General features: G+C 60.3%; 55 protein-coding genes (2 of these 55 cut by a window edge). 22 read left to right on the top strand and 33 right to left on the bottom strand.

Going from position 1 to position 55855, the window contains the following annotated elements; genetic code table 11:
* The 5 genes in view from ACMGGW_RS22345 to rfaD are tightly spaced (at most 28 nt apart) and all read right to left on the bottom strand, a layout consistent with a single transcriptional unit that may run on beyond the window.
* Positions 1 to 96, bottom strand: partial view of an O-antigen ligase family protein gene (locus ACMGGW_RS22345; protein ID WP_043141024.1) — the start only. It extends 1146 nt beyond the left edge of the window; 96 of the gene's 1242 nt are visible here — the first part of the coding sequence; the start codon lies at positions 94 to 96; its stop codon lies beyond the left edge, outside the window.
* A gap of 28 nt (positions 97 to 124) precedes the next feature.
* A complete protein-coding gene (locus ACMGGW_RS22340) occupies positions 125 to 1291 on the bottom strand; it encodes a glycosyltransferase (RefSeq protein WP_197832606.1) in 1167 nt (388 codons plus the stop codon).
* The gene (gene rfaC, locus ACMGGW_RS22335) at positions 1288 to 2253 is read right to left on the bottom strand and encodes a lipopolysaccharide heptosyltransferase RfaC (protein WP_025304685.1); all 966 of its coding nucleotides are present in this window, start codon (positions 2251 to 2253) and stop codon (positions 1288 to 1290) included. The genes ACMGGW_RS22340 and rfaC overlap by 4 nt, the downstream gene beginning before the upstream one ends.
* 2 nt (positions 2254 to 2255) lie before the next feature.
* Entirely contained in the window at positions 2256 to 3302 is a 1047-nt protein-coding gene (gene rfaF, locus ACMGGW_RS22330) for an ADP-heptose--LPS heptosyltransferase RfaF (RefSeq protein WP_025304684.1), read from the bottom strand.
* 22 nt (positions 3303 to 3324) lie between these two features.
* Positions 3325 to 4254, bottom strand: coding sequence for an ADP-glyceromanno-heptose 6-epimerase (gene rfaD / locus ACMGGW_RS22325; RefSeq protein WP_025304683.1), 930 nt, complete (start codon positions 4252 to 4254; stop codon positions 3325 to 3327).
* A 239-nt stretch (positions 4255 to 4493) separates the two neighbouring features.
* Between rfaD and kbl the strand changes: the two genes are divergently transcribed.
* Both kbl and tdh read left to right on the top strand, forming a co-directional pair.
* Complete coding sequence (gene kbl / locus ACMGGW_RS22320) at positions 4494 to 5690, top strand: glycine C-acetyltransferase (RefSeq protein ID WP_004931154.1); 1197 nt, start codon at positions 4494 to 4496, stop codon at positions 5688 to 5690.
* Positions 5691 to 5699: 9 nt separating this feature from the next.
* Entirely contained in the window at positions 5700 to 6725 is a 1026-nt protein-coding gene (tdh, locus tag ACMGGW_RS22315; protein WP_025304682.1) for an L-threonine 3-dehydrogenase, read from the top strand.
* Between the two features lie 40 nt (positions 6726 to 6765).
* On the opposite strand, the gene ACMGGW_RS22310 is transcribed toward tdh, so the two are convergent.
* Genes ACMGGW_RS22310 through gpmM form a run of 3 tightly spaced genes read right to left on the bottom strand, consistent with a single transcriptional unit; the run spans position 6766 to position 10610 of the window.
* Positions 6766 to 7719, bottom strand: coding sequence for a divergent polysaccharide deacetylase family protein (locus ACMGGW_RS22310; RefSeq protein ID WP_049205333.1), 954 nt, complete (start codon positions 7717 to 7719; stop codon positions 6766 to 6768).
* Positions 7720 to 7721: 2 nt separating this feature from the next.
* Positions 7722 to 9056: a murein hydrolase activator EnvC gene (gene envC, locus ACMGGW_RS22305; RefSeq protein ID WP_025304680.1), complete on the bottom strand. Its 1335-nt coding sequence runs from the start codon at positions 9054 to 9056 to the stop codon at positions 7722 to 7724.
* Between the two features lie 9 nt (positions 9057 to 9065).
* Positions 9066 to 10610 (bottom strand): 2,3-bisphosphoglycerate-independent phosphoglycerate mutase, encoded by a 1545-nt coding sequence (gene gpmM / locus ACMGGW_RS22300; RefSeq protein ID WP_197819691.1) that lies wholly within the window; start codon positions 10608 to 10610, stop codon positions 9066 to 9068.
* A 297-nt stretch (positions 10611 to 10907) separates the two neighbouring features.
* Here gpmM and ACMGGW_RS22295 point away from each other — a divergent pair, with 297 nt between their 5' ends.
* From ACMGGW_RS22295 to cysE, 5 genes are all read left to right on the top strand, one after another.
* Positions 10908 to 11342: a rhodanese-like domain-containing protein gene (locus tag ACMGGW_RS22295; protein WP_016929700.1), complete on the top strand. Its 435-nt coding sequence runs from the start codon at positions 10908 to 10910 to the stop codon at positions 11340 to 11342.
* Positions 11343 to 11370: 28 nt separating this feature from the next.
* Positions 11371 to 11619: a glutaredoxin 3 gene (gene grxC / locus ACMGGW_RS22290; protein ID WP_019452217.1), complete on the top strand. Its 249-nt coding sequence runs from the start codon at positions 11371 to 11373 to the stop codon at positions 11617 to 11619.
* Positions 11620 to 11676: 57 nt separating this feature from the next.
* A complete protein-coding gene (gene secB, locus ACMGGW_RS22285; protein WP_025304678.1) occupies positions 11677 to 12147 on the top strand; it encodes a protein-export chaperone SecB in 471 nt (156 codons plus the stop codon).
* Positions 12147 to 13166, top strand: coding sequence for an NAD(P)H-dependent glycerol-3-phosphate dehydrogenase (gpsA, locus tag ACMGGW_RS22280; RefSeq protein WP_025304677.1), 1020 nt, complete (start codon positions 12147 to 12149; stop codon positions 13164 to 13166). The genes secB and gpsA overlap by 1 nt, the downstream gene beginning before the upstream one ends.
* A gap of 106 nt (positions 13167 to 13272) precedes the next feature.
* Positions 13273 to 14094 (top strand): serine O-acetyltransferase, encoded by an 822-nt coding sequence (gene cysE / locus ACMGGW_RS22275; RefSeq protein ID WP_025304676.1) that lies wholly within the window; start codon positions 13273 to 13275, stop codon positions 14092 to 14094.
* A 61-nt stretch (positions 14095 to 14155) separates the two neighbouring features.
* Here the strand turns inward: cysE and ACMGGW_RS22270 are convergent, their stop codons facing one another.
* From ACMGGW_RS22270 to cpxR, 5 genes are all read right to left on the bottom strand, one after another.
* Entirely contained in the window at positions 14156 to 14827 is a 672-nt protein-coding gene (locus ACMGGW_RS22270; RefSeq protein ID WP_025304675.1) for a DUF3313 domain-containing protein, read from the bottom strand.
* 104 nt (positions 14828 to 14931) lie between these two features.
* On the bottom strand, positions 14932 to 15705 hold the full coding sequence (locus ACMGGW_RS22265) for a CHAD domain-containing protein (protein ID WP_049209108.1): 774 nt from the start codon (positions 15703 to 15705) through the stop codon (positions 14932 to 14934).
* A 50-nt stretch (positions 15706 to 15755) separates the two neighbouring features.
* Positions 15756 to 16229, bottom strand: coding sequence for a tRNA (uridine(34)/cytosine(34)/5-carboxymethylaminomethyluridine(34)-2'-O)-methyltransferase TrmL (gene trmL / locus ACMGGW_RS22260; protein WP_025304673.1), 474 nt, complete (start codon positions 16227 to 16229; stop codon positions 15756 to 15758).
* A gap of 43 nt (positions 16230 to 16272) precedes the next feature.
* A complete protein-coding gene (gene cpxA / locus ACMGGW_RS22255; RefSeq protein WP_015379421.1) occupies positions 16273 to 17667 on the bottom strand; it encodes an envelope stress sensor histidine kinase CpxA in 1395 nt (464 codons plus the stop codon).
* Positions 17664 to 18362: an envelope stress response regulator transcription factor CpxR gene (gene cpxR, locus ACMGGW_RS22250; RefSeq protein WP_025304671.1), complete on the bottom strand. Its 699-nt coding sequence runs from the start codon at positions 18360 to 18362 to the stop codon at positions 17664 to 17666. The genes cpxA and cpxR overlap by 4 nt, the downstream gene beginning before the upstream one ends.
* A gap of 148 nt (positions 18363 to 18510) precedes the next feature.
* Here cpxR and cpxP point away from each other — a divergent pair, with 148 nt between their 5' ends.
* The 4 genes from cpxP to ACMGGW_RS22230 all read left to right on the top strand — a co-directional run bounded on the left by cpxP (position 18511) and on the right by ACMGGW_RS22230 (position 22392).
* Complete coding sequence (gene cpxP, locus ACMGGW_RS22245; protein WP_004931122.1) at positions 18511 to 18990, top strand: cell-envelope stress modulator CpxP; 480 nt, start codon at positions 18511 to 18513, stop codon at positions 18988 to 18990.
* 132 nt (positions 18991 to 19122) lie between these two features.
* Positions 19123 to 20025: a CDF family cation-efflux transporter FieF gene (gene fieF, locus ACMGGW_RS22240; protein WP_197832608.1), complete on the top strand. Its 903-nt coding sequence runs from the start codon at positions 19123 to 19125 to the stop codon at positions 20023 to 20025.
* Positions 20026 to 20256: 231 nt separating this feature from the next.
* Positions 20257 to 21219, top strand: a complete 963-nt coding sequence (pfkA, locus tag ACMGGW_RS22235; RefSeq protein ID WP_004931116.1) for a 6-phosphofructokinase — start codon at positions 20257 to 20259, stop codon at positions 21217 to 21219.
* 183 nt (positions 21220 to 21402) lie between these two features.
* Positions 21403 to 22392 carry a sulfate ABC transporter substrate-binding protein gene (locus ACMGGW_RS22230; RefSeq protein ID WP_043140999.1) on the top strand — a complete coding sequence of 330 codons (990 nt, stop codon included), beginning with the start codon at positions 21403 to 21405 and terminating at the stop codon, positions 22390 to 22392.
* A gap of 65 nt (positions 22393 to 22457) precedes the next feature.
* Here the strand turns inward: ACMGGW_RS22230 and tpiA are convergent, their stop codons facing one another.
* Together tpiA and ACMGGW_RS22220 are read right to left on the bottom strand one after the other, a co-directional pair.
* Entirely contained in the window at positions 22458 to 23225 is a 768-nt protein-coding gene (gene tpiA, locus ACMGGW_RS22225; RefSeq protein ID WP_004931113.1) for a triose-phosphate isomerase, read from the bottom strand.
* Between the two features lie 127 nt (positions 23226 to 23352).
* On the bottom strand, positions 23353 to 23937 hold the full coding sequence (locus ACMGGW_RS22220) for a DUF1454 family protein (RefSeq protein ID WP_060435280.1): 585 nt from the start codon (positions 23935 to 23937) through the stop codon (positions 23353 to 23355).
* Between the two features lie 199 nt (positions 23938 to 24136).
* Between ACMGGW_RS22220 and ACMGGW_RS22215 the strand changes: the two genes are divergently transcribed.
* Positions 24137 to 24556, top strand: coding sequence for a DUF805 domain-containing protein (locus ACMGGW_RS22215; protein ID WP_016929710.1), 420 nt, complete (start codon positions 24137 to 24139; stop codon positions 24554 to 24556).
* 11 nt (positions 24557 to 24567) lie between these two features.
* Here the strand turns inward: ACMGGW_RS22215 and fpr are convergent, their stop codons facing one another.
* Together fpr and ACMGGW_RS22205 are read right to left on the bottom strand one after the other, a co-directional pair.
* Complete coding sequence (fpr, locus tag ACMGGW_RS22210; RefSeq protein WP_049294995.1) at positions 24568 to 25314, bottom strand: ferredoxin--NADP(+) reductase; 747 nt, start codon at positions 25312 to 25314, stop codon at positions 24568 to 24570.
* Positions 25315 to 25317: 3 nt separating this feature from the next.
* Positions 25318 to 25929 (bottom strand): helix-turn-helix transcriptional regulator, encoded by a 612-nt coding sequence (locus ACMGGW_RS22205; RefSeq protein WP_043140982.1) that lies wholly within the window; start codon positions 25927 to 25929, stop codon positions 25318 to 25320.
* Between the two features lie 297 nt (positions 25930 to 26226).
* Here ACMGGW_RS22205 and emrD point away from each other — a divergent pair, with 297 nt between their 5' ends.
* Entirely contained in the window at positions 26227 to 27411 is a 1185-nt protein-coding gene (emrD, locus tag ACMGGW_RS22200) for a multidrug efflux MFS transporter EmrD (protein WP_025304666.1), read from the top strand.
* Between the two features lie 194 nt (positions 27412 to 27605).
* Here the strand turns inward: emrD and glpX are convergent, their stop codons facing one another.
* The 3 genes from glpX to ACMGGW_RS22185 all read right to left on the bottom strand — a co-directional run bounded on the left by glpX (position 27606) and on the right by ACMGGW_RS22185 (position 31143).
* Positions 27606 to 28616: a class II fructose-bisphosphatase gene (gene glpX, locus ACMGGW_RS22195; protein WP_025304665.1), complete on the bottom strand. Its 1011-nt coding sequence runs from the start codon at positions 28614 to 28616 to the stop codon at positions 27606 to 27608.
* A gap of 130 nt (positions 28617 to 28746) precedes the next feature.
* Positions 28747 to 30255, bottom strand: coding sequence for a glycerol kinase GlpK (glpK, locus tag ACMGGW_RS22190; RefSeq protein WP_025304664.1), 1509 nt, complete (start codon positions 30253 to 30255; stop codon positions 28747 to 28749).
* Positions 30256 to 30297: 42 nt separating this feature from the next.
* Positions 30298 to 31143 (bottom strand): MIP/aquaporin family protein, encoded by an 846-nt coding sequence (locus tag ACMGGW_RS22185; RefSeq protein ID WP_049195738.1) that lies wholly within the window; start codon positions 31141 to 31143, stop codon positions 30298 to 30300.
* A 524-nt stretch (positions 31144 to 31667) separates the two neighbouring features.
* Between ACMGGW_RS22185 and zapB the strand changes: the two genes are divergently transcribed.
* Positions 31668 to 31907 (top strand): septal ring assembly protein ZapB, encoded by a 240-nt coding sequence (gene zapB / locus ACMGGW_RS22180; RefSeq protein WP_004931092.1) that lies wholly within the window; start codon positions 31668 to 31670, stop codon positions 31905 to 31907.
* A gap of 60 nt (positions 31908 to 31967) precedes the next feature.
* On the opposite strand, the gene rraA is transcribed toward zapB, so the two are convergent.
* From rraA to priA, 7 genes are all read right to left on the bottom strand, one after another.
* Positions 31968 to 32453, bottom strand: coding sequence for a ribonuclease E activity regulator RraA (rraA, locus tag ACMGGW_RS22175; protein WP_004931090.1), 486 nt, complete (start codon positions 32451 to 32453; stop codon positions 31968 to 31970).
* Positions 32454 to 32528: 75 nt separating this feature from the next.
* A complete protein-coding gene (locus ACMGGW_RS22170; RefSeq protein ID WP_015379416.1) occupies positions 32529 to 33446 on the bottom strand; it encodes a 1,4-dihydroxy-2-naphthoate polyprenyltransferase in 918 nt (305 codons plus the stop codon).
* A gap of 96 nt (positions 33447 to 33542) precedes the next feature.
* Positions 33543 to 34877, bottom strand: a complete 1335-nt coding sequence (gene hslU, locus ACMGGW_RS22165; RefSeq protein WP_025304663.1) for an HslU--HslV peptidase ATPase subunit — start codon at positions 34875 to 34877, stop codon at positions 33543 to 33545.
* Positions 34878 to 34889: 12 nt separating this feature from the next.
* Positions 34890 to 35420, bottom strand: coding sequence for an ATP-dependent protease subunit HslV (gene hslV, locus ACMGGW_RS22160; RefSeq protein WP_004931085.1), 531 nt, complete (start codon positions 35418 to 35420; stop codon positions 34890 to 34892).
* A gap of 102 nt (positions 35421 to 35522) precedes the next feature.
* Positions 35523 to 36455, bottom strand: coding sequence for a cell division protein FtsN (ftsN, locus tag ACMGGW_RS22155; RefSeq protein WP_099817562.1), 933 nt, complete (start codon positions 36453 to 36455; stop codon positions 35523 to 35525).
* A gap of 65 nt (positions 36456 to 36520) precedes the next feature.
* Complete coding sequence (gene cytR / locus ACMGGW_RS22150; RefSeq protein ID WP_025304661.1) at positions 36521 to 37549, bottom strand: DNA-binding transcriptional regulator CytR; 1029 nt, start codon at positions 37547 to 37549, stop codon at positions 36521 to 36523.
* A gap of 291 nt (positions 37550 to 37840) precedes the next feature.
* Complete coding sequence (gene priA, locus ACMGGW_RS22145; RefSeq protein ID WP_197819693.1) at positions 37841 to 40036, bottom strand: primosomal protein N'; 2196 nt, start codon at positions 40034 to 40036, stop codon at positions 37841 to 37843.
* Between the two features lie 200 nt (positions 40037 to 40236).
* Here priA and rpmE point away from each other — a divergent pair, with 200 nt between their 5' ends.
* On the top strand, positions 40237 to 40452 hold the full coding sequence (gene rpmE / locus ACMGGW_RS22140) for a 50S ribosomal protein L31 (RefSeq protein WP_004931078.1): 216 nt from the start codon (positions 40237 to 40239) through the stop codon (positions 40450 to 40452).
* A gap of 77 nt (positions 40453 to 40529) precedes the next feature.
* Here rpmE and metJ read toward each other — a convergent pair whose 3' ends face one another.
* Positions 40530 to 40847: a met regulon transcriptional regulator MetJ gene (gene metJ, locus ACMGGW_RS22135; RefSeq protein WP_006317756.1), complete on the bottom strand. Its 318-nt coding sequence runs from the start codon at positions 40845 to 40847 to the stop codon at positions 40530 to 40532.
* Between the two features lie 304 nt (positions 40848 to 41151).
* Here metJ and metB point away from each other — a divergent pair, with 304 nt between their 5' ends.
* The 3 genes from metB (at position 41152) to metF (ending at position 45876) form a co-directional block, all read left to right on the top strand.
* Positions 41152 to 42312 carry a cystathionine gamma-synthase gene (gene metB, locus ACMGGW_RS22130; protein ID WP_025304659.1) on the top strand — a complete coding sequence of 387 codons (1161 nt, stop codon included), beginning with the start codon at positions 41152 to 41154 and terminating at the stop codon, positions 42310 to 42312.
* A gap of 2 nt (positions 42313 to 42314) precedes the next feature.
* Positions 42315 to 44750, top strand: coding sequence for a bifunctional aspartate kinase/homoserine dehydrogenase II (locus tag ACMGGW_RS22125; RefSeq protein WP_197832609.1), 2436 nt, complete (start codon positions 42315 to 42317; stop codon positions 44748 to 44750).
* Positions 44751 to 44979: 229 nt separating this feature from the next.
* Positions 44980 to 45876 (top strand): methylenetetrahydrofolate reductase, encoded by an 897-nt coding sequence (metF, locus tag ACMGGW_RS22120; RefSeq protein WP_004931071.1) that lies wholly within the window; start codon positions 44980 to 44982, stop codon positions 45874 to 45876.
* 107 nt (positions 45877 to 45983) lie between these two features.
* Here the strand turns inward: metF and ppc are convergent, their stop codons facing one another.
* Together ppc and argE are read right to left on the bottom strand one after the other, a co-directional pair.
* Positions 45984 to 48620, bottom strand: a complete 2637-nt coding sequence (gene ppc, locus ACMGGW_RS22115) for a phosphoenolpyruvate carboxylase (RefSeq protein WP_025304657.1) — start codon at positions 48618 to 48620, stop codon at positions 45984 to 45986.
* A gap of 257 nt (positions 48621 to 48877) precedes the next feature.
* Positions 48878 to 50023 (bottom strand): acetylornithine deacetylase, encoded by a 1146-nt coding sequence (argE, locus tag ACMGGW_RS22110; protein WP_038630012.1) that lies wholly within the window; start codon positions 50021 to 50023, stop codon positions 48878 to 48880.
* Positions 50024 to 50239: 216 nt separating this feature from the next.
* On the opposite strand from argE, the gene argC reads away from it, so the two are divergent.
* From argC to argH, 4 genes are all read left to right on the top strand, one after another.
* The gene (gene argC, locus ACMGGW_RS22105) at positions 50240 to 51244 is read left to right on the top strand and encodes an N-acetyl-gamma-glutamyl-phosphate reductase (protein ID WP_025304655.1); all 1005 of its coding nucleotides are present in this window, start codon (positions 50240 to 50242) and stop codon (positions 51242 to 51244) included.
* 20 nt (positions 51245 to 51264) lie between these two features.
* Positions 51265 to 52038, top strand: coding sequence for an acetylglutamate kinase (gene argB / locus ACMGGW_RS22100; protein ID WP_016929723.1), 774 nt, complete (start codon positions 51265 to 51267; stop codon positions 52036 to 52038).
* 25 nt (positions 52039 to 52063) lie between these two features.
* A complete protein-coding gene (locus ACMGGW_RS22095; RefSeq protein WP_019452247.1) occupies positions 52064 to 53284 on the top strand; it encodes an argininosuccinate synthase in 1221 nt (406 codons plus the stop codon).
* A 69-nt stretch (positions 53285 to 53353) separates the two neighbouring features.
* Positions 53354 to 54727, top strand: a complete 1374-nt coding sequence (gene argH / locus ACMGGW_RS22090) for an argininosuccinate lyase (RefSeq protein ID WP_060448499.1) — start codon at positions 53354 to 53356, stop codon at positions 54725 to 54727.
* A gap of 36 nt (positions 54728 to 54763) precedes the next feature.
* Here the strand turns inward: argH and ACMGGW_RS22085 are convergent, their stop codons facing one another.
* From ACMGGW_RS22085 to ACMGGW_RS22075, 3 genes are all read right to left on the bottom strand, one after another.
* Positions 54764 to 55090 carry a type II toxin-antitoxin system HicB family antitoxin gene (locus tag ACMGGW_RS22085; protein ID WP_019452249.1) on the bottom strand — a complete coding sequence of 109 codons (327 nt, stop codon included), beginning with the start codon at positions 55088 to 55090 and terminating at the stop codon, positions 54764 to 54766.
* Positions 55077 to 55337, bottom strand: coding sequence for a hypothetical protein (locus ACMGGW_RS22080; protein WP_025304653.1), 261 nt, complete (start codon positions 55335 to 55337; stop codon positions 55077 to 55079). The genes ACMGGW_RS22085 and ACMGGW_RS22080 overlap by 14 nt, the downstream gene beginning before the upstream one ends.
* Before the next feature lie 163 nt (positions 55338 to 55500).
* On the bottom strand, positions 55501 to 55855 hold the 3' end of the coding sequence (locus ACMGGW_RS22075; protein WP_049294990.1) for a dihydrolipoyl dehydrogenase. Its footprint extends 1094 nt past the window's final position; the window shows 355 of its 1449 coding nt (coding positions 1095-1449); its start codon lies beyond the right edge, outside the window; the stop codon is at positions 55501 to 55503.

The raw sequence follows: 55855 nt of genomic DNA, 5'->3' as shown, positions 1-55855 counted from the left end.
GGTCGCGGAACCGAAAGGGATGGTGCAAAAAGCGATGGCGCACCCCAGATAGATCAGATAGCTGAAGGCAGGGTGCGGCGTTCTGTATTTTAGCATCGGGCGTGTTTTCCGGCTCACGTTTCAATTAAGCGATAAAGGATCGCAGCGTGTCGTCGAATTCAACTTTGAACTGAGCATAGTTGAAATGTTCCGCAGGATAGCGCTGCGCATTTCGGCTCAGAGTCTGGTAGGTTTCTCGCTCCAGCAATTTCTCAACGGCATCCGCACAGTCGATATGCGACAGCAGCTTGGGCGCTACCAGGCTGTCGGTCAACGGATCGTAGACCTCATGCGGGAAGTCGACCTCGATATCGGTGAGCTGCCGGTGCTGTTCGATGGTGACCGACGGCGTCAGGCCAATGCCGCAGACCCCGTCTTTCACCGCTTCCGGCTGGCCGTCGACCTGCGGGAAGATGACCGGCACGCCGAAATAGAGCGATTCCATGCAGGACAAGCCGAACGGCTCGGTGATCGGCGTGCTCATGTAGATGTGCGTGCGATTGAAGAAACCGGCGACGTCATCCTGATAACCGCTGAAGGTGACGCGATCGCCGAGCTGGAGCCGGGCCGCCAGCGCCTCGAACGCCGCGCGATCCGGCCCTTTGCCGGCCACTTCCAGCGTGACGTCATGCCCGCGTCGCAGCAGTTCCTGCATCATCAATAATGAAACGCTGATGCCTTTCAGGCTGACCAGACGCGAGGCGGTGCCGATTCTGATCGGCTGTGACAGCGTTTTCGGCGTGTTGTCGATCCCCGCCGGCGTCTTGATGCGGTTGATCACCACGTGGTTTGGGCAAGGCAGATTAAAGCGCAGCTCCATCACCCGCTTCGAGGCGTGTGAGGCGGAAATCACGCCGTCCAGCATGGCGAAGAAACGCAGCGTCTTTTGATTTTTCGGGTAGCGCCAGGAGCAGCCGTGATCGTAGTAAACCAGCTTGCCGCGCTTGGGTTTGGCCGCCAGCCCCGGCACCAGGTCCCAGACGATCACCACGTCGGCGTTGGCCCGCTCGATTTTCCACTTCAACAGAAATTTTCGCAGGAACTGCGGGCAGCGCAGCGGCAGCGCATTGATCAGGCGGTTGGCGAAGGTGACGGGTTGGTGCGCCGGCAACTGGCGGCGGATCTCCTCGCCGATGTCGCCGCTGATGCACAGGACCTGGTTGCTGCCGTTGGTGGTATCGTTGATGTACTGCAGGAACAGGCGCTCGACGCCGCCCATTTTACCCAGGTTGATAATGTGCAGTTTTTTCATGCTATAACCTTTTGCAACGCCTGCCATGCCGTATCGGCGTCAATTGTCGCCATGCTTTTTTCCGGCGAAATCAGCGAGTGCTGATTTTGCCCGTAGCCGCCGATCAGGCCGGGATCGGTTGGCCCGAACAGCGTGATGTTCGGTTTGTCGAGCGCGGCGGTCAGATGACTGAGTCCGGTGTCGACCGAGACCACGCCCTTGGCGCCGGCCAGCACGTCAGCCACCTGCTGCAGGCTGAGCTTCGGCAGCACTTCGACATGTGGAAAACCTTCCGCCAAGCGTAGCGCGCGCTGATGTTCATGCTCTGCGCCCCACGGCAGTTTGATCTTCAGCCCGCTGTCGGCCGTCAGCGCGATCAGCTCGCGCCAGTTCTGCTCCGGCCAATGCTTATCGTCACGGGTTGTCGCGTGCAGAAACACCAGATATTGACCGGCATCGACCGGCGGCTGGCTGAGAAAACGCGCGGCGATGGCGTAATCGCCGTAGCTGCCCGGTTTATCGTAGCCGAGGCTTTTGGCGAACAGCTCGCGCGTGCGTTCCACCGCGTGCTGCTGTTTGTCTATCTCATGACGCACGTTGTAGAACCAGCTGGCGAACGGCTCGCGCGCACTCTTGCAGTCCGGGCCATGTTTGTTGCCTTTGGCGACGCGGGTGATCAGCGCGGCGCTTTTGATCAGGCCCTGCGCGTCGATCACCACGTCGTAATGGCGTTCTTGCAGCGCGCGCTTGAAGTCGCAGCGCTGCTGTCGGGTGTCGCTGCCGAACCAATTTTTACGCCAGCGGCGAATGGCCACCGGGATCACGCGATCCACTGCCGGATGCCAGGTGGGGATTTGGCTGAAACCTTCTTCCACCACCCAGTCGAAGCGGATATCGGGAATGGCCTGCAGCGCGTCGGTCAGGGCGGGCAGCGTATGCAGCACATCGCCCATCGAGGACGTTTTTACGATTAACACCTGCATGACTATTCCTCGCTGGCGACAAGTAACGGCGTCAGCGCATCCAACACTTGCTGCGGCTGAATATCGATCAAACTTTGGTGGTATCCCTGCTCGGCATCGCCTTTACGCACCTTGTGATAACCGCTGATCAAGCGGATAACCCGCGCCTTGTCGGAGAGCGGCGGCGTGAAGTCGGGGCTGCTTGGGCCGTACAAGGCTATCAGCGGTTTGTTCAACGCTGCGGCAACGTGCATTAAACCGGAGTCGTTGCTGACCACCGCCCGGCAGGCCGCGATCAGGATCACCGCCTGCTCCAGCTGGGTTTTTCCGGCCAGGTTAAGGCAGAAATCGCGCGCGTCTTCCTGCAACGCGGCGCGGATCTGTTCGCCGGCCTCGTGGTCTTTTGCCGAACCGAACAGCGCGATTTGATAGCCGCTCTCGATCAGCCGTTGAGCCAGCGCTGCGTAGTGATAGTGCGGCCAGCGCTTGGCGGGGCCGAACTCCGCGCCTGGGCAGAAGCCGACGATCGGGCGGCTGTCGGTCAGGTTGAAGGCCGAAGTAGTTTCGGCGATCTCTTCGTCGCTCACCCGCAGCTGCGGCCACAGCAGCGGCTGCGGCAGATCGTCGGCGCGCTGAACGCGGCCTTTGTCATAGGCCAGCGCCACATAGCGCTGCACCATCAGCGGGAAAGCGGCCTTGTCGAGCACGCGGACGTCGTTCAGCAGGCCGTAGCGCATTTCGCCCCGCCAGCCGGTGCGCTGCGGGATATCGGCGAAGAAAGGCACCAGCGCGGATTTGAACGAGTTGGGCAGAACGTAAGCGCGATCGTAACGGTTGGCGCGCAGGGCGCGCCCCAGGCGGCGGCGTTCGCCGAGCCCCAGCGCGCCGTGGCCCAGCGGCATCGCCAGCGCCTGATTGACTTCCGGCATGCGCGCCAGCAGCGGGCGGCACCAGGCCGGCGCCATCACATCGATCTCCGCCGACGGGTATTCGGCCTTCAGGGTGCGATAGAGACTTTGCGACATCATCATGTCGCCAACCCAAGAAGGGCCGATAACCAGTATTTTCATACCCAGCGTTAATTCCTTCAGCTTATGCGGTGCGGTTCAACCAGGCCATATACTCTTTCACGCCTTCGGCGACCGTTTTGAACGGTGCGTCGTAGCCGGCGGCGCGCAGCTTGGTCAGATCGGCCTGGGTGTACGCCTGATAGCGGCCCTTCAGCTTTTCCGGGAACTCGATGTATTCCACCGCGCCTTTCTGATGGAAGTCCACCACCGCGTCGGCCACCGCCTGGAAGGTTTCCGCCCGGCCGGTGCCGCAGTTGAAGATGCCGGATTTGCCGGTTTCCCAGAACCACAGGTTAACCGCCGCCACGTCGCCGACGTAGATGAAGTCACGCTTGAAGTTTTCGCTGCCGGCGAACAGTTTCGGGTTTTCGCCGCGGTTGATCTGGGTGTTCAGGTGGAAGGCGACGCTGGCCATACTGCCTTTGTGGCCTTCGCGCGGGCCGTAAACGTTGAAGTAGCGGAAGCCGCAGATCTGCGAGTCCGCTTCCGGCAGGATCTCACGCACGTACTGATCGAACAGGAATTTGGAGTAGCCGTACACGTTGAGCGGCGCTTCATACTGACGCTCTTCGATAAACTCTTCGCGGCCGCCGTAAGTGGCGGCTGAGGAGGCGTAGAGGAACGGGATTTCGCGATCCAGGCAGTAGTGCAGCAGATCTTTGGAGTACTGATAGTTGTTGTCCATCATGTACTTGCCGTCCCACTCGGTGGTCGCGGAGCAGGCGCCTTCGTGGAACACCGCTTCGATTTCGCCCAGATCGTCGCCGGCCACGATGCTGGCGATAAAGTCTTCTTTATCGATATAGTCGGCGATGTCCAGATCGACCAGGTTGACGAATTTGGTGCCGTCTTTCAGGTTATCCACCACCAGGATATCGCGATATCCCTTGTCGTTCAGTGCCTTAATGATGTTGCTGCCGATCATGCCGGCGCCGCCTGTGACGATAATCATTGGGTTACCCCTGCTAAGCTGCTGGCGGGGCACAATGCCCCACGCTCAATGGCGGTTATCATAGCATTTCATGCCGCGGCAAACAGCGGAAGGGCTCCGAATATCCCGCATTGCCATTGAAGTCCGCTTTTTGCCGTGATATCTGCTGCAATTTTAATATTCTCTCCCGCGCATTCTCGTCAGTTTGGTTACAAATCAGTAAAATATGCCGTAAATAGCCCAATCCTGGAGATAACCGAATGTCAGCGTCTTTTTATCAGCAGTTGGAACAACAGCTTGCCGCCACTCGCAGTGAAGGGCTGTTCAAGGAAGAACGCATCATCACCTCCGCGCAGCAGGCGGATATCGCCGTTGCCGACGGCAGCCATGTGATCAACTTCTGCGCCAATAACTACCTGGGCCTGGCCAACCATCCGGCGCTCATCGCCGCCGCCAAGTCGGGGATGGACAGCCACGGTTTCGGCATGGCGTCGGTGCGCTTCATCTGCGGCACCCAGGACAGCCACAAGCAGCTGGAACAGAAACTGGCGGCCTTTTTGGGCATGGAAGACGCGATCCTGTACTCCTCTTGCTTCGACGCCAACGGCGGGCTGTTCGAAACCCTGCTCGGCCCGGAAGACGCGATTATCTCCGATGCGCTGAACCACGCGTCGATCATCGACGGCGTGCGCCTGTGTAAGGCCAAGCGCTATCGCTACGCCAATAACGACATGACCGAGCTGGCCGCGCAGCTGAAACAGGCCAAAGCCGACGGCGCGCGGCACATTCTGATCGCCACTGACGGCGTATTCTCGATGGACGGCGTAATCGCCAACCTGAAAGGGGTTTGCGATCTGGCGGACGAGTATCAGGCGCTGGTGATGGTGGATGACTCCCATGCGGTGGGCTTTGTCGGCGCCAACGGGCGCGGCACCCATGAATACTGCGAAGTGATGGGCCGCGTCGATATCATTACCGGTACGTTAGGCAAAGCGCTGGGCGGCGCGTCCGGCGGCTACACCGCCGCCAAGAAAGAAGTGGTGGAGTGGCTGCGCCAGCGCTCGCGTCCGTACCTGTTCTCCAACTCGCTGGCGCCGGCGATCGTCGCCGCGTCGATCAAAGTGCTGGAACTGCTGGAAGAGGGCGACGCCCTGCGCGATCGCCTGTGGGCCAACGCGCGTCTGTTCCGCGAAAAAATGACCGCCGCCGGCTTCACCCTGGCCGGCGCCGATCACGCCATCATCCCGGTCATGCTGGGTGAGGCGAAGCTGGCGCAGGAATTCGCCAATGCGTTGCTCAAGGAAGGCATCTATGTGACCGGTTTCTTCTATCCGGTGGTGCCGAAAGGCCAGGCGCGCATCCGTACCCAGATGTCCGCCGACCACACCCCGGAGCAAATCGAACGCGCAGTGGCGGCGTTTACACGTATCGGTAAGGATCTTGGCGTTATTGCATAAGGTAAAACCATGAAAGCACTGTCAAAACTGAAAGCGGAAGAAGGGATTTGGATGACCGACGTGCCTCAGCCGGAGCTGGGCCACAACGACATCATGATCAAAATCCGCAAAACCGCGATCTGCGGCACCGATGTGCATATCTACAACTGGGACGAATGGTCGCAAAAAACCATTCCGGTTCCGATGGTGGTCGGCCATGAATACGTGGGCGAAGTGGTGGCGATCGGTCAGGAAGTCAAAGGCTTCAGCATCGGCGATCGCGTGTCCGGTGAAGGTCACATCACCTGCGGGCACTGCCGCAACTGCCGCGGCGGCCGCACGCACCTGTGCCGCAACACCGTCGGCGTGGGCGTGAACCGTCCGGGCAGCTTCGCGGAATACCTGGTGATCCCGGCGTTCAACGCCTTCAAGATCCCGGATAACATCTCCGACGAACTGGCTTCGATCTTCGATCCGTTCGGTAACGCGGTACACACTGCGCTGTCGTTCGATCTGGTCGGGGAAGACGTGCTGGTGTCCGGCGCCGGCCCGATCGGCATCATGGCGGCGGCGGTGTGCAAACACGTCGGCGCCCGCCATGTGGTGATCACCGACGTTAACGAATACCGTCTGGAACTGGCGCGCAAGATGGGCGTGACCCGCGCGGTGAACGTCAGTAAGGAAAACCTCAACGACGTGATGGCCGAGCTGGGTATGACCGAAGGATTCGACGTCGGTCTGGAAATGTCCGGCGCGCCGCCGGCGTTCCGCACGCTGCTCAATGCCATGAACCACGGCGGACGCATCGCCATGCTGGGCATTCCGCCTTCGGATATGTCGATCGACTGGAACCAGGTCATCTTCAAAGGGCTGTTTATCAAAGGGATTTACGGCCGCGAAATGTTCGAAACCTGGTACAAGATGGCGGCGCTGATCCAGTCCGGCCTGGATTTGACCCCAATCATCACCCACCGTTTCTCGATCGACGAGTTCCAGCAGGGCTTCGACGCCATGCGCTCCGGCAAGTCGGGTAAAGTGGTGCTGAGCTGGGATTAATCTCGACAGACGTGAAAAAGGCCGGAATTCCGGCCTTTTTTTATGCTTGCGGTTTGGCTTGCGTCCAGTGTTGCCAATGACGCTTGATGAAGGTCACCGGCGGCGAGGTGGCTATGCTGTCGGCGATGACGCCCAGCGCGGTGCCGGCGTTGGCTTTTTCCTTCGGCGGTTTGACCTTGCACTGTTTGATGCCACCGCTGAACGGATTTTTCGGCTGCGGTTTTTGCGGTTTGACCGGCGGCGGGACGTAGCTGCCGCCGCCGTTGCCCTGCGGTTCGTTCAGCAGCGCGCTCGGTTTGACCAGCACGATATCGGCGGGCAGCGACGGCAGCATCTGCTGCAGCACTTTCACCGTCGCCGGACGTGGATGCCCGATGGCGATGGCGGAACCGTTGCGCCGCGCCAATTCAACCGCGCGATTGAACTGGCGGCGGATGTCGGCTTCGTTCGCGGTATCGTCGAGGAACACCTTGCGTTTGATCACTTTCACGCCGGTGCCGGCCGCGGCGCGGGTCGCCTGGCTGTTGCCGATGGTCATGCTGTCGAGGAAGTACAGGCGGTAGCTTTCGAGCGCCTGCATCACTTTCTGCATGCCCGGCAGGCTGGAGGTCATGGCGCTGCCCATGTGGTTGTTCATGCCGACCGCGTAAGGCACATTGTTCACCGCGTTGCGGATGATGCGCTGGATCTCGTCGCTGCTCATGGCAGGCTGCAGGGTATCGCGCTCCAGCGGCTGCTTGCTGAGCGGCGCCATTGGCATGTGGATCAAGACTTCGCGGCCCTGGCTGTGGGCGCGAGTGGCCATCAGGCGGGCATGCGGCGCGTTGGGCAATACCGCAACCGAGATCGCCGTTGGCATTTGCAGCACTGCGTTTTCTTCGTGAGGGCGGTAGCCCACGTCATCGATGACGATGGAGAGTTTTCCTGCCTGCGCAGCGTAAACCTGCAGCAGACAGCCTATTAACAGAGCTGTACGGGTTTTGACATAGTGCAAATCTATCTTCCCAACCACGGCAGTGGGTTAACCGCCTGTCCCTGACGACGGATTTCGAAATAGAGCGACGGCGTTCCCTGGCCGCCGCTGGTGCCGACCAGAGCGATCGGCTGGCCGGCGCGCACCTGCGCCCCGACGTTGACCAACGCGCTTTGGTTGTAGCCGTACACGCTCATGTCGCCTTTACCGTGTTCGACCACCACCATCAGGCCATAGCCTTGCAGCCAGTCGGCCAGCAGCACGCGGCCATCGGCGACGGCTTTCACTTCGCTACCTTCGCGGGCCTCAATCACCATGCCTTTCCAGCGTAGTTCGCCCTGCTGCTGTTCGCCAAAGCCGTGCAGCGTGCGGCCGCGTACCGGCCACATCAGTTGGCCGGCCGGACGACCGAGACCGCCGGTGCGCGCCATCAGCGAGCGATCGGCTTCGCTAGGTTTGTAGGTGGTGCCGGTTTTCTTCGCCTGCTGTTCCTTGATGCGCACCTGTTCGCGCACTTTGGCCGCTTCACGCGCTTCGCGTTCGGCGCGCGCACGGGCTTCGCGCTCCGCCCGGGCGATCTTGTCGCGCATGCGGGCTTCGTTTTGGCGCAGTTCCACCAGGCGTTGTTGGTCTTTTTCCAGCGAGGCTTCCAGCGCGGTCAGCGTTTTCTTGCGGGCGCCGCGCGCCTGCTCCAGCTTCTGCTGCTGTGTTTGTTGTTCGCTCAGTAAGGATTTTTGCTGGCCCTGTTTGGCCACCAGCGTGGTTTTTTGCTTCGCCAGCTCGGCGCGGGTCTGTTTCAGCTCTTCGATGGTTTTCTGGCGCGCTTCGTTCAGATAGCCGAAATAGGCCAGAATACGTTCGCTGCGCTGGCTTTCTTCACCGCTGAGGATCAGTTGCACGGCGCTGTGCTGCCCTTGCCGGAAGGCGGCGTCGAGCTGTTTGGCGAGGAGGTTTTGTTGGGTCGATTGCTGCTTTTGCAGTTTGGCTATCGAGGCGTTCAGGCCGGAAATATCCTTGCTCAACTGGGTGAGCGTGCCCTGGGTGTCGCGCAACTGGCGGCTGGCCTGGGCGATGGTTTTTTCCTGCTGACGCAGCTGATCCTGCAGCGAGCTGCGCTGCTGCTGCTGCTGCTTCACCGCTTTTTCTTTCTCGGCGATGCTCTGCTGGATGTCTTTCAGCTGGGATTTATTGTCTTCCGCCGCCTGGCCGGCGAGCGGCAACAGCAAGACGCCAGCGCAAAATACGCTGGCGCACATGGCGGTGAACGTCCTTGGCGCGGTGCGTTCAGGCAGCGGCCGGCTGCCTGCGTTTGCGCTTCGGGTTACCCTTGATAGTGCAAAAAACGCCTTCTCCCTCATGGAGAAGGATTATTCCACGATGAACAGCGGCTTACCAGTCATCTCTTGCGGGATTTCCATTCCCATCAGCGTTAACAGGGTTGGCGCGATGTCCGAAAGCTTGCCGCCTTCGACCGCCCGTGCCGGTTTGCCGACGTAAATCAGCGGTACCGGCAGGCTGGTGTGGGCGGTATGCGCCTGGCCGGTGGCCGGATCGCGCATCTGCTCGGCGTTGCCGTGATCGGCGGTGATCAGCAGTTGGCCGTCGACGTCGCGCACCGCGTCAACCACCTGGGCGATGCAGGCATCCAGCGTCTCCACCGCTTTGACCGCTGCTTCATACACGCCGGTATGCCCCACCATGTCGCCGTTCGGGTAGTTGCAGATAATGGCGTCGTATTTGCCGCTGCGGATGGCGCTCAGCAGTTTGTCGGTCAGCTCGGCGGCGCTCATCTCCGGCTGCAGATCGTAGGTGGCGACCTTCGGCGAATTGACCAGCACGCGGTCTTCCCCTTTGAACGGCGCTTCCACGCCGCCGTTATAGAAGAAGGTGACGTGGGCGTATTTTTCGGTTTCCGAGATGCGCAACTGGGTTTTGTCGTGCTTCATCAGCCATTCGCCGAAGGTGTTGGCCAGCGACGCCGGCGGATAGGCGCAGGCGGTCGCGATGTCGGCGGCGTACTCGGTCAGCATCACGAAATCGCCGAACTGCACCCGCTTGGCGCGCGGGAAACCGTCGAAATCCGCGTTCACGAAAGCGCGGGTGATCTGGCGCGCGCGGTCGGCGCGGAAGTTCATGAAGATCAACGCATCGCCGTCCTGCATCGCGGCATCGGCCTCACCGGCGGCGCGAATGATGGTCGGTTTAACGAACTCGTCGTTTTCACCGCGCTGGTAGGCGGCCTGCAGGCCGGCGATCGCATCGTCGGCCACGTAGTCGCCCTTGGCCGCGGTCAGCAGGTCATAGGCCAGCTGCACGCGATCCCAGCGGTTGTCGCGGTCCATCGCGTAGTAGCGGCCGATCAGCGAGGCGATGCGCCCGACGCCCAGCGCGGCGAAGGCGTCGCGGCAGCGTTGCAGCGGGGCTTCGGCGCTGCGCGGCGGCGTGTCGCGCCCGTCGAGGAAGGCATGCAGATAAACGGCTTTGGCGCCGCGTTGGGCGGCCAGCTTGATCATGGCCAGAATGTGCTCTTCGTGGCTGTGCACGCCGCCCGGCGACAGCAGGCCCATGATATGCACCGCCTTGCCGGCCGCTACGGCTTTATCGACCGCGGCGGTCAGCACCGGGTTGGCGAAGAAGTCGCCGTCGGCGATCGCTTTGTCCAGCCGGGTCAGATCCTGGTAGACGATGCGCCCGGCGCCCAGGTTGACGTGGCCGACTTCGGAGTTGCCCATTTGGCCGTCGGGCAGGCCGACATCTAGCCCGGAGGCGGCGATCAGCGTATGCGGCTGCTCCCGCCACAGACGGTCCATCACCGGGGTGCCGGCGTTCAGGATCGCGTTGTCCTGCCGCTCCTCACGGTGGCCGTAACCGTCCAGGATCACCAGTACCATCGGTTTTTTGTTGCTCGACATTGCATTGACCTCTTATGAACTTTTTAAGCTGCGAATAGCCATGCGCCCGCCGCAAGCATGGCTGTTCGCCCTCGAAAAACCGGCTGATTTTACATCGCCGCCGGCGAGAAATAGCCCAAAGAGATCAAGGTTGCGGCGAATCGCGCGGGCTTTTATGCTCTGACCTCGGGAATTTCTCAGCGCAGCCCGCAGTTTCTACAATCGCGCTTGCTTATTGGCTGTATTTGCCGCACTCGGCAGGTATACTCTGGAACCTTGACTTATTTATCCCTTAACTGACGGGAGTTGTTACACCCCATGCTGCAAGAAATTATGCCATTCGTAAGCAGACACCCGATTCTGAGCCTGGCTTGGATCGCTCTGCTGGTCGCCGTGATCGTCATGACCTTCAAAAGCCGTTTCTCCAAGGTCAAAGAGATCGCTCGCGGTGAAGCTATCCGCCTGATCAACAAAGAAGAAGCCGTGGTGGTCGACACCCGCAGCCGCGACGATTTCCGCCGTGGTCACCTGGCCAGCGCCATCAACCTGACCGCCAGCGAAATCAAAAGCGGCAGCCTGGGCGAGCTGGAAAAACACAAAGCGCAGCCGATCATCGTCGTGTGCGCCAACGGCACCGCCTCCCGCGAGCCGGCGGAGAACCTGAGCAAGGCCGGTTTTGAAAAGGTGACGATGCTGAAAGACGGCATCGCCGGCTGGAGCGGAGAAAACCTGCCGCTGGTGCGCGGTAAGTAACCGTTTAACCTATTTGAGGTGGCAATCCATGGCTAACATTGATATCTACACCAAAGCGACCTGTCCGTTCTGCCATCGCGCCAAGGCGCTGTTGAACAGCAAGGGCGCGGCGTTTAACGAGATCGCCATCGACGGCGATAGTGCCAAGCGCGAAGTGATGATCGAGCGCAGTGGGCGCACCACCGTGCCGCAGATTTTCATCGATGGCCGGCATATCGGCGGCTGTGATGATTTATATGAACTCGATGCTCGCGGCGGCCTGGATCCGCTGCTTTAAGCAGCTTGCCGGCTCACCGAGTGTCAATAAGGACGTTTAACCAAGGGTATTACTCACATGTCAGAACAAAACAGCACCGAAATGGCTTTCCAGATCCAACGTATCTATACCAAGGATATCTCCTTCGAAGCGCCGAATGCGCCGCAGGTTTTCCAGCAGGAATGGCAGCCGGAAGTTAAACTTGATCTGGATACCGCGTCCAGCCAGCTGGCTGACGAAGTGTATGAAGTGGTACTGCGCGTAACCGTGACGGCGAGCCTGGGCGAAGAGACCGCGTTCCTGTGCGAAGTGCAACAGGCGGGCATCTTCTCGGTAGCAGGTATCGAAGGCACGCAGCTGGCGCATTGCCTGGGTGCATACTGCCCGAACATCCTGTTCCCGTATGCGCGCGAGTGCATCACCAGCCTGGTTTCCCGCGGTACATTCCCGCAGCTGAACCTGGCACCGGTCAACTTTGACGCGCTGTTCATGAACTATCTGCAGCAGCAGGCGGAAGGCGAAGGTGCCGCACCACATCAGGATGCCTGATGAACACCGTCAATGCTTCAATGACTGTTATCGGTGCCGGCTCGTACGGCACCGCATTGGCCATTACGCTGGCGCGTAACGGCCATGCCGTGGTGCTGTGGGGGCACAACCCCGCGCAAATTCAAACGTTGCAGCAAGATCGCTGCAATCAGGCGTTTCTGCCCGACGTTCCTTTCCCCGATACCCTGCTGCTTGAGGCCGATTTGGCGCGTGCGCTGGCGGCCAGCCGCGACGTGCTGGTGGTGGTGCCAAGCCACGTGTTTGGCGACGTGCTGCGTCAACTGAAGCCGCATCTGCGCCCGGACGCCCGCATCGTGTGGGCCACCAAGGGGTTGGAAGCGGAAACCGGGCGATTGCTGCAGGACGTGGCGCGTGAGGCGCTGGGCGAGACGATCCCGCTGGCGGTGCTCTCCGGGCCGACGTTCGCCAAAGAGCTGGCCGCCGGTCTGCCGACGGCGATCGCGCTGGCGGCGACCGATGCGCAGTTCGCCGACGATCTGCAACAGCTGTTGCACTGCGGCAAGAGCTTCCGCGTCTACAGCAATCCCGACTTTATCGGCGTGCAGCTTGGCGGCGCGGTGAAGAATGTGATCGCCATCGGCGCTGGCATGTCCGACGGCATCGGTTTCGGCGCCAACGCCCGCACCGCGTTGATTACGCGCGGGCTGGCGGAAATGAGCCGTCTGGGTTCTGCGCTGGGCGCCGATCCTTCGACGTTCATGGGCATGGCGGGGCTGGGGGATCTGGTGCTAACCTGCACGGACAACCAATCGCGCAACCGCCGCTTCGGCATTATGCTGGGGCAAGGTAAAGGCGTGCAGGAAGCGCAGGACAGCATCGGTCAGGTGGTCGAGGGCTATCGCAATACCAAAGAGGTGTTGGCGCTGGCGCAGCGGCACGGCGTGGAAATGCCGATCACCGAACAGATTTATCAGGTGCTTTACTGCCATAAAGACGCCCGCGAAGCGGCGCTGAGCCTGCTGGGGCGAGCCCGAAAGGACGAAAAACCCAGCGCGTGACATAAAACGATATGTCGGGGCAGCGGAATGCTGACCCCGCAAATGACCTGGGCCGCTCCGCGCTACCGTGTGAAGCGGCCCGTTTGGCAAGGCAAAGGGGTATGTGATGTCGTCAGAAGAGTTGGAACAGGTCTGGAACAGCATTAAATCAGAAGCGCGAGCACTGGCTGATTGTGAACCGATGCTGGCCAGCTTTTTCCATGCGACGTTGCTCAAGCACGAGAATCTGGGCAGCGCGCTCAGCTATATGCTGGCCAACAAGCTGGCGACGCCGATCATGCCCGCCATCGCGGTGCGCGAGGTGGTGGAAGAGGCCTACAAGTCCGACAATCAGATGATCGTTTCGGCGGCGCGCGATATCCTCGCGGTGCGGCTGCGCGACCCGGCGGTCGATAAATACTCCACGCCGCTGCTTTACCTCAAAGGGTTCCATGCGCTGCAGGCTTACCGCATCGGCCATTGGCTGTGGCAGCAAGGGCGGCAAGCGCTGGCTATCTACCTGCAAAATCAAATTTCCGTCGCCTTCGGCGTGGACATCCACCCGGCGGCGACCATCGGCTGCGGCATCATGCTTGACCACGCTACCGGCATCGTGATCGGTGAAACGGCGGTGGTGGAGAACAACGTTTCTATCCTGCAGTCGGTCACTCTCGGCGGTACCGGTAAAACCAGCGGCGACCGTCACCCGAAAATCCGCGAAGGGGTGATGATTGGCGCCGGCGCCAAAATTCTCGGCAATATCGAAGTGGGCAAGGGCGCGAAGATCGGCGCGGGTTCGGTGGTTTTGCAGGCGGTGCCGCCGCATACCACCGCCGCCGGGGTGCCGGCGCGCATCGTCGGGCGGCCGGAGAGCGATACGCCGTCGATGGATATGGACCAATACTTCAACGGTACCAACCACGGTTTCGAGTACGGCGACGGCATTTGAACGCCGTTTGCGTATCCATTCAGGGGGAGCTTTGGCTCCCCCTGTGTTTTTCAGGCGGCGGTCAGCCCTGTTTCGGGAACTGGGTGATATCGGTAACGATGTCGTCGATCGCCGCCTTGACGTCATCCGCCGTGACCGGCGTGCTGTCGTTGTTGACGGTTTTACCGTAGGCCTTGCGTACCACTTCCATCACCGTTTTACCGGTATCCTGGTCGATCAACTCGCCTTCAATATACAGCGCGGTATTTTGCGTCCGGTGCCCGGTAGCCGCCATGGTGCTGGCAACCACTGCAGCGACCGGCACCACTTCATAGAACTTCATGTCTTCGTTTTCGGCCGAAACGGCGGTGATGGCGAGTTTGGCCACCAGAACGCGCGAGCCCGTCGGGCTTGGCAGAATGGTAAAGCGGTTCTGCAGCGCGGTTTTGATTCGCTGGGTCGCGTAGGCCTTAATCTTGTTCAGCGTGTCCTGGCTGACGCGCGCCGTGGGTTTCTCCGCCGGGAAATAGACCACCGGTTGGAAATAGATACCGCGATAGTTGGATTCCTTGTAGCTCGGATCTACCCAGCGCAGCGTTTTATGACCGCTTGGCGAGGTGGTTTCCTGCAGTTTGCTGTAATCGGACAAGAAGCCCGAATATTGCGACGTTTGGGTGACTTTGGACGAACAGCCCGCCAGCAACAGGCCCGCTGCCAGAACGGCCATGGCAACGCTCAAGCGTTGTTTTTTCATGTGGTTTCCTATGATGAGTGGTGATTACCCTTACAAAACATAGCGCATTATCTGCGCCTCATCGGGCATTTTCGGGGCCGGGCGTGCCCTGCTGCGGCCTTTTTTCAGGATCGTGATGCGCCGCCGGTTTTCGCCACCAGTGCGGGTGATAAGGCAACGAGCAAGACGTCCGCTCTGGCCAGCGCCTGGTGTTGCTCTGCTTGCCATCGGGGCAACAAGGGCCAGAGATCCGCCTGATGTTCTGCCTGCAGGCACCAGACCTCCCGGTCGTGCCAATCGCCGAGGGCGTTTTGCACCGCTTTCAGGCCCGCCATTGCGGCGGGAGAGAGGGGGAGGCGTTGCGGGTAGGCTTCGGCCGCGTAGCGCAGGCGTTTGACCAGCAGCCGCAGACGGTGGCGATCGTAGCCGGTATCAGCCAACGCCCGGCGCAATTGCCGCTGCTGGCGCTGCAGGCGTCGATTCACACGGTGTTTGGCGAGGCGCTGCGCGATGCGGCGAAAGCGGTGCGGCCAGGCGTGCAATAGCGAAGGGAAGCTGATGAGCAGCGGGTTGGCGAGCAGTTGGCGGCAGCGGGCCTGAAAATCGCTTTGGCGCACGTTGGCCTGCCAATCGAGGCGATGGTGCGCCAATTCGACGATCAGCACCTCGAGATCGCGCAGAGGCGTCGTGAGCTTGCCCAACTCGGCGGCGGCCCGATCGAGCCGCGTTGCGCCGGGGCAGCCGCGCAACGGACGCAGCAGGCTGCGAATGCGGCGCAGGCAGACGCGCAAGTCGTGTAGCGCCTCGGTGTCTTGCGCCTGTTGCAGCCGCAACAGCGCCTCGTTCAGCGCCGATTCGAGCCGGCGAAGCTGGGTAACAATATCTGCGATGAAAGCCATGTGCCGTATCTGGAGAGGTTAACCCTTCCAGTATGGCGCGTCGTCGCGGATTACGCTTTGATCAGCGCGCCGGCATAGTCCAACTGCCGCCAGGCTTCATACACCACCACCGATACGGCATTCGACAGGTTCATGCTGCGGCTTTGCGCCTGCATTGGGATGCGGATTTTTTGCTGCGCGGGCAGCGCATCGAGGATGTCGGCAGGCAATCCACGCGTTTCCGGACCGAACAGCAGGTAGTCGCCGGCCTGGTAGCTGACGGCGCTGTGCGCCGGCGTGCCCTTGGTGGTGAGGGCAAACAGCCGCTGCGGGTTTTCGGCGGCGAGAAAAGCGGCGTAGTCGGCATGACGGTGGACGCGGGTGAACTCATGGTAATCCAGCCCGGCGCGGCGCAGGCGTTTGTCGTCCCACGGAAAACCCAGCGGTTCGATCAGATGCAGATTAAAGCCGGTATTGGCGCACAGGCGGATGATATTGCCGGTATTGGGTGGAATTTCGGGTTCAAATAAAACGATGTTCAGCATGTTGCAGGCCCCTCGTGAACGAGGGGCGCAGGATAGCAAACTCTTACTGTTCTGTCTTAGACGATAGGCGTTGATGATGCAGCGGCAGCCACAGCACCAGCCGCAGGCCGCCAAGCGGGCTGTCTTCGGCCTTCACCCAGCCGCGATGCTGGTTGACCGCCGCCTCGACGATCGCCAGGCCGAGGCCGGTGCCGCCGGACTCACGGTCGCGCGCTTCATCGGTGCGGTAGAACGGACGGAAGATCTGCTCGCGGTCTTCGGCGCTGACGCCGGGGCCGTCGTCGTCAACCTGGATGGTCACGCCCTGATTGTCGGCGCTGAACGCCACGGCAATGCGGGTGTGTGAATACCGCAGGGCGTTGCGCACGATGTTTTCCAACGCGCTGTCCAGCGCGCTCGCGTTGCCGAACAGCGTCCACGGACCTGGCGGCGCAGCGATCTCCAACTGCTTGCCCATCTGTTCCGCTTCGAAACGGGCGTTGTCCAGCACGTCGGCCCACAGTTCGTTGGCCTTCAACTGCTCGCGCGCCAGCTCGCCCTTTTGCTGCCCGCGCGACAGCGCCAGCAGATCGTTGATCATCGAATCCAGCCGCTGCGCTTCGGTTTCGATGCGCGCCAGTTCGTGCCCTTCGCCGTGGCGGCGGCGCATCAGCGCGGTGGCCAGCTGCAGGCGCGTCAGCGGCGTGCGCAGCTCGTGCGAGATGTCCGAGATCAGCCGTTGCTGAGCGTTCATCATGCGTTCCAGCGCGCTGACCATCTGGTTGAAGCTGGCGCCGGTGGCCAGGAACTCCTGCGGGCCGGCCTCCAGTTCCGGATGCTGCTTCAGGTTGCCGCGCGCCACGTCATCGGCGGCGTTCTTCAGCTTGCGTGCCGGTTTCGCCAGGCTCCAGGCCAGCCACAGCAGCAGCGGGGCGCTGATCAGCATGGTGACGATCAGCAGCAGCAGCGGCCGGTCGAACATCAGGTTGATGAAATCGGATTGCGGGCTGTTGGCGGGACGGATCAGGTACAGCTGGTAGTTGTCTTCGCCGTCGCGCACCGCGAACGGCCCGACCAGCTCGACGCGGCCGTACTTTTTCTTCTTGGGATGATCCGAATTATCGGATTGGCCGATGAAGTTGCGGACGATCTGCATTTCGTTGCGCTGCGCGCCGATCACCCGGCCTTCGCTGGTGACCAGCAACAGGCGTTGGCCCGGCGGCGCCCATTTGTCGATGGCGCGGAACAGGCGGCGCCACCACATCAGATCGTTGGCCGGATCGTTTTGCAACTCGGCCTCGACGTGCTGTTCCAGCATCAACCCCTGCCGCTGCTCGCTGTCGAGCAGCGAGGTCATTTGGCGGGAGTCGAGCTTGGGCACCATCAGCACCAGCATTAGCACCAGGGCTAACGTAAACCAGAAAATGGCGAAGATGCGTGCCGTCAAACTGTTGATCATGTTGCAGATACCATCAAATAACCACGCCCGCGCAGGGTTTTGAACCACGGATGCCCGTCTTTGCGATCCGGCAGCTTACGCCGCAGGTTGGAGATGTGCATGTCGATAGCGCGATCGAACGGAGTCAGGCGTTTGCCCAGCACTTCCTGGCTCAGCAGTTCGCGCGATACCACCTGCCCGAGGTGCTGCGCCAGCAGGTAAAGCAGGGTGAACTCGGTGCCGGTCAGATCCAGCACCTGGCCGTCGAAGCTGGCCTCCTGGCGGCCGGGATTCAGCTGCAGGCCATCGACATCCAGCGTCGGGGCGCCGCTGTCGACCTGCTGCTGCTGTTCGCTCCAGTTGGAACGGCGCAGAATGGCGCGAATACGCGCGACTAGCTCGCGATCGTTGAAGGGTTTCGGCAGGTAATCATCGGCGCCCAGCTCCAGGCCCAGCACGCGGTCCAGTTCGCTGCCGCGCGCGGTCAGCATGATGACCGGTGTCTGGTGATGTTGGCGCAGTTCTTTCAGCGTATCGATGCCGTTTTTCTTCGGCATCATGATGTCGAGCAGCAGCAGATCGATGGAGCTGTCCAGCAGCGACAACGCCTGCTCGCCATCGTGCGCGACGACGATATTAAAACCTTCCATTTCAAGCAGTTCTTTTAACAGCGAGGTCAACTCGCGGTCGTCGTCAACTAACAGAATCTTGTTCATTATGATTTACCTCCAGACGCAAAATACGTCATCAACTGTTGCCATTCCATGACTTTACGTAGTTTTACATGCACTGACGCAGGTTTTCAGGTGTAGCGGTACACTGCTCCTCGTTGATTCGCAAAGTGAGAAAGCTTGAGGAGTTGAAATGCGTAAGGTGACCGCATTAGTTATGGCATCACTGCTGGCAATTGGTTCGACCGCTGCCTTCGCTGCCGACACTATACCGGACACAGCCCAACCTCCCGGCAACGACGCGATGACCCGAATACCCGGCCAGCACCATATGTTCGACGGTGTCAGCCTCAGCGAACAGCAGCGCCAGCAAATGCGCGATTTGATGCGTCAGGCCCGGCACGATCTGCCTGGTGTCAATGTAGCTGAAATGGAAGCCATGCATAAACTGGTGACCGCAGAGAAATTTGACGAAGCCGCCGTGTACGCCCAGGCGGAGAAGATGGCCCAACAGCAGGTCAAGCGCCAGGTCGAAATGGCCCGGGTGCGCAACCAAATGTATAACCTGCTGACGCCAGAGCAAAAAAGTGTTTTAGACCAGAAACATCAGCAGCGTATGCAGCAGATGGAGCAACAAATTTCTGGTTTGCAGCAAGCTTCTGCCCAGAAGTGAAGTACGACTGAGTAGTCCCCTGTTTTTCCTTGCCATAGACACCATCCCTGTCTTCCCCGCCATGATGGCGGGGTTTTTTTTATCCGACATTTCGCTATATTGAGCGCCACACCTTTTGACCGGGATCCCTTAATGGAACAGCGTTATGCTCGCCTGGTAAAGTCCGCTGCGTTGGCCGCAACTGCGTTGGCGTCGTCGCTGCTGTTGATCAAAATCGTCGCCTGGTACCACACCGGTTCGGTCAGCCTGTTGGCGGCGCTGGTGGATTCGTTGGTCGATATCGCCGCCTCGCTGACCAACCTTCTGGTGGTGCGTTATTCGCTGCAGCCGGCCGATGCCGAGCACACCTTCGGCCACGGCAAAGCGGAGTCGCTGGCGGCGCTGGCGCAAAGCATGTTTATTTCCGGCTCCGCCCTGTTTCTGTTCCTCACCGGCTTCCAGCACCTGTATGCGCCGCAAACGCTGCGCGATCCCGGCGTTGGGGTCGTCGTGACGGTGATCGCGTTAATCAGCACCCTGATTCTGGTCACCTATCAACGTTGGGTGGTCAGAAAAACCCGTAGCCAGGCGGTGCGCGCAGATATGCTGCATTATCAGTCAGATGTCATGATGAATGGTGCTATTCTTATCGCTCTTGGGCTAAGCTGGTACGGCTTCCACCGGGCAGATGCGCTGTTCGCGCTGGGCATCGGCGTATACATCCTCTATAGCGCGCTGCGCATGGGCTACGAAGCGGTGCAGTCGCTACTGGATCGGGCGTTGCCGGATGACGAGCGCCAGGCGATTATCGAGGTGGTTTCCTCCTGGCCCGGGGTGAAAGGCGCGCACGATCTGCGCACGCGTCAGTCGGGGCCGACGCGTTTCATCCAGCTGCATCTGGAGATGGAAGACACGCTGCCGCTGCGTGAGGCGCATCGGTTGGCCGATCAGGTGGAACAGGCGTTGCGACACCGTTTTACGGGGGCGGACGTCATCATTCACCTGGATCCGTGCTCCGTGGTGCCGCCGGGTAGGCAGGGGCATTGGGAGCTATAATCAGATAGAGGCATAGCGCGAAGTATTATCATGAATATCTGAGTTAGCTCAGCGTGCCATGCGGTGTTTTTACCGTTATATTGCGTGACTTGAATCAATTCAGCTGGGTGTTTTTGATATAATATCCAGCAATAAGCCGTAAAGCTGGTTTTCTGCAGCCGGAGAGGTTTCAAGACGATCGGCGGAGACAGAATTCTTAAGAAATTGCATCTACACAGTTCAGAGGTAGTCATGATCAAGAAAATCGGTGTACTGACGAGCGGCGGTGATTCGCCGGGTATGAACGCTGCAATCCGCGGCGTTGTGCGTTCTGCGCTTTCAGAAGGTCTGGAAGTTTTTGGTATTTACGATGGCTACCTTGGCTTGTACGAAGATCGCATGGAGCAGCTGGACCGCTATAGCGTGTCCGACATGATCAACCGCGGCGGCACCTTCCTCGGCTCGGCCCGCTTCCCGGAGTTCAGGGATGAAAACGTGCGTGCCAAGGCGATTGAAAACCTGAAGAATCGCGGCATCGACGCGCTGGTGGTGATCGGCGGCGACGGTTCCTACATGGGCGCCAAACGCCTGACGGAAGAAGGCTTCCCGTGCATCGGCCTGCCAGGCACCATCGATAACGATGTCGCCGGTACCGACTACACTATCGGTTACTTCACCGCGCTGGAAACCGTGGTGGAAGCGATCGACCGCCTGCGCGATACCTCCTCGTCGCACCAGCGTATCTCCATCGTAGAAGTGATGGGCCGTTACTGCGGCGATCTGACGCTGGCGGCGGCGATTGCCGGTGGTTGCGAATTCATCGTGCTGCCTGAAATCGAATTCAATCGCGAAGATCTGGTGTGCGAAATCAAGGCCGGTATCGCCAAGGGTAAAAAACACGCCATCGTGGCGATCACCGAGCACATCTGCGACATCGATGAGCTGGCGCGCCACATCGAGCAGGAAACCAAGCGTGAAACCCGCGCCACCGTGCTGGGCCACATTCAACGCGGTGGTTCACCGGTCGCCTACGACCGCATCCTGGCCTCGCGCATGGGCGCCTACGCCATCGAACTGCTGCTGCAGGGTTACGGCGGCCGCTGCGTCGGTATCCAGAACGAAAAAATGGTGCATCACGACATCATCGACGCGATCGAAAACATGAAGCGTCCGTTCAAGGGCGACTGGCTGGAAACGGCGAAAAAGCTGTACTGATTCGCCGCTCACCGCGCGCCGAAAGCCTCCGCTTGCGGGGGCTTTTTTATGCCCGTCGGCGACATATTCCAGAATCATCTATCCCAAAATTTTTTATTCTTTAATTGCCGGGAAAGTTTCTGGCAGGCTCTGATGCTAAATCAACCGATTGAGGTTGCGTTAATTTTCTGGGAGAGCCTGTCGATGCGTAAATGGGGTGTAGGTCTGACATTGGTGCTGTTGGCGTCCGGCGCCATGGCGAAGGATATTCAGTTGCTGAACGTGTCATACGATCCGACGCGTGAGTTCTATCAGGCTTACAACACGGCATTCAGCAAGCACTATCAGGCGGAAACCGGCGACAAGGTGACGGTGCGACAGTCGCACGGCGGTTCCGGCAAACAGGCGACCTCGGTGATCAACGGCATCGAGGCCGACGTGGTGACGCTGGCGCTGGCCTATGACGTTGACGCCATCGCCGAACGCGGGCGCATTGAGAAAGACTGGATAAAACGCTTGCCGGACAACTCGGCGCCTTACACGTCGACCATCGTCTTCCTGGTGCGCAAAGGCAACCCGAAGCAAATTCATGACTGGCCTGACTTGATTAAGCCGGGCGTGTCGGTGATCACCCCGAATCCGAAAACCTCCGGTGGCGCCCGCTGGAACTACCTGGCCGCCTGGGGCTACGCGTTGCACCACAACAACAACGATAAGGCCAAGGCGCAGGACTTCGTCAAAAACCTGTACAAGAACGTCGAAGTGCTGGATTCCGGCGCGCGCGGCTCGACCAACACCTTCGTTGAGCGCGGCATCGGCGACGTGCTGATCGCTTGGGAAAACGAAGCGTTGCTGGCGGAGAAAGAGCTGGGCAAAGACAAGTTCGAGATTATTACGCCGAGCGAATCGATCCTGGCCGAACCGACGGTGTCGGTGGTGGATAAGGTCGTCGATAAACGTGGTACCCGCGACGTGGCGACCGCCTACCTGAAGTATCTGTATTCACCGGAAGGGCAGACTATTGCGGCGCAGAACTATTATCGCCCGCGCGATGCGGCGGTGGCGGCCAAGTTCGCCGGGCAGTTCCCGCAGCTGAAGTTGTTCACCGTGGATGACACTTTCGGCGGCTGGACCGAAGCGCAGAAGGTGCACTTCGCTACCGGCGGCGTGTTCGACGAAATAAGCAAACGCTGATGCCGTTTGAGCGGCAATAAAAAACCCCGGCAAGCCGGGGTTTTTTTATGGCAAGCCTAGGGCAATCAGGCTTTTTTTGCTGCGGCAGCGGCTTTGACGATCACGGCGAAAGCGTCGGCTTTCAGCGAGGCGCCGCCCACCAGCGCGCCGTCGATGTCCGGCTGGGAGAACAGCTCTGCGGCGTTCTTGTCGTTCACCGAACCACCGTACTGGATGATGATTTCAGCGGCAACCGCGGCATCGTGTTTGGCGATGTGATCGCGGATAAATTTGTGCACGGCCTGTGCCTGTGCAGGGGTCGCGGATTTGCCGGTACCGATGGCCCAGACCGGCTCATAGGCGATCACGGTGCCTTTCATCGCCGGTGCGCCCAGGGTTTTCAGCACGGCGTCGATCTGGCGCGCGCACACTTCTTCAGTTTTGCCCGCGGCGTTTTCCGCTTCGGTTTCACCGATGCACAGTACCGGGATCAGGCCGGCTTCTTTCAGCACGGCGAATTTCTCGGCGATCACTTCGTCGCTTTCTTTGTGGTAGGTACGACGCTCGGAGTGGCCGATGATGATGTACTGGGCACCGACGTCTTTCAGCATGTTGGCGGAAACTTCACCGGTGAAGGCGCCGGACAGGTTAACGTCCACGTTCTGCGCGCCCAGCGCGATGCGGCTGCCGGCCAGCGCGTGCTTGGCCTGATCCAGATACATCACCGGCGGGGCGATGGCGACGCCACAGCCGTCAACGCTGCTCAGCTCATTGCGCAGACCGGCGATCAGTTCGTTGACCATGTGAGTGCTGCCGTTAAGCTTCCAGTTACCCATAACTAATGGATGACGCATGTTTTTTCCTCCAACTAGGGAACGCGAGAGTCGAAATGACAACTGCCGGACCGGCAGTTTACCTGCCCAACAGTATAGAGATCATTAAGCGCGAAGGCTTTGCTTTTCGTCATTAAATGCCGCGCCGTTACGGCTCGGAAAGCGCTAGCTTAATCGGTTCAACCGCGAAGGTTACGCCTTTATCGCCGTTGTCCGAGACGACATAGCGAATGGCGCCGACCTGCTGTTGGTAAAAGCGCGATCCTTTGCCTTTTTCCAGCAGGCTGTTCACCTTGTTCTGGCTCTGCTCCACCGTCAACGCCGGTTCGAACTGGCGCATCAGCGCCGCCATGTAGCTGATGGCGATGGCGCGCGCGGCTTTTTCTTCATTGGCCTGCTGCAGCGGCAGATGAGTGATCTGCAACGTTTTGATTTTACCGGTGCCTTTCTCCAGCGCGGTGGAGGCATACAGGTTTTCGTTGAGTTTGCTGGCGGCGCGCGTCAGCAGCGGCGAATCGTCTTCGGTGGCCGGAATGGCGCGGAATTCGCCAATCGGCAGCTTCGGGTTGTCGCGATTGTATTTTTCGCGGAATTTGACCACCGTCAGATCGAACGTCGGCGCCCCGGCCAGCAGGTAAGGTGCGGCGGGTGCTGCATCGGCGGGCGGCGGATCGGCCCAGGCGCTGGCGGCGGCCTGCAACAGACAGGCGATGACGAGGGTTTTTCTCAGCATGGCGTATGGCATCAAGGACAAAGATGGCTCCGATTAAAGCGATAACTCGCGGGCCTTGTCAAAGATCCCACGCCATTATCGGTTCGCTGACGAGAAAGCTGTGCGGCGCACCGCGTTATGCGAGGCGGAAAACTCGGCCCGGCAGCGCCTATGTTACACTGCGGCGCAGAATATGGGCAGGCTTAGAGCGCAGGAATCGATGACGTTACAACAGTGGTGTTTTTCTTTTAAGGGTCGCATTGGGCGGCGCGACTTCTGGATCTGGATGGGGCTGTGGTTGGTGCTGATGGCGGCGGCGTTTACGCTGGCCAATTATCAGCTGATCGCCATCCAATCCATCGCCTTCTTTATCGTGGCGCTGCTGTGGCCGACGGCGGCGGTGCTGGTCAAACGCCTGCACGATCGCAACAAGGCCGGCTGGTGGGCGCTGCTGCTGATCCTGGCGTGGATGCTGGCGGCAGGGAACTGGCAGATGCTGGCGCCGATCTGGCAATGGGGCGTCGGGCGTTTCATCCCGACGCTGATTATCGTGATGATGATGATCGATCTGGGCGCCTTCGTCGGCACGCCGGGAGACAATCGGTTCGGCCCGGAAGCCGAACCGGTGAAGTTTCGCTGATCCCCTTTGGGTTACCAGTAGTGTTCGCTGGTGATGTGGCCCGGTTTACGGCGCAGGTGTTTGCGCATCTGGCGGTGGTCTTTCAGCGTTTGCTGGGTGTCCCGCACCATCTGCGGGTTGCCGCACAGCATCACGTGGCTGGTTTCGGTGTCGATGGTCAAGCCGATCGCCGCTTCCAGCCGGCCGTCCTCGATCAGCGCCGGCACGCGGCCGGTCAGTGAACCGGGCGTTTCTTCGCGGCTGACGACGGTCTGGATACGCAGCTTGCCGTTGTAGCGTTGCTGCAGTTGTTGCATCAGCGGCAGGTAGCTCAGATCGCGCGCGAAACGCGCGGCGTGCACCAGCACCAGGTTGTTAAAGCGTTCCAGGCCGACGCCCTGCTGCAGAATCGATAAATAGGGGCCGATGGCGGTGCCGGTCGCCAGCATCCACAGCGTGTCGCAATCGGGCACTTCGTCCAGCACGAAGAAGCCGGCCGCTTCTTTGGTCACCATTACATCCGACCCCGGCCGTAGCTGATTGAGGCGCGGGCTTAGTTTGCCTTCCGGCACCGTCACCAGATAGAACTCCAGGTTGGCGTCGTCGGGGGCATTGACGTAGGAGTAGGCGCGTTGCACCCGTTCGCCGTCGATCTCCAGCGCCAGTTTGGCGAATTGCCCGGCGGTGAAAGGATCGATGGGGGCATTGACCACCAGGCTGAACAGCCCGTCGGTCCATTGTTTTACCTGCGTAACTTTGCCGTTTACCCATTCAGCCATACTCTAAAGCTCCCGTGGTCGAATCAAATAAGCACAATGTCGTGAGCCGGAAATGGCGTGCGCGGTGCGCTCTACCCGGTAGTTGTTGCCGAACAGGCGATGAAACAGCTGCAGTTCGGAATTGCATAGGCTGCTGCAGTTGGAACCGGCCACGCCGATCGGACAGTGGTTTTCCACCAGTAGCGCACCGTGCGGATGGTCGAGCAATTCTGCCATGTAACCGTCGTGTTGCCGCAGACGCACTAGGCGGGTTAACCGGTCCTGATGGCTGCGTTCGGCGGACAGCTCTTCGGTGTAACGCAGATAAAGCTGCTCTTCGCGCGCGCTGAGCAACGGTTCCACGCCGGCGCCGCCAAACAGCTGCAGCGCGGATGCCCGCAGCCGCTCCTGATCGGCGGCCACATAGGCGTGCCCCCGTTCGGTCAGCGACCAGTAGCGCGTCGGGCGGCCGACCTTGCTGCGCGCTTCTTCGTAACAAACCAACTCACGTTTTTCCAGGGATTGCAGATGTTGTCGGATGCCCATCGGCGTGATGTCCAGACGCTCCGCCAGCATTTTGGCCGAGTGCGGGCCGAGAGCCTTTAACTGCAATAAAATCAGCTCAGGTGTTTTCATGAACCAAATCCCTATGGTGTTATTTTATTTCAAGTTGATGAAAATAATTATCGATTAAATGCTAAAGCCCGGCTACTGCAAGGGCGCTATTTTTAACTCCAAAGCGTTAGACGTACAGTTTAATTTACGAGCCTGGTCGGGTTTGCTGCCAGTGTGACCTGGATCAATATCTGCCTGAAACTCGCTAAAAAAATCAGATTTGATTAGTTTATGCCGCCATAGAGGGCTGCTCGCCGTTCTGGCTGCTGCAACGGCCATACCGGGACGCTGTGACGAGTTGAAACGTTAACGAAGATAATGAGAAAACTAGAGAATTTTCACCTGCTGGTGATGCTTATCCTGTTGGTTGCCGTCGGCCAGATGGCGCAAACCATTTATGTTCCCGTGATTGCTGATATCGCCCACGATCTGTCGGTTCGTACCGGCGCCGTGCAACGGGTGATGGCGGCGTATCTGCTAACCTACGGTTTCTCCCAGCTGATTTACGGGCCAATATCGGATCGTATTGGGCGTCGTCCGGTGATCCTGACGGGTATGATGATCTTCCTGGTTGGCGCGCTGGGCGCGTTGCTGTCCACCAACCTGACGATGCTGGTCGCCGCCAGCGCCATCCAGGGGATGGGCACCGGCGTGGCGGGCGTGATGGCGCGCACCATGCCGCGCGATCTGTATGCCGGCACCGCGCTGCGCTATGCCAACAGCCTGCTGAACATGGGGATTTTGGTCAGCCCGCTGCTGGCGCCGGTGATCGGCGGCGCGCTGGCAATGGTGTTCGGCTGGCGCGCCTGTTACGCCTTCCTGCTGGCGCTGTGCGCCTGCGTCGCCTTCGCGATGTTCCGTTGGTTGCCGGAAACCCGCCCGGTGCAAACTGAAAAACGCCGCATGCTGGCCAGTTTCCGCCAGCTGCTGAGCGACAGCACCTTCAGTTGCTATCTGGTGATGCTGATCGGCGCGCTGGCGGGGATTGCGGTATTTGAAGCCAGCTGCGGCGTGTTGATGGGTGGCGTGTTGGGGCTGAGCGGCCTGACCGTCAGCATCCTGTTCATTCTGCCGATCCCGGCGGCGTTTTTCGGTGCCTGGTACGCCGGGCGCGACGGCAAAACCTTCCACACCCTGATGTGGCATTCGGTGCTGAGCTGTCTATTGGCGGGAGCGATGATGTGGATCCCGGGCTGGTTCGGCGTGATGAATATCTGGACGCTGATCGTGCCGGCTGCATTGTTCTTCTTCGGCGCCGGCATGCTGTTCCCGCTGGCGACCACCGGGGCGATGGAGCCGTTCCCTTACCTGGCCGGCGCGGCGGGCGCGTTGGTGGGCGGTATGCAGAACATGGGGTCCGGTCTGGCGACCTGGCTTTCCGCCATGCTGCCGCAAACCGGGCAGTTCAGCCTCGGATTGCTGATGTTCGCGATGGCGCTGTTGATCCTGCTGTGCTGGTGGCCGCTGTCCAACCGGATGCAGCATCAGGGACACACCGCATAACGACAGGGCGCCATTCGGCGCCCTCATACCGTTGACAAAAGGGAGAAAAAGCGTGGTTTTTCTCCCCTTTGTGGTTATTAGCCGAAAATCAATAAATTGATTTTCCTTGTTTTCTATTCGCTGCTCTCTGCCAACCCGGCAAGGGCATGAGGTTTGCCATCAATCATCAGGGCGCCATTCGGCGCCCTGTTTCGTTACAGCAGAAACTCGTGCAGCGCCGGGTCTTTGCGATCCAGATAGTGGGTTGAACGGATGCGGCGGATGGTGCGCGACTTGCCGCGGATCAGCAGGGTTTCGGTTGTGGCCATGTTGCCCTGGCGGCTGATGCCCTCCAGCAGATCGCCCTTGGTGATGCCGGTGGCGGAGAAGATCACGTTGTCGTTGCGCGCCATCTGATCCAGACGCAGCGCCTGACCGGCTTCGATACCCATTTCCCGGCAGCGCGCCAGCTCCTGTTCGCCGATGCGGCGGTTTTCGGCGCTGTCGCCTTTCACCTTATGGCGCGGCAGCAAACGCGCCTGCATGTCGCCGTCCAGCGCGCGGATCACTGCGGCTGAGATCACCCCTTCCGGCGCGCCGCCGATGCCGTACATCACATCGACCTCGCTTTCCGGCATGCAGGTGAGAATGGAGGCCGCCACGTCGCCGTCAGGAATGGCGAATACCCGCACGCCCAGCTGCTGCATCTGCGCGATGACGCCGTCGTGGCGCGGTTTGGCCAACACGATGACCGTCAGCTGTGACAGCGGTTTGCTCAGCCGCGCGGCGACGTTCCGCAGGTTCTCCGCCAGCGGCAGATTGAGATCGATGGCGCCGCGCGCCGCCGGGCCGACCACCAGCTTCTCCATGTACATGTCCGGCGCGTGCAGGAAGGTGCCGCGATCGCCCACCGCCAAGACCGCCAGCGCGTTGGATTGGCCCATGGCGGTCATGCGGGTGCCTTCGATCGGATCAACAGCGATGTCGACCGCGTCGCCCTGGCCGCTGCCGACCTGTTCGCCGATATACAGCATCGGCGCTTCGTCGATCTCGCCTTCGCCGATCACGATGCGCCCATCGATGTCCACTTTGTTGAGCATGATGCGCATGGCGTGGACCGCCGCACCGTCGGCGGCGTTCTTGTCGCCGCGTCCCAGCCATTTGTAGCCCGCCAGCGCAGCGGCTTCGGTAACGCGGGAAAATTCGATGGCTAATTCACGTTTCATGGCAAACCTGTCTGTGAGAAAGGGAAGAAAATATCGGCAAAGTCTATCACAGCGCGGCGCCGGCGGGGCGGGGCAAAAAAAAGCGCCGCCCGCAGGCAGCGCAATTTGGGGGGTAACGGCAAGGCTGGGTTTAGTCGTGATCTTCCCACGCCTGCGCGCGTGCCACCGCTTTTTTCCAGCCGCTGTAGCGGTAGTTGCGTTCGGTGGTTTCGATGCTTGGGCGGAATTCGCGCTCAATCACCGCTTTGCTCTTCACCTCATCCAGATCGTTCCAGTAGCCGATGGCCAGGCCCGCTAGGAACGCGGCGCCCAACGCTGTCGATTCACGCACTTCAGGGCGCTCTACGCGGGTGCCGAGGATATCGGACTGGAACTGCATCAGGAAGTTGTTGGCGACCGCACCGCCGTCCACGCGCAGCGATTGCAGGCGGGTGTTGGCGTCGGCCTGCATGGCGTCCAGCACGTCGCGAGTCTGGAAGGCGATGGATTCCAGCGTGGCGCGGATGATGTGGTTGCTGTTGGCGCCGCGGGTCAGGCCAAAGATGGCGCCGCGGGCATACGGATCCCAGTAGGGCGCGCCCAGGCCGGTGAAGGCCGGCACCACGTAGACGCCGTTGCTGTCTTTCACTTTGGTGGCGAAATATTCGGAGTCGGCGGCGTCGCTGATCAGTTTCAGCTCGTCGCGCAGCCACTGGATAGACGCACCGCCGATGAACACCGCGCCTTCCAGCGCATAGTTCACTTCGCCGCGTGGGCCGCAGGCGATGGTGGTCAGCAGGCCGTTTTTCGAACGCACCGCTTCTTTGCCGGTGTTCATCAGCAGGAAGCAGCCGGTGCCGTAGGTGTTCTTCGCCATGCCCGGTTGAACGCACAGCTGGCCGTACAATGCCGCTTGCTGGTCACCGGCGATACCGGCGATAGGAATACGCGTGCCGCCCTTACCGCCGATGTTGGTCTGGCCGTACACCTCGGAGGAAGGACGGACTTTCGGCAGCATGGCGCGCGGGATATCCAGCACTTCCAGCATGCGCTCGTCCCAGTCCAGCTCGTGGATGTTGAACATCATGGTACGTGAGGCGTTGGTGTAATCGGTGACGTGTACGCGCCCCTGGGTCATCTTCCACACCAGCCAGGTATCGACGGTGCCGAACAGCAGTTCGCCGCGTTTGGCGCGCTCGCGGGCGCCTTCGACGTTGTCCAGGATCCACTTCACCTTGGTGCCGGAGAAGTACGGGTCAACCACCAGGCCGGTGTTGTGACGGATGTACTCTTCCAGGCCGTCGCGTTTGAGCTTCTCACAGATGTCGGCGGTGCGGCGGCACTGCCAGACGATGGCGTTGTAGACCGGCTTGCCGGTCTCTTTTTCCCAGACGATGGTGGTTTCGCGCTGGTTGGTGATGCCGATGCCGGCGATCTGATCGGAATTGATGTCGGCTTTCGCCAGCACTTCTACCAGCGTCGAGCTTTGCGACGCCCAGATTTCCATCGGGTCGTGCTCAACCCAGCCGGCCTTTGGATAGATCTGCGGGAATTCGCGCTGCGATACCGCAACGATGTTGGCGTCGTGATCGAGCACGACGGCGCGTGAGCTGGTGGTCCCTTGGTCGAGTGCGACAATGTATTTTTTTTCTACAGTCATGGTAATTATCCTGCTGTTGTTAACCGTGTAAAACTGCACCCATCACGCTTTGCGCTGCTGGGTCTTGGCGTCGGGCTCTTCTTCCGTCACGCAGACGTCGCACGGCAGGTGGCGGCCAATCAGCGCGCGGTAACCGAAAGCGCCCAGGCCACAGCCGACGATAGGAGCGAAGATCGGCACCAGGAAGTATGGGATGTCGCGTGCGCCGGTGAAGGCGACTTTGCCCCAGCCGGCCAGGTAGGCGAACAGTTTCGGGCCGAAGTCACGCGCCGGGTTCAACGCAAAGCCGGTCAATGGTCCCATGGAGGCGCCGATCACGGCAATCAGAATACCGATCAGCAGCGGTGCCAGCGGGCCGCGCGGGATGCCGTTGCCGTCGTCGGTCAGCGCCAGGATCAGGCACATCAGGATTGCCGCGATCACCATTTCTACCAGGAAGGCCTGGCCGACGGAGATGTGCGCGTTAGGGTAAGTCGAGAAGATGCTGGCCAGTTCGAGGCTTTCGTTGCTGCCGCGCACCATGTGGTGCGCCGCTTCGAAGTCGAAGAACAGGTTGTAGTACAGCCCATAGACCAGGGCAGCGGCGCAGAAGGCGCCGGCGATCTGCGCAATGATGTAAGGCACCACTTTGCGCCCGTCGAAGCAGGCGAACAGCCACAGGGCGAGGGTGACCGCCGGGTTGAGATGCGCGCCGGAAATGGCGGCGGTCAGATAGATGGCCATGGCGACGCCGAGGCCCCAAATGATGCTGATTTCCCACTGGCCGAAGCTGGCGCCCGCCAGTTTCAGTGCGGCAACGCAGCCTACGCCAAAGAAGATCAGCAGCGCCGTGCCGAGGAACTCGGCGATGCACTGGCCTTTTAATGTCGGACTGGTGGTTTGGCTCATAATGTTGGTGTCCTGCAAAACGGCGGTTGTTGGTTTATAGGCTCAGTTGGGTAGAGATCCGGCCTATGGGCACAGTTTTTTTCATCTCGTCCAATTATTGAATGAGGACGTGATGTAAATTTATCGTTAACGAACATAAACGAGAAATAGCGAAATCAAAATGTGTGTGGCGCGTCATAAAATTGAGCGATTTCGCGTCGTTTAGTGTTCTTTCTGAGCCATAAAAGTGTGATCTGACCAGTGGTTTGGTGAGGGCTGTTAACAACTCGCGGCGATGATGGTGGGGATTTTCAGTTTTTACTGATGGTGAGGGCAGGAAAATTGCAACAGACTGCGCGATGATCCGGTATGTTGCTAGACAGGCGGAGACTGGCTACTTACAATCGTTTTTAACGAATCGAGACTGGCGCGCCTTCCGTAACGGCGCGCGTCACTGAGCGCGATGCAATATTCGCAGTAGCTGCAGCCGACGTTGCGGCCGCTACTTATAGATGTACGCCTTGCTATCATGAGGGGACTGAAGCATGTCATTTGAAGTATTTGAGAAACTGGAAGCAAAAGTACAGCAGGCGATTGATACCATCACCTTGTTGCAGATGGAAATTGAAGAGCTGAAAGACAAAAACAACTCTCTGTCGCAGGAAGTTCAGGCTGCCTCCGGCAACCACGAAGCGCTGGTGCGCGAAAACCAACAGCTGAAAGAAGAACAGCACGTATGGCAAGATCGCCTGCGCGCGCTGCTGGGCAAAATGGAAGAGGTCTGATTCCTCACGCCATGCAGCAACGAAAAGGGCGCCTCAGGCGCCCTTTTTCATGTCCGAAAATCACTCGATGTCGAGCGGGTCTTCGGAGAGGATGATGCCGGTGTTGTCGGCATACAGATGATCGCCGGAGAAGAAGGTGACGCCACCGAAGTTGACGCGGATATCGCTTTCGCCCACGCCTTCGCTTACGGCACCCGCCGGGATCGCCGCCATCGCCTGAATGCCGATGTCGAGCTCTTCCAGATCGTCCACCTGGCGCACCGCGCCGTACACCACGATGCCTTCCCATTCGTTCTGGGCGGCCAGGCGCGCCAGTTCGGCGTTGATCAGCGCCCGGCGAACCGAACCGCCGCCGTCGACCAACAGCACGCGGCCGCGGCCGTTTTCTTCAAGCAGATCGAATAACAGGCCGTTATCCTCAAAGCATTTCACCGTGGTGATCTGCCCGCCAAATGAAGTACGCCCGCCAAAATTGGAGAACAGAGGTTCAACAACGTTCACCTCTTCATGATAGATGTCGCAAAGTTCGGAAGTATCGTATTTCATAGGATTTTACGTCTGTTTGCCGCAGGAATGTTCAGTATATCCCTTTATTCGCCCTGTTGGCAAAATCATCAGTTTTTAACTGAGCGCCACGCCGATGGCGAACAGCAGGTTGGCCAGCAACGCCGCCTTGACCATGTGCTCCAGCATCGGCCGCATGCCGACCGGCGTCGGATCGCGCAGCACGCGCAGGCCGTGGCGCACCAGCAGCGGGATCGCCAGCACGAACAGCCAACCCCACGGACTGTGGAGGTTGAACAGCGTAAACAGCGCGAAACACAGCACCGCGCCGCCGAGCAGCAGGGCATGGTAAATGCGCGCCTTGTGCGGGCCGAGACGCACCGCCAGCGTATTCTTGCCGTTTTCGCGATCGCTCTCGATATCGCGCAGATTGTTGATGTTGAGCACCGCCGTCGCCAGCAGGCCGCAGGCGGTGGCCGGCAGCATCACGACGCTGTCGAAGGTGTGCGTTTGCAAATAGTAGGTGCCGGCCACGCTCAGCCAGCCGAAGAACACCAGCACCGAGATGTCGCCCAGCCCCAAATACCCGTAGGGTTTGTTGCCGACGGTGTAAGTGATCGCCGCCACGATAGACAGCCCGCCCAGCACCAGGAAGCCCACCACGTCGCTGGGTTGCTCGCAGGCGACGGCGATCAGCGAACAGCCGGCGAGGGCGATCAGCACCACTGTCACCACCAGCGCCCGCTTCATCTGCGCCTGGGTGATCATGCCTTTTTGCATGCCGCGCAATGGCCCGATGCGATCTTCTTTGTCGCTGCCTTTGACCGCATCGCCGTAGTCGTTCGCCAGGTTGGAGAGGATCTGCAGCAGACCGGCGGTCAACAGCGCCAGCAGCGCCACTTCAGGTTTCAGGCTGCCGTGCCAGGCGGCGATCGCCGAGCCGACCACGATGGAGGCAAAGGCCAACGGCAGGGTGCGGGGGCGTAGACTTTCCAGCCAGGCGGAAATCGGGGTGGTGGAGGTTGATGAGCTCATGTTTCGCTTCTGTCAGTAAGTTGCGGTGTCCGTTAGAAATAATTGTGGGAGGCAATGCCTCCCACACAGATGACTGACAAGACAATGATTGAGCGATTATAGGATAAAACGACTCAAATCTTCATCCGCCACCAGTTCATCCAGATGACTGCGCACGTAATCCGCATCAATTGTAATGGATTGGCCATTAATTTCACTCGCATCGTAGGAAATATCTTCCATCAGACGCTCCAGCACGGTGTGCAGACGACGCGCGCCGATGTTCTCGGTGCTTTCGTTGACCTGCCACGCGGCTTCGGCGATGCGGCGGATGCCGTCGGCGGTGAACTCGATATTGACGCCTTCGGTGCCCATCAGCGCTTTGTACTGTTCGGTCAGCGATGCGCTCGGCTCGGTCAGGATGCGCTCGAAGTCTTCGGTAGTCAGCGCCTGCAGCTCAACGCGGATCGGCAGACGGCCCTGTAGTTCTGGGATCAGATCCGACGGGTTGGCGGTCTGGAACGCACCGGAAGCGATGAACAGGATGTGGTCGGTCTTCACCATACCGTGCTTGGTGGATACGGTGCAGCCTTCCACCAGCGGCAGCAGATCGCGTTGCACGCCTTCGCGCGAGACGTCCGGGCCGGAACTCTGGCCGCCGCGCTTACAGATTTTGTCGATCTCATCGATAAATACGATGCCGTGCTGTTCAACCGCTTCGATCGCCTGCTCTTTCAGCTCTTCCGGGTTCACCAGCTTGGCGGCTTCTTCTTCCACCAGCAGCTTGAAGGCTTCTTTGATCTTCACCTTGCGCGGTTTTTGCTTCTGTCCGCCGAGGTTCTGGAACATCGACTGCAGCTGGTTGGTCATCTCTTCCATGCCCGGAGGCGCCATGATTTCCACGCCCATTGGCGCGGCGGCCAGATCGATTTCGATCTCTTTGTCATCCAGCTGGCCTTCGCGCAGCTTCTTGCGGAATGCCTGGCGGGCGGCGGACGGCTCCTGATGCTCTTCCGGCTGGCCCCAGTTGTTCTTGGCCGGCGGGATCAGCACGTCGAGAATGCGCTCTTCGGCCAACTCTTCGGCACGGGTGCGGTTTTTCTCGATCGACTGCATACGCACCATTTTGATGGCAGCATCGGTCAGATCGCGGATGATGGAATCCACTTCTTTGCCCACATAGCCCACTTCGGTGAACTTGGTGGCTTCAACCTTGATGAACGGCGCGTTGGCCAGCTTCGCCAGACGACGGGCGATTTCGGTTTTACCGACGCCGGTCGGGCCGATCATCAGAATGTTTTTCGGGGTCACTTCGTGGCGCAGCATCTCGTTGAGCTGCATCCGGCGCCAGCGGTTGCGCAGGGCAATGGCGACAGCGCGTTTGGCCTTGTTTTGGCCAATGATATAGCTGTCCAGTTCGCTGACGATCTCGCGCGGGGTCATTTCAGACATGGTATTCGATCCTTACGCTTTGGAAGGCAATTCTTCAATGGTGTGGAAATGGTTGGTGTAAATACAGATGTCACCGGCGATGTTGAGGGATTTCTCAACGATATCGCGGGCGCTCAGCTCGGTATTTTCCAACATGGCGCGGGCGGCGGCCTGGGCGTACGGGCCGCCGGAGCCGATGGCGATCAGATCGTTTTCCGGCTGCACCACATCGCCGTTGCCGGTGATGATCAGCGAGGCGGTTTCATCGGCGACCGCCAGCAGCGCTTCGAGCTTGCGCAGCATGCGGTCGGTGCGCCAGTCTTTCGCCAGCTCGACGGCGGCTTTCACCAGGTGGCCCTGATGCATTTCCAGTTTGCGTTCAAACAGTTCAAACAGCGTGAAGGCGTCAGCGGTGCCACCGGCGAAACCGGCGATCACTTTGTCGTTATACAGGCGACGCACTTTCTTGACGTTACCCTTCATCACCGTATTACCCAGGGTTGCCTGGCCATCACCACCGATGACGACCTGGCCGTTGCGGCGTACGCTTACAATTGTTGTCACGAGCAGACCCTCGTTAAAGACGGAAAGAAGTCCCCGCAGCGCCTGCTTTCGCAGACGCTACGAGGCATATTGAGAGTATAGATGGGGGGGGATTGACGCTTTTCAACCCCCAACGGAGAGGGGAATGCAACTCGACATGCCGACGCCCTTCAGGCGTGAAAGGGTTTTATCCGCTGCTGCGCGGCTGCTGTAGGGGCCGAGCACCACGCGATTCCAGCCGCCGCCGGCGGTGATGCGGCTCTCGATGCCTTCGAACGCCAGGCGTGCACGCACGGATTCAGCCTGATCGGTGGCGCGGAACGAACCGCATTGCACCATCCACTTCTGTTTCGATTCCGGCTTGGTTTCCTGCTTGGCCGTTTCCTGTTTCACTTCCGGTTTCGGCTCCGGCTTCGGTTGCGGCTTCGGCTCAGGCTGTTTCGCCTGCACCGGCGGTGGGGTGACCGGCTTCGGTTGCTGGTGCTGCTGCACCGGCGCGGTGGTGGCTCCGTTGTTGAACGGGTTGCGCGGCGCCTGGGTAACCTGCTGCTGTTGCTGTACCGGCTGCTGTTGCATTTGCGGTTGTTGCATCTGCTGCTGGCGGTTACTGCGCGCGTTGACCTGGCCCGGATCGTTATACGGCACTTCGTTCAGCTGCGTCGGACGCTGCTGCATGTCGGCCTGCATCTGCTCCAGCAACTGCCGCTGTTCGGCGGTCAGCTGAGTTTTGGAATTGAGCTCGCCGCCGGCCGTCGGTTCGGTCGGTGTTTGCACGCCGATCTGCCGGTTTTCCAGCTCTTTGATGTAGCGCCAGCGCTCTTCCGGCTTCGGCGGCAGGCCGTTGCCGGGGCGCGTGGTGTGCGCAGGCAACAACGGCGCGTCTTCCGGCTTGTTGTGGGTAATGAAATAGAGGCCACCGACAAAGATAACCAGCAACGCGGCGGCTAACGCCAGCACGGTTTTGGAAACCTTCGGAGAACTGCGTTTTTTACGGCTGGGGGTTTTACGCTTAGCTCCTGCTGCGCGCCCACGGCTTACATAGTCTTTTTGTGCCACTATTATTCCGCTGTGTCCTGATGAGAGGATAAGTCCGTCATGTTACTGAACCCTAAAATATTTGACTAGCGTTTCGGGGCAGCGGTGCTGCCTCTGATAATCAATTCACTGTCCAACAGCCGGGAGCCGCTGGCCACCGTCTGGCCGTTCAACTGCTCCAACAGCAATAACATCGCCTGTTGGCCTATCTGGAAACGCGGCTGCGCCACCGTGGTCAGCGGCGGATCGCAATATTGCGCCAGCTTGAGGTCGTCAAAGCCGACGATCGACAGATCCTGCGGTACCCGCAGCCCCATTTTCTTCGCCTGGGACAGCACGCCGATTGCCATGACATCGCTGTGGCAGAACACCGCCGTCGGCGGTTTCGGCTGAGCCATCAGCTGGGTCAGCGCTTGCGCGCCGGCTTCGTAGGTAAAATCACCCCGGGTAATATAGCTGCTTTCGACGGTAATGCCATTACGACGTAGCGCTTGAACGTAACCCTGTAGCCGATAATGGCTCAGCGGCATCTGTTCCGGCCCGGCGACGCAGGCGATCTGCCGGTGGCCCAGTTGATGCAAATAATGCACGGCTTCAAAGGCGGCGGTCAGGTTGTCGATATGCACCGTCGGCAGTTCCAGCTCGGGCGCGAACTCGTTGGCCATCACCATCGGCGGCAGGTTGCGCTGCTCTTCCTTGCTGGCGTCGAACGGCAGGTTAGAGCCCAGCAGCAGCATGCCGTCGATCTGTTTGGTGATGATCAGATTGACGAAGGTGCGTTCTTGCTGGTTTTGCTGCGCGCAGTCGCCGATCAGCACCAGATAGCCTTGTTGGGCGGCGGTCTGTTCGATCCCCTGGATCACATCGGCGAAAAACGGATCGCAGATGTCGGGCACGATCACCAGGATAGTGCGAGATTCGTTGCGTTTGATATTGCGTGACAGAGCATGAGGAGAATAACCCACGGCCAGCACGGCCTGTTCTACTTTCTGGCGCGTTGGCGTCGACACCTTTTCCGGGTTCATCAGCGCACGCGATACGGTAGCCGTTGAAACGCCCGCCATTTCGGCGACGTCTTTCATGGTCGCCATGGATAACTCTTTCTTGTGTTCCAACGCCTTTCTCCTTGCGTCAGCCCCATGCCGACGCCACTACTGCTGTTTGCTCACAATGTCCGGCATGCGGTGGCGGGATTGTTGTCATTGAGCGCCACTCGCGTTCGGGCACTCCGTCGCGCTGCGATGTGGCGACAAAATTTGCCCTCGCAGACATTCTAAACAGAATACGCCCCGCCTTTGTTACCTAATTTGCATAAAAAATGTGACCTGAGAAGGTTTTTTAGCGTTCGCTCGCAATTTCAAGGGTAAACGTTTGCACTGCCGCAGCTAAATCGGACTTTTCCGGGATCAGCTGTCGATCGGATCGACATCCAGCGTCCATTTCACCTTGCGCGTTTGCGGCAGAGTGCCGATCAGCGGCAGCGAGCTTTTCATCAGCTGTTGCAGGACGCGCCGCGTCGGATGTTGCAGCAACAGCTGCCAGCGGAAACGGCCGCCGCGTTTGGACTGCAGCGCCGGCACCGGGCCCATCACCCACAGCGAGTCGTCCTTCAGCGGGCTGGCTTCCAGCAGGTTGCGCAGCTGCTGCAGGAACAGCGGGGCCTGCTGGTTGTCGTGATCTTCGGCGCGCACGATGATGTGGCTGGTGTAAGGCGGCAGAAACACGCTGTTGCGCTCCGCCAGCGTCTGTTTGGCGAAGGCGTCGTAACCCTGTTGCAGCAGCACCTGCAATAACGGGTGCTCCGGGTGGTGGGTTTGCAGCAGCACTTCACCCTGTTTGCCCGCGCGGCCCGCTCGCCCGGAGACCTGAGTATACAGCTGAGCGAAACGCTCGGCGGAACGGAAGTCGGCGGAGAACAGCGCGCCGTCCACGTCCAGCAACGCCACCAGCGTGACGTCGGGAAAATGGTGGCCCTTGGCCAGCATTTGCGTGCCGATCAGAATGCGCGCTTCGCCGCGATGAATATCCGCCAGGTGCTGCTCCAGCGATCCTTTGCGGCTGGTGGTGTCACGATCGATGCGGGTGATCGGCGTGTCGGGGAACAGCGGCGCCAGCTCATGCTCCAGCTGTTCGGTGCCGACGCCGACCGACACCAGATGGGTGGAGCCGCACTGTGGGCACTGGTGCGGCACCGGTCGCTGGCTGTCGCAGTGGTGGCAGCGCAGCTGGCGCTGATGCTGGTGGAAGGTGTAGTAGTGATCGCAGCGCTGGCACTCGGCGATCCAACCGCACTCGTGGCACAGCAGCGCCGGGGCGTAACCGCGGCGGTTGAGGAACAGCATCACCTGGTTGCCGGCTTTTAAATGGTGCTGCATGCTTTTCAAAAGCGGTTGCGACAGGCCGACCTTCAGCGGCAGCCCTTTCAGATCGATCAGGTGCTGCGCCGCCGGTTTGGCGTTGCCCGCGCGCTGGGTGAGCTTCAACTGGCGATATTTGCCCAGTTGCACGTTGTGCAGCGTTTCCAGTGCCGGCGTGGCGGAGCCCATCACCATCGGGATGTCTTCTTCCCGGGCGCGGAACACCGCCAGATCGCGGGCGTGGTAGCGCCAGCCTTCCTGCTGTTTATAAGAGCTGTCGTGCTCTTCGTCGATGATGATCACGCCCAACTGTCGGAATGGCGTGAACAGCGCCGAGCGGGTGCCGATGACGATGGCGGCTTCGCCGCTGCGCGCGCGCAGCCAAACCGCCAGCCGCTCGCTGTCGTTTAACCCGGAGTGCAGCACGTCCACCGGCGCGTTGAAGCGCTCGCGAAAGCGGGCGATGGTTTGCGGCGTCAGGCCGATTTCCGGCACCAGCACCAGCGCCTGTCGGCCTTTGGCCAGCACGTTTTCCAGCACGCTGAGGTACACCTCGGTCTTGCCGGAGCCGGTCACCCCGGCCAGCAGCCAGGCGGCGAACTGCTCATCCTCGCTTCTGATCGCCCCGACGGCGGTAGCCTGTTCGGTGTTCAGCCGCAGCCGCTCGCCGAGCACCGCGAAGTTAGGGCGCCAGTCGTGCGTATCCGCGACCTGAGCGCGCAGATCGATCAGCCCTTTGGCGCGCAGCGCCTGCAGGGCGCTTTCCGTCAGCTCCAGCTGGCTGACCTGATGGCGATAGATCGGGCGTTGCAGCAGCGCCGCCAGCGCCTGCTGCTGTTTCGGCGCGCGTTTCAGGCTTTCGGGCGGGGTGGCGCGCCCCTCTTCGGTGGCGAACCACTGCCACAGCGGCGCGGCTTCGGCCGGTTTGCCTTGCCGCAGCAGGATCGGCAGCGCGTGAAACAGCACTTCGCCGATGGGGTAGTGATAGTAATCGCTGGCCCAGCGCAGGATGCGCCACAGGCTGGGGGAGAACAGCGACTCGGCGTCTATCACGCTGTCGATCGGTTTGAGCTTGTCCAGCGGCAGTTCGCTGGTGTCGCTGCAGCCGGTGACGATGCCGATCGCATGCTGCCTGCCCCAGGGCACGCCCACGCGCGCGCCGGCCACCGGCTGCATGCCGGGCGGCAGCAGATAGTCGAAGGTGCGGGCGAGGGGGACCGGCAAGGCAACGTGTACGACGGGCATGATCTCATCCAAATTGAAAAAAAGTGGGCATCAGTTTACACGGCGCATCGGCAAATGTACGGTTCCGATTGCGCGCCTCGGCTAATGCTGTATAATTTGCCGCCTTTGGTATAATTCGATACCAAAATTCTATTATCAACCACGTGTGGTGTCTGGCGAAACAGGGCTGGATAGCGACACGGCCTTAACTGAGGTTTCCCATGAAACAAGGTATCCACCCAAAATACGAAGAAGTTACTGCTAACTGCTCTTGCGGTAACGTGATGAAGATCCGCTCCACCGTGGGCCACGATCTGAACCTGGACGTTTGTGGCGCATGCCACCCGTTCTACACTGGCAAGCAGCGTGACGTTGCTACCGGTGGCCGCGTTGACCGCTTCAACAAGCGTTTCAGCGTACCAGGCGCTAAGAAATAAGATTTCTTATCGTCCGATGAAAAAGGCGCCTTGGGCGCCTTTTTTCGTTTCTGCCGCCGGCGTTCGCCGGGCGGTTCTCAATATTCCCAGGTATCGGGATCGACACCCAGTTCGCGCATCAACACTTTTGCGGCTTCCGGGATTTCATCGCTGCGCTCTTTGCGCAGGTCTTCATCGTTCGGCAGCGGCTGGCCGGTAAAGGCATGCAGAAACGCTTCGCACAGCAGTTCGCTGTTGGTGGCGTGGCGCAGGTTGTTCACCTGGCGACGGGTCCGTTCGTCGGTGAGGATTTTCAGGACCTTCAGCGGAATGGATACCGTGATCTTTTTGACTTGCTCGCTTTTTTTACCGTGTTCAGCGTAAGGGCTGACATACTCGCCGTTCCACTCAGCCATGGGACACCTTAACTTTGTCAGAAAAATTACAAAATTCTAAAAACCGGCCAATTATGCCCGATCTTCACTGTTCTCACTAAATAAATGTCAATTTTACGCGACCAGGGTCACTGAATGCCCCGCTTCGGTCAGGCATTGCCGCTTAACATCTTATCGTCATGTCATATCGGCATAATTTTAGCGGGTATTGTGTCATTGCTCAATCTATACGCAAAGAAGTTTAGATGTCCAGATGTATTGACGTCTATCAATCCTGCGATTACTCTTTAGGCCTCATTCACCGAACCGAGAGCCGAGCGAGACCATGACGCGTAAACCAGCCACGATTGCCGTACGCAGCGGCCTGAACGATGACGAACAGTACGGCTGCGTCGTCCCGCCGATTCATCTGTCCAGCACCTATAACTTTACCGACTTCAACCAACCCCGAGCCCATGACTACTCGCGCCGCGGCAACCCGACGCGCGACGTGGTGCAACGTGCGTTGGCGGAGCTGGAAGGCGGCGCCGGCGCGGTGATGACCGGCAGCGGGATGTCGGCGATCCATCTGGTGACCACTGTGCTGCTGAAGCCCGGCGATCTGCTGGTGGCGCCGCACGACTGCTACGGCGGCAGCTATCGGCTGTTCGACAGCCTGAGCAAGCGCGGCGCCTATCGCGTGCTGTTCGTCGATCAGGGTAATGAAGCCGCCCTGCAGCAGGCGCTGGCGCAAAAGCCGAAGCTGGTGCTGATTGAAAGCCCCAGCAATCCGCTGCTGCGGGTGGTGGATATCGCGGCGATCTGCGCGGCCGCACACGCGGCGGGCGCGTTGACGGTGGTGGACAACACCTTCCTCAGCCCGGCCCTGCAACAGCCGATCGAACTCGGTGCCGATCTGGTGGTCCATTCTTGCACCAAATACCTGAATGGGCATTCGGACGTGGTGGCCGGCGCGGTGATTGCCAAAGATCCCGAGCTGGCGGTCGAATTGGCCTGGTGGGCGAACAATATCGGTGTGACCGGCGGCGCGTTCGACAGTTATCTGCTGCTGCGCGGCATGCGCACGCTGTCGCCGCGCATCAAGGCGGCGCAGCAAAACGCCGAAGCGATTGTCGGTTATTTACAGCAGCAACCGCTGGTGAAAAAGCTGTATCATCCCTCCCTGCCGGAAAATCCGGGGCATGAGATCGCCCGCCGGCAGCAGCGTGGTTTCGGCGCGATGCTGAGTTTTGAACTGGACGGCGATGAAGCGGTGCTGCGCCGTTTTCTCTCTGCCCTTGAGCTGTTTACTCTGGCAGAATCGCTGGGCGGCGTAGAAAGCCTGATCTCGCATGCAGCGACCATGACCCACGCCGGCATGGCGGCGGAGGCGCGGGCAGCGGCCGGCATCTCCGAGAGCCTGCTGCGCATTTCCGTGGGTATTGAAGACAGTGAAGATTTGATTGCCGATCTGGAACGCGCTTTCCAGGCGGCGGCAACGAGGTAAGCATGAATGCAATTGCTGTAGCAGGGCCGGTGAGCGGGCGTCAACTGCACAAGTTTGGCGGCAGCAGTCTGGCGGATGTGAAGTGTTATCTGCGTGTGGCCGGGATTATGGCGGAATACAGCCAGCCGGGCGACATGATGGTGGTATCGGCCGCCGGCAGTACCACCAACCAGTTGATCAACTGGCTGAAGCTCAGCCAGAGCGATCGCCTGTCTGCGCACCAGGTGCAGCAGACGTTGCGTCGTTATCACAGCGATCTTATCAGCGGCCTGTTGCCGCCGGAAAGCGCCGAGCCGCTGATCGCCGAGTTCATTCAGGATCTGGAACGTCTGGCGGTGCTGCTGGACGGTAAAGCTGACGAGGTGTGCTATGCCGAAGTGGTCGGGCACGGCGAGATCTGGTCGGCGCGCCTGATGGCGGCGGTGCTCAACCACCTGGATATGCAGGCGGCCTGGCTGGATGCGCGTGATTTCCTGCGCGCCGAACGCGCCGCGCAGCCGCAGGTGGATGAAGGCCGTTCTTATCCGCTGCTGCAGCAATTGTTGGCTCAACATCCGGGCAAGCGCCTGGTGGTGACCGGCTTCATTTCGCGCAACGACGCCGGGGAAACCGTGCTGTTGGGGCGCAATGGCAGTGATTACTCTGCCACTCAGGTCGGCGCGTTGGCCGGCGCTGCGCGCGTCACCATCTGGAGCGACGTGGCCGGGGTTTACAGCGCCGATCCGCGCAAGGTGAAAGACGCCTGCCTGCTGCCGCTGCTGCGTCTGGACGAAGCCAGCGAGCTGGCGCGTCTGGCTGCGCCGGTGTTGCACACCCGTACCCTGCAGCCGGTCTCCGGCAGCGATATCGATCTTCAGCTGCGCTGCAGCTACCAGCCGGAGCAGGGCTCGACGCGCATCGAGCGCGTATTGGCGTCCGGCACCGGCGCCAAGATTGTCACCAGCCACGATGACGTGTGCCTGATTGAGCTGCACGTCGCCGCTCAGCATGACTTCAAACTGGCGCAGAAAGAGTTGGATCTGGTGCTCAAACGCGCGCAGATCAAACCGCTGGCGGTAGGCATCCATCCTGACCGCAATCGGGTGCAGCTGTGCTACACCTCCGAGGTGGTCAACAGCGCACTGGCGATCCTGCAGGCCTCGGCGCTGCCGGGTGAACTGCACCTGCGCGAAGGGTTGGCGCTGGTGGCGATGGTCGGCGCCGGGGTATGCAAGAACCCGCTGCACTGCCACCGTTTCTATCAGCAACTGAAAGATCAGCCGGTCGAATTTATCTGGCAGGCGGAAGATGGCATCAGCCTGGTGGCGGTATTGCGCCAGGGGCCGACCGCGCTGCTGATTCAGGGGCTGCACCAAAGCCTGTTCCGCGCCGAGAAGCGCATCGGTCTGGTGCTGTTCGGCAAGGGCAACATCGGGTCGCGCTGGCTGGAGCTGTTCGCCCGTGAACAGACCAATATCTCCGCGCGCAGCGGCTTCGAATTTATCCTGGCGGGGGTGGTGGACAGCCGCCGCAGCCTGCTGAACTACGACGGGTTGGACGCCAGCCGCGCGCTGGCATTCTTTGAGGACGAGGCGCAGGAACTTGACGAAGAGTCGCTGTTCCTGTGGATGCGTGCGCACCCGTTCGACGATCTGGTGGTGCTTGACGTGACCGCCAGCGAAGAGCTGGCCGGGCAGTATCTGGATTTCGCCAGCCACGGTTTCCACGTGATCAGCGCCAACAAGCTGGCGGGCGCCTCGTGCAGCGATACCTATCGCCAAATTCGCGACGCCTTCGCCAAAACCGGCCGCCACTGGCTGTATAACGCCACCGTCGGCGCCGGGCTGCCGGTCAACCATACGGTGCGCGATCTGCGCGACAGCGGCGACAGCATTTTGGCGATCAGCGGCATCTTCTCCGGCACGCTTTCCTGGCTGTTCTTGCAGTATGACGGCACGGTGCCGTTCACCGAGCTGGTGGATCAGGCTTGGCAGCAGGGGCTGACCGAACCGGATCCGCGGGTCGATCTCTCCGGCCAGGACGTGATGCGCAAGCTGGTGATCCTGGCGCGCGAGGCGGGCTACGACATCGAACCGAACCAGGTGCGGGTCGAGTCGCTGGTGCCGGCGGGCTGCGAGCTGGGCTCCGTCGATCAGTTCTTCGAGAACGGCGAGGCGTTGAACCAGCAGATGCAGCAGCGCTTTGAGGCCGCCAGCGAAATGGGCCTGGTGCTGCGTCACGTGGCGCGTTTCGACGCCAACGGCAAGGCGCGAGTCGGCGTGGAGGCGGTGCGTCCTGAGCATCCGCTGGCCTCTCTGCTGCCGTGCGACAACGTGTTCGCCATCGAAAGCCGCTGGTATCGCGATAATCCGCTGGTGATCCGCGGGCCGGGCGCCGGCCGCGATGTGACCGCCGGCGCTATCCAGTCAGACCTTAACCGTTTGGCGCAGCTGCTTTAATCCTCTGCGGGCGCGGGCTCACCGCGCCCCTTTGCTTTTCCTGCCATACTTATCTTTGCCGCGATCATGAAATTCCCTCGTTGAGCGGGTGAGGATTAATCATCTTATTCCCCTCATTTTCCTGTTGACTCTTTAGCCAACATGCGGCATTTTCTATCTAGACGTCTAAACGTATAGACGCTCATCAAGATGAAATAAAAACAGTGATCGATAAAGAGGTGAGCAGGGTATGAGTTTTTTCCACGCAAACCAGCGGGAAGCGCTGAATCAGAGTCTGGCGGAGTTGAACGGCCAGATTAACGTATCATTCGAGTTCTTCCCGCCACGCACCAGCGAGATGGAAGAGACCCTGTGGCAGTCGATCGATCGTCTGAGCATCCTCAAACCTAAATTCGTTTCCGTCACCTACGGCGCCAATTCCGGCGAGCGCGATCGCACCCACAGCATCATCAAGGGGATCAAGGAGCGCACCGGCCTGGAGGCGGCGCCGCACCTGACCTGCATCGACGCCAGCCCGGCGCAGCTGCGCGACATTGCGACCGATTACTGGAACAGCGGCATCCGCCATATCGTGGCGCTGCGCGGCGATCTGCCGCCGGGCGGCGGCAAGCCGGACATGTACGCGACCGATCTGGTGGCGTTGCTGAAAGACGTGGGTGACTTCGACATTTCCGTCGCCGCCTACCCGGAAGTGCACCCGGAGGCGAAAAGCGCCCAGGCCGATTTGATTAACCTGAAACGCAAGATCGATGCCGGCGCCAGTCGCGCCATTACCCAGTTCTTCTTCGACGTTGAGAGCTATCTGCGCTTTCGCGACCGCTGCGTTGCCGCCGGTATCGATGTGGAAATCGTGCCGGGCATTCTGCCGGTGTCCAACTTCAAGCAGCTACAGCGCTTTGCCACCATGACCAACGTGCGGGTGCCAAGCTGGATGACCAGCATGTTCGAAGGGCTGGACGACGATGCGGAGACCCGCAAAATGGTCGGCGCCAACATCGCCATGGACATGGTGAAGATCCTGAGCCGCGAAGGGGTGAAAGATTTCCACTTCTATACGCTGAACCGTGCAGAGATGAGCTACGCGATCTGCCACACGCTGGGCGTGCGCCCGGTGGCCGCCGCCTGACAGGCTTGTTCCATTGAAAAAGGGCGTCGCTTTACCGCGGCGCCCTTTTTTTGTGGGGGAAAGGCATAAAAAAACGGCCCCGATAAACGGGGCCGCGATGAGGCTCACTAGCCGGTGTTGCGCATCCCGGCGGCGACGCCGGCGATGGTGACCATCAGCGCCTGCTCCACTCGGGCGTCCGGCTGCTCCTGCTGACGCGAACGGTGCAGCAATTCGGCCTGCAAGACGTTCAGCGGGTCGGTGTAAACGTTGCGCAGCGCGATGGATTCAGCGATCCACGGCAGGTCTTCCATCAGGTGCGCATCGTTGGCGATGGTCAGCACCACCTTGATGTCGCTTTCCAGCTGATCGCGCAGCTGTTGACCCAGCGGCCACAGTGCTTTATCCACCAGGCGCTGATCGTAGTATTCCGCCAGCCACAGGTCGGCTTTGGCGAACACCATTTCCAGCATGGCGATACGGGTGGAGAAGAACGGCCAGTCGCGACACATCGCTTCCAGCTCCGCCTGTTTGCCGGCTTTCACCGCTTCCTGCAATCCGGCGCCGGCGCCGAGCCAGGCCGGCAGCATCAGGCGGTTCTGCGTCCAGGCGAAGATCCACGGAATGGCGCGCAGGCTCTCTACGCCGCCGTTCGGCTTGCGCTTGGCCGGGCGTGAACCCAGCGGCAGTTTGCCCAGCTCCAGCTCCGGCGTGGCCGCGCGGAAGTAAGGCACAAAGTCCGGGTTTTCACGCACGTAGCCGCGATACATCCGGCAGGAGGTCTCGGACAGGTCGTCCATCAGCGCCCGCCATTCTTTCTTCGGTTCCGGCGGCGGCAGCAGGTTGGCCTCGAGGATCGCGCCTGCATACAGCGCCAGGCTGCTGATGGTGACTTCCGGCAGGCCGAACTTGAAGCGGATCATCTCGCCCTGTTCGGTGACGCGCAGGCCGCCCTTCAAGCTGCCCGGCGGCTGAGACAGCAGCGCCGCATGCGCCGGTGCGCCGCCGCGGCCGATGGAGCCGCCGCGGCCGTGGAACAGCGTCAGCGCTACGCCGGCCTTTTCACAGGTTTTGATCAGCGCGTCCTGCGCGCGGTACTGCGCCCAGGAAGCGGCCATCACGCCGGCGTCTTTCGCCGAGTCGGAGTAACCGATCATCACCATCTGTTTGCCCTGGATGAAGCCGCGATACCAGTCGATGTTCAGCAACTGGGTCATCACGTCGTCGGCGTTGTTCAGGTCGTCGAGGGTTTCGAACAGCGGGGCGACCGGCAGCGCGAACGGGCAGCCGGCCTCCTTCAGCAGCAGGTGCACCGCCAACACGTCGGAAGGCGTGCGCGCCATCGAAATCACGTAGGCGGCGATCGAACCCTGCGGCGCTTCGGCGATCACCCGGCAGGTTTCCAGCACTTCCTGCGTATCGGCGCTCGGTTGCCATTTCAGCGGCACCAGCGGGCGTTTGGAGTTCAGTTCGCGGATCAGGAACGCCTGCTTATCGGCTTCCGACCAGCTTTCATAATCGCCCAGCCCCAGATAGCGGGTCAGCTCGGCGATGGCTTCGGTATGGCGGGTGCTTTCCTGGCGCACGTCGATACGCACCAGCGGCACGCCGAAGCAGCGCACGCGGCGCAGGGTATCCAGCAGTTGACCATTGGCGATGATGCCCATGCCGCAGGCCTGCAGCGACTGGTAGCAGGCATACAGCGGCTCCCACAGCTGCTCGTTGTTCACCAGCAGGTCGTGCGGTTTCAGCACGCGCTCGCCCTTCAGGCGACCTTCCAGATAGGCCTGGGAGCTCATCAGCTGGCTGCGCAACTGCTTCATGATTTCGCGGTAAGGCTCCTGCACCTCATCGCCGCCGGCGCGGGCGCGCAGCTCCGGGGTACACTCGGTCATCGACAGCTCGGAGACCAGTACCTGAATATCGCGGGTAAACAGGTCGCAGGCTTTCCAGCGGCTGAGCAGCAGCACATGGCGGGTAATTTCGGCGGTGACGTTCGGGTTGCCGTCGCGATCGCCGCCCATCCAGGAAGTGAAGCGCACCGGCACCGCTTCTACCGGCAGGCTGTAATCGATGGAGTTTTCCAGCTGTTCGTTGAATTCGCGCAGGAACGCCGGCACGCCTTCCCACAGGCTGTTTTCCACGACGGCAAAACCCCATTTGGCTTCGTCGATCGGAGAAGGGCGGTGTTTGCGAATTTCATCGGTGTGCCACGACTGGGCTACCAGCTGACGCAGGCGGCGCATGATCTTGTTGCGCTCGTAGTCGGCCAGATCGTTGTGATCGAGCTGGCTGAGGCAGGTGTTGACCTCCACCAGCTTGTGGATCAGGGTGCGGCGGGTGATCTCCGTCGGGTGCGCCGTCAGCACCAGCTCGATGGAGAGTTGCGACACCGCGTGCTGCAGCTCTTTGTCGCTGAGCTTTTTGTCTTTGAGGCGGCTGAACAGTTGAGCCAGCGCTTCCGGATTGCTGGCGGCTTCGCCGTTGGGCGAAATGCTGTGGTACTGCTCGGCGACGTTGGTCAGGTTGAGGAACTGGCTGAAGGCGCGCGCCACCGGCAGCAGCTCGTCGTTGGACAGGTTCTGCAGGGTGGAGAGCAGCTCCTGGCGATGCGCTTCGTTGCCGGCGCGTGAGGATTTGGAAAGCTTACGGATGGTCTCAACGCGATCGAGAATATGCTCGCCCAGCGCTTCTTTGATGGTATCGCCGAGCAATTTGCCGAGCATACTGACATTACTGCGCATTGCCGAATATTGTTCGTTCATATAACCCCTGACCCAGTTCTGTATGATTTTTATCTTGTAAATAAATTTCACGCGTCAGGCGCAGACCGCCTGCCTGATCACATCGCGTTCCTGTCCAATCGTCAATTGACACTATTTTTAGCAAAAAAACATCAAAATCGGCGCATTTTCTGAAATTTAATTACGCCGCGTGGGTTATCAGCGTGGCTTATTTCGCTGCCTTCTACTTATTTTGAGTTAGGGGAAGCATAAAGCATTTCCCCTGCTAAATGTCGGGTTTATTGCTGGCAAAAGTGATTGATCAGCTGGCCCAACAGTTTGCGCGTCGGTTCGATAAACGCGGTGTCGATGTATTCGTCCGGCTGGTGGGCCTGATCGATGGAACCGGGGCCGAGCACCAACGTCGGGCAGACCTGCTGAACGAACGGCGCTTCGGTGCAGTAGTTGACCACCTGCGTGCGGGTGCCCAGCAGTTCCTCGATCACTGCCACCATGCGGTGGTCGGTCGGGCATTCGTAGCCCGGTACCGACGCGTGCAGCTCTTCGATGGTCAGGCGGCCCGGCCAGCGTTGGCTCACCGGCTCCAATGCCTGATGCATCAGTTCGTTGATGTTGTCGAGCGTCATGCCGGGCAGCGGGCGGATATCCAGGTGCAGCTCGCAGCAGGCGCAGATGCGGTTGGCCGCGTCGCCGCCGCTGATATGGCCGAAGTTCATGGTGGGATAAGGCACGGCGAACGCCGGGTTGTTGTAGCGCTCCTGCAGGGTTTTGCGCAGCTCCATCAGGCGGCCGATGGACTCGTGCATCAGATCGATGGCGTTGACGCCGCGCGCCGGATCGCTGGAGTGGCCGGACTGGCCGACGATGCGAATGGCGTTGGCCATGTGGCCCTTGTGCGCGCGCACCGGCTGCAGCGAGGTCGGCTCACCGATGATGGCGAAATCTGGACGAATGGCGGTAGAGGCGGCGAAGTAACGCGCGCCGGCCATCGTCGTTTCTTCATCTGCGGTGGCTAAAATGTACAGCGGCTTGGTCAATTTGCTCGCGTCGATATCGCGCACCGCATCCAGAATAAAGGCGAAGAAGCCTTTCATGTCGGCGGTGCCTAGCCCGTAGAGCTTGTTGTCGTGCTCGGTCAGGGTGAAGGGATCGCGCGTCCAGCGGCCTTCGTCGTAAGGCACCGTATCGGTGTGGCCGGCCAGCAGCAGGCCGCCGCTGCCTTCGCCGATGCTGGCCAGCAGGTTGAATTTGTGGCGCGACTCCGGCACCGGCTGTACGTCGACGCGAAAGCCCAGGTCGGCAAACCATCCGGCCAGCAAGTTGATTAACGCCTCATTGCTCTGATCGAGGCCGGCATCGGTGGCGCTGATTGACGGAGTGGCGATCAACGCCCGGTACAGCTCAATAAATGGAGGTAATTTCATCTTCACTGTTGACAGCCTTTGGTTAGGATAGTATCAATATTCATGCATTTATTTTGAATAAAAATACAGTAAGCCGACGCGTAAGGGAACCCGATACCCGGATGTTTATAAAAGCATCAACGCCTGGCTCCGTGGGTGAACGGCGCAACAACGCTGGCTAGCCCTGTTACCTGGGTCGCAAGCGACCGCACGTCAGTTTAGAAGGTGAAAGGCCACATGTTGAATACGCTGATCGTTGGTGCCAGCGGTTACGCCGGAGCGGAGCTCACGGCTTACCTGAATCGCCACCCACACATGAACATAACCGCTTTAGCGGTTTCAGCGCAAAGTGCAGATGCAGGAAAGTTGCTTTCCGATCTCCATCCCCAGTTGAAAGGCATCGTCGATCTGCCGCTGCAACCGTTGACCGACGTTGCCAAGGCGGCGCAGGGCATCGACGTGGTGTTCCTCGCCACCGCCCATGAAGTCAGCCACGATATCGCACCGGCCTTCCTGGCGGCGGGCTGCGTGGTGTTCGATCTGTCCGGCGCCTTCCGCGTGCAGGACGCCGGTTTTTATAGCCAGTACTACGGTTTCGAGCATCAGCATGGCGCCCTGCTGGAGCAGGCGGTGTACGGCCTGGCGGAGTGGCAGAGCGACAAGATCAAACAGGCGCAGCTGATCGCGGTGCCGGGCTGTTACCCGACGGCGGCGCAGCTGGCGCTGAAACCGCTGATCGAAAAACAGTTGCTGAATCTGGATCAGTGGCCGGTGATCAACGCCACCAGCGGCGTTAGCGGCGCCGGTCGCAAGGCCAGCATGACCACCAGCTTCTGCGAAGTGAGCCTGCAGCCGTACGGTATTTTCACTCACCGGCACCAGCCGGAGATCGCCGCGCACCTGGGCGTGCCGGTTATCTTTACGCCGCACCTGGGCAACTTCCCGCGCGGCATCCTTGAAACCATCACCTGCCGCCTGAAGGCCGGCGTGACCGCGCAGGACGTCGCGGCCGCCTATCATGCCGCCTATGACGACAAGCCGCTGGTGCGGTTGTACGACCAGGGCGTGCCGGCGCTGAAAGCGGTGGTGGGGTTGCCGTTCTGCGATATCGGTTTTGCGGTGCAGGGCGAGCATCTGATCGCCGTCGCGGTGGAAGACAACCTGCTGAAAGGCGCGGCGGCGCAGGCGGTGCAATGCCTGAATATCCGTTTCGGCTTCCCGGAAACCCAGTCACTCCTTTAAACCAGCGTGAGTAAACAGCAATGAACCCGTTAATTATCAAGTTAGGTGGCGTGTTATTAGACAGTGAAGAAGCGCTGGAGCGTCTGTTTACCGCGCTGGACAGCTACCGCCAGCAGCATCAGCGTCCGCTGGTGATCGTGCACGGCGGCGGCTGCGTGGTGGACGAACTGATGAAGCAGCTCGCTTTGCCGGTGGTGAAAAAGAACGGCCTGCGGGTCACGCCGGCCGATCAGATCGACATCATCACCGGCGCGCTGGCCGGCACCGCCAACAAAACGCTGCTGGCGTGGGCGATTAAACATCAAATCAACGCCGTCGGCCTGAGCCTGGCGGACGGCGGCAGCGCGGTCGTGACCCCGCTCGATCCGGCATTGGGCCACGTCGGCAACGCGCAGCCCGGTTCGCCCGCGCTGCTCAATACCCTGCTGGGCGCCGGCTACCTGCCGGTTATCAGCTCCATCGGCATCACCGCCGAAGGGCAGTTAATGAACGTGAACGCCGATCAGGCGGCGACGGCGCTGGCGGCGACGCTGGGGGCGGACCTGATCCTGCTGTCGGACGTCAGCGGCATCCTCGACGGCAAGGGGCAACGCATTGCGGAAATGACGGCGCAAAAAGCGGAACAACTGATCGCGCAAGGCATCATCACCGATGGTATGGTGGTGAAGGTGAATGCGGCGCTCGACGCCGCCCGCACCCTCGGCCGCCCGGTGGATATCGCCAGCTGGCGCCATGCCGATCAGCTTCCTGCTTTGTTTAACGGCGTGTCGATTGGCACCCGGATCCTCGCTTAATTTTAGAATTAGAAAGGAATAGATCATGCAAAACCAAGGCATCAAAAAAATCGTTCTGGCGTACTCCGGCGGCCTGGATACCTCGGCCATCATTCCATGGCTGAAAGAGAACTACGGCGGCTGTGAAGTGGTGGCGTTCGTGGCGGACATCGGCCAGGAGCGCAGCGATCTGGAAGGCGTGGAGCAAAAAGCCCTGCAGTCCGGTGCCTCTGAATGTCACGTGGTCGATCTGCGTGAAGAATTTATCCGCGATTACGTTTATCCGGTGCTACAGACCGGCGCCCTGTACGAGGGCAGCTACCTGCTGGGTACCTCGATGGCGCGGCCGATCATCGCCAAGGCGCAGGTCGAGCTGGCGTTGAAAGTGGGCGCCGATGCGCTGTGCCACGGCGCGACCGGCAAAGGCAACGACCAGGTGCGTTTCGAGACCACCTACACCGCGCTGGCGCCGCAGCTGAAAGTGGTGGCGCCGTGGCGCGAGTGGAACCTGCGTTCCCGTGAAGCGCTGCTGGATTACCTGAAAGAGCGCAACATCCCGACCACCGCGTCGCTGGAAAAAATCTATAGCCGCGATGAGAACGCCTGGCACATCTCCACCGAAGGCGGCGTGCTGGAAAGCCCGTGGAATGCGCCGAACAAAGATTGTTGGGTATGGACCGTCGATCCGCAGGAAGCGCCGGATCAGCCTGAGCAGGTGACCGTCACCGTTGAGAAAGGCCGCGTCGTGGCGGTTAACGGGAAAGCGCTGTCGCCGTACCAGTGCCTGGAAACCTTGAACGCGCTGGGCGCCAAACACGGCGTCGGCCGGATCGACATCGTGGAAAACCGCCTGGTGGGCATCAAATCCCGCGGCTGTTATGAAACCCCAGGGGGCACCATCATGGTGGCGGCGCTGCGCGCCGTCGAGCAGCTGGTGCTGGATCGCGACAGCTTCAAATGGCGCGAGCAGCTGGGCCTGGAGATGTCCTATGTGGTGTACGACGGCCGTTGGTTCGCGCCGCTGCGCCGCTCGCTGCAGGCCTCTGCCGAAGCATTGGCTGAAGAGGTGAACGGCGAAGTCGTGCTGCAGCTGTACAAAGGTCAGGTGACGGCGACTCAGAAGAAATCCGCCAACAGCCTGTACTCCGAAGAGTTCGCCACCTTCGGCGAAGACGAAGTTTACGATCATAGCCACGCGGGCGGCTTTATCCGCCTGTTCTCTCTGTCTTCACGCATCCGCGCGTTGAATGAGAAAAAGAATAAATAACCGATTGGCGTGACTCTGCAAGGGCGCAGCATGCTGCGCCCTTTCGCATAAAAATTCAGGAGTAAAGGTATGGCACTTTGGGGCGGACGGTTCACTCAGGCGGCGGATCAGCGGTTCAAGCAACTCAACGATTCGCTGCGGTTCGATTATCGCCTGGCGGAGCAAGATATCGTGGGCTCGGTGGCCTGGTCGAAGGCGCTGGTGACCGTTAACGTGTTGACGGCAACGGAGCAACAGCAGCTGGAGCAGGCGCTGAATGCCTTGCTGACGGAAGTCCAGGCCGATCCTTTGGCGATCGTCCAAAGCGATGCCGAAGACATCCACAGCTGGGTGGAGCAGAAGCTGATCGAGAAGGTCGGTGACTTGGGCAAGAAGCTGCACACCGGCCGCAGCCGCAACGATCAGGTCGCGACCGATCTGAAGCTGTGGTGCAAACAGCAGATCGGCGATCTGCATCAGGCGATCGTCCAGCTGCAGCAGGCGCTGGTGGAGACCGCCGAAGCCAATCAGGATGCGGTGATGCCGGGGTATACCCACCTGCAACGCGCGCAGCCGGTGACTTTCGCGCACTGGTGCCTGGCCTATGTCGAGATGCTGGCGCGCGATGAGAGCCGACTGCAGGATACCCTGAAACGGCTGGACGTCAGCCCGCTGGGCAGCGGCGCGCTGGCCGGCACTGCGTATCCTATCGATCGCGAGCAACTGGCCGGCTGGCTGGGCTTCGCCTCGGCGACCCGCAACAGCCTGGACAGCGTATCCGATCGCGATCACGTGCTGGAGTTGCTGTCCAACGCCGCCATCAGCATGGTGCACCTGTCACGCTTCGCCGAAGATCTGATCTTCTTCAACAGCGGCGAAGCGGCGTTTGTCGAGCTGTCTGACCGCGTGACCTCCGGCTCTTCGCTGATGCCGCAGAAGAAAAACCCGGACGCGCTGGAGCTGATCCGCGGCAAGTGCGGCCGCGTACAGGGCGCGCTGACCGGCATGATGATGACGCTGAAAGGCCTGCCGCTGGCGTACAACAAAGACATGCAGGAAGACAAAGAAGGGCTGTTCGACGCGCTCGACACCTGGATGGACTGCCTGCAGATGGCGGCGCTGGTGCTGGACGGCATTCAGGTGAAGCGCCCGCGCTGTCAGGAAGCGGCGGAGCAGGGCTATGCCAACGCCACCGAGCTGGCGGATTACCTGGTCGCCAAGGGCGTGCCGTTCCGCGAAGCGCACCATATCGTCGGTGAGGTGGTGGTAGAGGCGATTCGCCAGGGCAAACCGCTGGAAGCGCTGCCGCTGGCGGATTTGCAGCAGTTTAGCGCGACGATTGGCGACGACGTCTATCCGATCCTGGCGTTGCAATCTTGCCTGGACAAACGTGCGGCCAAAGGCGGCGTCGCGCCGCAGCAGGTGGCCGCGGCAATCGCCGCAGCGAAACAGCGTTTAGCTTGAGGACGATAAGGGCGGCCTGGTGCCGCCCTTGCACCTCTACCCCGCCAGGCGTGCGCACAGATAACGGTTCAGGCTCACGCCTTCCTCCATCGCGCCGATCGCCAGCCGGCGATGCTGTTCCGGCGTCATGCGTAACACCAGTTTTCCGCTGAAGTTCTTTTCCGCCAGCGCCTGCGGCGGCGTTTCACCTTGCGCCAGCATGTCGGCGATCGTTTCGCTCACGACTTTTTCGATACCCTCCAGTGCGCCGGTACGCGTGGCGGCTAGCCAGGACAGCGAGGGGAATTCGGCGCACAGCCCGACATATTCACGATCTTCCGCTGACCAGGTGATGCGATAGGTATAGTGTTCATGCTTTTCCATGTTCTTCCTCCATTCTGGCCAGTGCGGCGATGACCTGCTTAACCTGATATGCCTTGGCCGCGCCGTTGTTGCCGCGTTGGATATTGATGCGCGGATCGCCTGGCCAGGGCATGCGATAAACGTGATGGCTGCTACCGTTTATGCGCGGCGGCCCAAACCATCGCACGCAGACTTTCGCTAACTCGGCGAATTTGATGCTGTTCTGCCGCTGTTGCAAATCAGCGATGTCATCCCTGATCTCGTTCATGCCGCCTCCATTTTAGTATCGTTATTGGTATCACTTCAATGCCAAAGCATAAAAAATGAGCGCGGGCGGGCCGTGAGGCAAGCGGAGGGAGGAAATTGTGGAAAGTGCTGCGCAAAAAAAACCGGGCCTGAAGGCCCGGTGGATATAAACGGAGAATAAGAGGTTACTCACCCGGACAGCGCTGGCAGCGCTCGATTTCGGCCGTGCCGAGTTTGAGCTTCGCCTGCAGATCGCGCAGCGCGGTACGCAAGCCTTCTTCGATCACCGGATGATAGAACGGCATGTCCAGCATCTGATCGACGGTCATCTGCTGTTGGTGCGCCCAGGCTAACAGGTGCGCAATGTGTTCGGCGTCGGGGCCGATCATTTCCGCGCCGAGGAAACGGCCGGTGCCTTGCTCGCCGTAGACGTGCAAAATGCCCTTATTGCGCAGCATCACCCGCGAGCGGCCCTGATTCTCAAACGAGACTTTGCCCACTTCAAAGCAGCCGCAGGCGCTGAACTTCTCGCTCAGCTCG

It is taken from the genome of Serratia sp. BNK-4 (assembly GCF_048685115.1).
Taxonomy (GTDB): Bacteria; Pseudomonadota; Gammaproteobacteria; order Enterobacterales; family Enterobacteriaceae; genus Serratia; species Serratia bockelmannii.
This window is presented reverse-complemented; position numbering and strand designations above follow the sequence as displayed.

Bases quoted from the DNA above. Each gene is read 5' to 3' on its own strand.
- kbl (WP_004931154.1), top strand. From the start codon at position 4,494: ATGTCAGCGTCTTTTTATCAGCAGTTGGAACAACAGCTTGCCGCCACT.
- argH (WP_060448499.1), top strand. From the start codon at position 53,354: ATGGCACTTTGGGGCGGACGGTTCACTCAGGCGGCGGATCAGCGGTTC.
- ACMGGW_RS22185 (WP_049195738.1), bottom strand. From the start codon at position 31,143: ATGAGCCAAACCACCAGTCCGACATTAAAAGGCCAGTGCATCGCCGAG.
- metB (WP_025304659.1), top strand. From the start codon at position 41,152: ATGACGCGTAAACCAGCCACGATTGCCGTACGCAGCGGCCTGAACGAT.
- trmL (WP_025304673.1), bottom strand. From the start codon at position 16,229: ATGCTGAACATCGTTTTATTTGAACCCGAAATTCCACCCAATACCGGC.
- ACMGGW_RS22080 (WP_025304653.1), bottom strand. From the start codon at position 55,337: ATGAACGAGATCAGGGATGACATCGCTGATTTGCAACAGCGGCAGAAC.
- fieF (WP_197832608.1), top strand. From the start codon at position 19,123: ATGGAACAGCGTTATGCTCGCCTGGTAAAGTCCGCTGCGTTGGCCGCA.
- rfaD (WP_025304683.1), bottom strand. From the start codon at position 4,254: ATGATTATCGTCACAGGCGGCGCCGGCATGATCGGCAGCAACATCATT.
- ACMGGW_RS22205 (WP_043140982.1), bottom strand. From the start codon at position 25,929: ATGAAAACACCTGAGCTGATTTTATTGCAGTTAAAGGCTCTCGGCCCG.
- metJ (WP_006317756.1), bottom strand. From the start codon at position 40,847: ATGGCTGAGTGGAACGGCGAGTATGTCAGCCCTTACGCTGAACACGGT.
- rraA (WP_004931090.1), bottom strand. From the start codon at position 32,453: ATGAAATACGATACTTCCGAACTTTGCGACATCTATCATGAAGAGGTG.
- argC (WP_025304655.1), top strand. From the start codon at position 50,240: ATGTTGAATACGCTGATCGTTGGTGCCAGCGGTTACGCCGGAGCGGAG.
- ACMGGW_RS22265 (WP_049209108.1), bottom strand. From the start codon at position 15,705: ATGGCTTTCATCGCAGATATTGTTACCCAGCTTCGCCGGCTCGAATCG.
- ppc (WP_025304657.1), bottom strand. From the start codon at position 48,620: ATGAACGAACAATATTCGGCAATGCGCAGTAATGTCAGTATGCTCGGC.
- zapB (WP_004931092.1), top strand. From the start codon at position 31,668: ATGTCATTTGAAGTATTTGAGAAACTGGAAGCAAAAGTACAGCAGGCG.
- ACMGGW_RS22085 (WP_019452249.1), bottom strand. From the start codon at position 55,090: ATGGAAAAGCATGAACACTATACCTATCGCATCACCTGGTCAGCGGAA.
- fpr (WP_049294995.1), bottom strand. From the start codon at position 25,314: ATGGCTGAATGGGTAAACGGCAAAGTTACGCAGGTAAAACAATGGACC.
- cysE (WP_025304676.1), top strand. From the start codon at position 13,273: ATGTCGTCAGAAGAGTTGGAACAGGTCTGGAACAGCATTAAATCAGAA.
- hslU (WP_025304663.1), bottom strand. From the start codon at position 34,877: ATGTCTGAAATGACCCCGCGCGAGATCGTCAGCGAACTGGACAGCTAT.
- gpmM (WP_197819691.1), bottom strand. From the start codon at position 10,610: ATGTCGAGCAACAAAAAACCGATGGTACTGGTGATCCTGGACGGTTAC.
- rfaF (WP_025304684.1), bottom strand. From the start codon at position 3,302: ATGAAAATACTGGTTATCGGCCCTTCTTGGGTTGGCGACATGATGATG.
- cpxR (WP_025304671.1), bottom strand. From the start codon at position 18,362: ATGAACAAGATTCTGTTAGTTGACGACGACCGCGAGTTGACCTCGCTG.
- emrD (WP_025304666.1), top strand. From the start codon at position 26,227: ATGAGAAAACTAGAGAATTTTCACCTGCTGGTGATGCTTATCCTGTTG.
- gpsA (WP_025304677.1), top strand. From the start codon at position 12,147: ATGAACACCGTCAATGCTTCAATGACTGTTATCGGTGCCGGCTCGTAC.
- ACMGGW_RS22170 (WP_015379416.1), bottom strand. From the start codon at position 33,446: ATGAGCTCATCAACCTCCACCACCCCGATTTCCGCCTGGCTGGAAAGT.
- ACMGGW_RS22295 (WP_016929700.1), top strand. From the start codon at position 10,908: ATGCTGCAAGAAATTATGCCATTCGTAAGCAGACACCCGATTCTGAGC.
- grxC (WP_019452217.1), top strand. From the start codon at position 11,371: ATGGCTAACATTGATATCTACACCAAAGCGACCTGTCCGTTCTGCCAT.
- glpK (WP_025304664.1), bottom strand. From the start codon at position 30,255: ATGACTGTAGAAAAAAAATACATTGTCGCACTCGACCAAGGGACCACC.
- tpiA (WP_004931113.1), bottom strand. From the start codon at position 23,225: ATGCGTCATCCATTAGTTATGGGTAACTGGAAGCTTAACGGCAGCACT.
- ACMGGW_RS22340 (WP_197832606.1), bottom strand. From the start codon at position 1,291: ATGAAAAAACTGCACATTATCAACCTGGGTAAAATGGGCGGCGTCGAG.
- cpxP (WP_004931122.1), top strand. From the start codon at position 18,511: ATGCGTAAGGTGACCGCATTAGTTATGGCATCACTGCTGGCAATTGGT.
- secB (WP_025304678.1), top strand. From the start codon at position 11,677: ATGTCAGAACAAAACAGCACCGAAATGGCTTTCCAGATCCAACGTATC.
- ACMGGW_RS22230 (WP_043140999.1), top strand. From the start codon at position 21,403: ATGCGTAAATGGGGTGTAGGTCTGACATTGGTGCTGTTGGCGTCCGGC.
- tdh (WP_025304682.1), top strand. From the start codon at position 5,700: ATGAAAGCACTGTCAAAACTGAAAGCGGAAGAAGGGATTTGGATGACC.
- envC (WP_025304680.1), bottom strand. From the start codon at position 9,056: ATGAGGGAGAAGGCGTTTTTTGCACTATCAAGGGTAACCCGAAGCGCA.
- rpmE (WP_004931078.1), top strand. From the start codon at position 40,237: ATGAAACAAGGTATCCACCCAAAATACGAAGAAGTTACTGCTAACTGC.
- priA (WP_197819693.1), bottom strand. From the start codon at position 40,036: ATGCCCGTCGTACACGTTGCCTTGCCGGTCCCCCTCGCCCGCACCTTC.
- metF (WP_004931071.1), top strand. From the start codon at position 44,980: ATGAGTTTTTTCCACGCAAACCAGCGGGAAGCGCTGAATCAGAGTCTG.
- pfkA (WP_004931116.1), top strand. From the start codon at position 20,257: ATGATCAAGAAAATCGGTGTACTGACGAGCGGCGGTGATTCGCCGGGT.
- glpX (WP_025304665.1), bottom strand. From the start codon at position 28,616: ATGAAACGTGAATTAGCCATCGAATTTTCCCGCGTTACCGAAGCCGCT.
- argB (WP_016929723.1), top strand. From the start codon at position 51,265: ATGAACCCGTTAATTATCAAGTTAGGTGGCGTGTTATTAGACAGTGAA.
- ACMGGW_RS22095 (WP_019452247.1), top strand. From the start codon at position 52,064: ATGCAAAACCAAGGCATCAAAAAAATCGTTCTGGCGTACTCCGGCGGC.
- cpxA (WP_015379421.1), bottom strand. From the start codon at position 17,667: ATGATCAACAGTTTGACGGCACGCATCTTCGCCATTTTCTGGTTTACG.
- ACMGGW_RS22220 (WP_060435280.1), bottom strand. From the start codon at position 23,937: ATGCTGAGAAAAACCCTCGTCATCGCCTGTCTGTTGCAGGCCGCCGCC.
- ACMGGW_RS22125 (WP_197832609.1), top strand. From the start codon at position 42,315: ATGAATGCAATTGCTGTAGCAGGGCCGGTGAGCGGGCGTCAACTGCAC.
- rfaC (WP_025304685.1), bottom strand. From the start codon at position 2,253: ATGCAGGTGTTAATCGTAAAAACGTCCTCGATGGGCGATGTGCTGCAT.
- argE (WP_038630012.1), bottom strand. From the start codon at position 50,023: ATGAAATTACCTCCATTTATTGAGCTGTACCGGGCGTTGATCGCCACT.
- ACMGGW_RS22215 (WP_016929710.1), top strand. From the start codon at position 24,137: ATGACGTTACAACAGTGGTGTTTTTCTTTTAAGGGTCGCATTGGGCGG.
- ACMGGW_RS22270 (WP_025304675.1), bottom strand. From the start codon at position 14,827: ATGAAAAAACAACGCTTGAGCGTTGCCATGGCCGTTCTGGCAGCGGGC.